Below are 55079 nucleotides of genomic sequence, written 5' to 3'. Positions count from 1 at the left end.
GACCGGCTCGCCCTCGCGGAAGATGCGGCGAGCGCCGGACAGCAGCTCACCCCGGCCGTTGGCGGCGGCGCCAGGCTCGCACAGGGCGGGACGGCCGCCGGCGCACGGATTGCAATGACCGCACGACGGCATGAAGACCATGACGACGTGATCGCCGACGACGAGATCGGTGACGCCGTCCCCCAGCGCCTCGACCACGCCCGCCGCCTCGTGCCCCAGGGCCATGGGGAGGGGGCGAGGGCGGTCGCCGTTGATGACCGACAAGTCCGAGTGGCACAGGCCCGCGGCCTTGATCGCAACCAGCACTTCGCCGGGGCCGGGCGGGTCCAGCGTGACGGTCTGGACCGACAGAGGGCGGCTGTCGGCATAGGGGCGGGCGGCGCCCCTGTCGGACAGGACGGCGGCGCGAGTCGTTAGGGTCATGTGGTCAAGCTCATTCTTGCGCTAACGCCGCCGACGCAGTCGGCCGCTTCTTGAGCGCGTTCGTGATCAGACTGTTACCGATAGTCGCTTGACCTAACGTCGTCCAAGCTAGAGCGTCGAGATCGAGAGCGACGTTTCGCGTCGCCGAGGGAGACGACGATGCCGAAACGAGACGAGGGCGCGCTGGCGCAACGGGCGACCTACAAGGCCTTTCACATGGTCTCCACCCGCTGGGCCGACAACGACCAGTACGGCCATATCAACAACGCCAAATTCTATGAGTTCGTCGACTCGGCGGTGAACGCCCATCTGCTGATCGCCAATGCGCTGACGGAATCGATCGGCTTGGTGGTGGATTCGGGCTGTCGCTACACCTCGTCGCTGAAGTTTCCCGATGTGATCGAGGTCGGCATCAAGGTCGATGCGATCGGCACCTCCAGCGTCACCTACGGCTTTGGGGTCTTCAAGCGCAGCGTCGACGTCCCCGCCGCCATCGGCCATTTCGTCCACGTCTATGTCGACGCCGAAACCCGCCGGCCCAAGCCGTTGCCGGCGCGACTGAGAAGCGTGGTGGAGAATCTTCGCGCGGGGTGAGGACTTTCGCCCCTCGTCTGTACTCCAGCGCCTGTTTCCGTGATGCCAATGCCTTCCGACCGCGCCGATCCCGATGACGCCTTCTATCTGAGCCTTACGGAGGCGGATGCCGCAACGACCGGGGACGATCCGCGCGGAAGCTTGGAACTGGTCGTGTCCATGCGCATCGCTTTTGTCGCGCGGGCGTGGATCACGCGGGCCAATGCGCTGTTTCGCGGTCGAGGCTATACGGCGGCCCAGCGCGCGCACCTTTATGTCCTGGCGTCCAAGCCCAAGGGGATGACGCAGGCGGAGTTGGCGGCGATCCTTCGGATATCGGAGGCCTCGCTGTCGCGCCGCATCAAGCTGTCGATCGAAGAAGGTCTGGTGTCGCGCCACCCGTTTTGCGGCGACGGACGGGCCAACCTGATCCGGCTGGAGCCCAAGGGGCTGGAGGCGCTGAACGCCTCCGATCGCGTCGCGCGCGAGGATCGCACGCGACTGCTGGCGGGCGTGACCGACGAGGAACTGGCCATCACCGCCAAGGTCCTGAAGCTGCTGACGGATCGTATTCCGCAGACGCCCGAACGGTCCGACGCCTGACGGCATCGGACCGCCCTCAACGTCAGTCGCCAGCCCCTAGGCGTCGAGAATGACCTGGCCGTCTTCCTTGACGAAGGGCTTGGCGAGATGGTCGGGCAGCAGGTCCAGAACCGTCTCGGACGGGCGGCACAGTTTGACGCCCAAGGGTGAGACGACGATGGGGCGGTTCATCAGGATCGGGTGCGCCGCGATGGCGTCCAGCAGCTGGTCGTCAGACAGGCTTGTGTCGCCCAGGCCGAGGTCGGCGTAGGGCGTGCCCTTTTCTCGCAGGATATCGCGCACCGATACGCGCATCCGTTCGACCAGTTGGGCCACCAGCGCGCGGTTGGGCGGGGTCTTCAGATACTCGATCACATGCGGCTCGATCCCGACGTGGCGGATCAGGGCCAGGGTGTTGCGCGACGTGCCGCAGGCGGGGTTGTGATAGATAACGACGTCCATTGGCCTCAGTCGCAGCAGGGGGCCAGTTCGGCCAGCAGGGGTTGGCAAAGCTCGGCGCGGCCCTGGCAGCAGTCCTTCAGCAGGAACAGCACGACCTCACCCAGTCGATCCAGATCGGCCCGGTAGATGATCGACCGGCTGCGCCTCTGGGACGCGATCAGCCCGGCGCGAGACAGCACGCCCAGATGCGCCGACATCGTATTGGTCGGAACGGCGAGCCGATCGGCGATCTCTCCGGCCGGCAGGCCGTCCGGCGCATGGCGGACAAGCAGCCGGAAGGCGTCCAGTCGCGTGGATTGCGCCAGGGCGGCGAGCGCGAGAATGGCGGGTTCGGATTCCATTATTCCAAGATACTGGAAATATAGTTTCGTGCAAGCTAGAGAGGGCGGTGCGGTCGTCGTTCGACCGGGATGGAGCCGCCCATGGTCGTCGCCTTTCTGATCTTCGCGGTCACCATCACCCTGGTGATCTGGCAGCCGAAGGGGTTGCAGATCGGCTGGAGCGCGATGGGCGGTGCGGCGGCGGCGCTGTTGCTGGGCGTCGTCACCCTGGCCGACATCCCCGTGGTCTGGGACATCGTTTGGAACGCCACGGCGACCTTCGTCGCGATCATCATCATTAGCCTGTTGCTGGACGAGGCGGGCTTCTTCGAATGGGCGGCGCTGCATGTCGGGCGATGGGGCGGCGGCCATGGACGCAGGCTGTTCGTCCTGTTCGTCCTGCTGGGCGCGGCGGTGTCGGCGGTCTTCGCCAACGACGGGGCGGCGCTGATCCTGACGCCCATCGTCATCGCCATGCTGCTGGCGCTCGGCTATGGCCCCAAGGCGACGCTGGCCTTCGTAATGGCGGCGGGCTTCATCGCGGATGCGGCCAGCCTGCCGCTGGTGGTGTCCAACCTAGTCAACATCGTCTCGGCCGACTTCTTCGACATCGGCTTCGACCGCTATGCGGCGGTCATGGCGCCGGTGAACCTGGCGAGCATCGCGGCGACGCTGATGGTGCTGTTTTTCGTCTTCGGACGCGATATTCCCAAGGCCTATGACGTGGAGCGGTTAGCCGCGCCGTCCAGCGCGATTAAGGACCGGGCGACCTTCCTGTGGGGCTGGATCATCCTGGCGTTTCTGCTGATCGGCTTCTTCGTGCTGGAACCGCGAGGGGTGCCGGTGTCCGCCGTCGCCGCGACGGGGGCGGTCGTCCTGTTGGTCGTGGCGGGCCGCGGCGCGGTCATCAGCACGACGAAGGTGCTGCGCGAGGCGCCGTGGCAGGTCGTGATCTTCTCTTTGGGGATGTATCTGGTCGTCTATGGGCTGGGCAACGCCGGTCTGACACGCCAGATCGCGGGCCTGCTGGACGGCTTCGCGCAGGGCGGAGTCTGGGGCGCGGCCTTCGGAACCGGGTTTCTGACGGCCTTCCTGTCGGCCATCGCCAACAATATGCCCACGGTCCTGATCGGCGCCCTGTCGATCGACGCCTCGGGCGCGACGGGCGCGGCGAGGGAGGCGATGATCTACGCCAATGTCATCGGCAGCGACCTGGGGCCTAAGATGACGCCCATCGGCTCATTGGCCACATTGCTGTGGCTGCACGTCCTGGCGCGGAAGGGCGTGAAGATCGGCTGGGGCTATTATTTCAAGGTGGGCGTGGTGCTCACCCTGCCGGTCCTGGGCGTCGCCCTGGCGGCCCTGGCCTTACGCTTGAGCGTCTAGGGCCTCAGTCGTCCAGACGGCCGATCAGGAACAGGGCGCCGACGGCGGTCAGGGCGCCCAGGGTGAAGGCGGTGACGATGGCGCCGGTGGCGACGGCGGTGGAGACGGTGACCGGGCGGGCTTCGTACCACTCGACAATGTCGGCCTCGTGCAGGTCCTCGTCCATATAGCCTTCGGCTTCATAGATGGTGTCGTCTGCGGTCATGGCTTTACGCTCCGTCTGTCTTGCCCGGATCAATACGCCCAAACGGTACAGGTTCCACCCCTGTCGCCCCCGATCGGCGTATCGTGACAGGATGCCGCTCTTCGTTTAGGAGGCGCGGCTCAGGTTCAGAACGCTCAAAGACGATCCCATGGCCGGCCACTCGAAATTCAAGAACATCATGCACCGCAAGGGGCGCGCCGATGCGCAGCGTTCCAAGCTGTTCTCCAAACTGTCGCGCGACATCACCGTGGCGGCCAAGTCGGGCCTGCCGGATCCGGCGGCGAACCCGCGCCTGCGCCTGGCGGTCAACAACGCCAAGGCCGAAAGCCTGCCCAAGGACGTGATCCAGCGCGCCATCAACAAGGCCGCCGGCGGCGACGTCGATACGATGGAAGAGGTCCGCTACGAGGGCCGGGGTCCGGGCGGCGTGGGCATCATCGTCGAAGCTTTGACCGATAACCGCAACCGCGCGGCGTCCAACATCGGGGCGGCCTTCAAGAAGAACGGCGGCGCCCTGAGCGAGATGAACTCGGTCGCCTTCATGTGGGACAAGGTCGGCAAGATCACCTACGCCGCCGAGGCCGGTTCGGAAGACGCCGTGATGGAGGCCGCCATCGAGGCCGGCGCCCAGGACGTCGAGAGCGACCTGGTCAAGCCCGACATCTACGAGGACGCGCCGGGCCACACGATCTGGACCGCCTTCGAAGACCTGAACGACGTGGCCGAAGCCATGTCCAAGGTGCTGGGCGATCCCAAGTCCACCGCCATCGTCTGGAAGCCGCAATCCGAAGTGCCGGTGACCGGCGACGCGGTGGGCACGCTGTTCAAGCTGCTGGACGCGCTGGACGCCGAGGACGACGTGTCGGCGGTCTATTCCAACGAGGACATCTCCGACGAGGACGCGGCCAAGTACGCGGGCTGATCCCGAACGACCGCGAGTCGTTCGCACGGAACCGGGTCGTGCGCCGGGCGTAACGAGGCTTCACCGTTACGCCTGGAGCCCCCTATGGACATCACCCAGCTGATCCTCGACGACCATGCCGAACAGCGTCGACTGTTTGCGATCATCGAACAGATCGACCCCAAGGACACAGATGCGCTGAGCGCCGTCTGGACGCGGTTGTCGGCGTTCCTGGATGTGCACGCCGAGGCCGAAGAGCGGTTCTTCTATCCCGAGCTGCTGAAGCAGGGCGAGGGCGCCAATGACGCCGAGGACGGCACGGTCGAGGGCGAGACCGAGGACGCCATCGAGGACCACAACAAGCTGCGCGACGCGGTCAAAGCAGTCGAAAAGCATAAGGTCGGCACCAAGGCGTGGTTCGACGCCGTGGGCGAGGCGAACGTCGTCAACTCCAAGCACATGGGCGAGGAAGAGCGGCAGGGGCTGACCGACTTCCGCATGAACGCCGACGTCGAGACGCGCCATGAGCTGGCGGTGAAGTTCGCCGCCTTCGAGGCCGAGTACATCACCGGCGTCAAGCCGGTGAACAAGGACCCCGAGACCTATATCGAAAAGCACGGCTGAGGCGGGCGCTGCGACCACGATGTCGCAGCATCGTCCGTCCAAGGAACATCCGCGCTCGGCCCGTCGTTGAGCGCGGATGAATCTGGGTAGTCTGGAAGGCGCCGTCCTGCCGATCCTCGGCGCGGTGATCGCGGGCGGGGTCATCGGCTTCGAGCGCGAATGGCGGGGCCGGGCGGCGGGCCTGAGAACGCACATCCTGGTCAGCCTGGCGTCGGCCTTGCTGATGCTGGCGGCCATGTCGCAGGCCGATTGGGCGTTCCGCGCCCTGCCCGACGAGAACATCGTCACAGACCCGACGCGGATGGCGCACGGCGTGCTGACGGGGATCGGGTTCCTGTGCGCAGGCGTGATCTTCCGCACCGGATTTTCGATCCATGGGCTGACCACGGCGGCGTCGCTGTGGATCACCTCGGCGATCGGCATTCTGTTTGGGGCCGGCCTCTATGCGCTGGGGACAGCGGCGACGGTGGTCACGGCGCTGATCCTGATCGGCTTGAGGCTGATCAACGGGCGTTTGCCGGCGCGCACGGTGGTGGACGCCGAAGTGTGCTGGGAACGGCGCGAGGCGTCGCCGGAGCCGGCGATCGAGGCGGCGCTGAAAGCCATCGATGCGGACGCGCGACACGACCGGTTCGAGCTGATCGATGGACAGACCGTTCGACGGACCTGGCGATTGAAGGCTGCCGAGGAAAGCCAGCTAAAGCGGCTGGCGGAACAGCTGTGCGCCATACCGGGCGTGGTCGCCTACAGCCTGGACCCGCGCGACGACTGAAACCGTTCATTGCCCGATAACCCTCTTTGCGGCATGAGGGGAACGGATGGCGAACGAACCTGTCAGAATCATCGGCCTGGACCCCGGTCTGCGACGCACCGGCTGGGGCGTCGTGGTGTCGGATGGCGCGCGCCTGAGGTGGGTGGCGCACGGGGTGGTGGCCCCGCCCGAGACCGCGCCGTTCAGCGAGCGGCTGCTGCATCTGTTCGAGGCGCTGGGAACGATCTGCGCCGACCACGGCTGCGAGGAGGCGGCGGTGGAAGAGGTGTTCGTCAATGTGAACCCGTCCTCCACGCTGAAGCTGGGTCATGCGCGGGCGGCGGTGATGCTGGCGCCGGCCAAGGCGGGTCTGACGGTGGCGGAATATTCGCCGAACCTGATCAAGAAGGCGGTGGTGGGCGCAGGCCATGCGGACAAGAGCCAGATCGCCTTCATGGTCAAACGGCTGCTGCCGACCGCGGGCGACGTGAAGGCGGATGCGGCCGACGCGCTGGCCGTCGCGATCACCCATGCGCAGCTCAGGAAGCGGTCCCTGCTGGAAGCGATGCACCGGGGGGCGGCGTGATCGGGCGGTTGAGAGGCGTGCTGGCCGAGGTCGGCGAGGCGGAATGTCTGATCGACTGCGCCGGCGTGGGCTATGTCGTGTCGTGCGGGGCGCGGACGCTGGGGCGACTGCCGGCGCCGGGCGACGAGGCGACTGTGCATGTCCATTCGCAGTGGAGCGAAGATGCGGGGCCGCGCCTGTATGGATTTCTGACGCGCGACGAGCGGCGGGCCTTCACGACCCTGCTGGCCATTCAGGGCGTGGGGCCCAAGGCGGCGCTGGCGGTGCTGGACGTTTTGCCGCCCGGCGAACTGGCGTCGGCGGTGGCGCGCGAGGACAAGGCGGCGGTGGCGCGGGCCAACGGCGTGGGGCCGAAGCTGGCGCTGCGGATCGTCACCGAGTTGAAAGGCAAGGCCTTGGGCGACGCCAGCTTTGCGCCCGTCGCACCCGGCATGCACGTCGAGATCGCAACGCCCGTTCCCTCGATCACCGGCGAGGCCGTGTCCGCCCTGCTTGGGCTGGGCGTCGCCGAGGTCAATGCGCGCCGGGCCGTGGATCAGGCCTTGATCCGTCTGGGCGAAGAGGCGGAGCTGTCGGCGGTGATCCGCGCGGCGCTGCAGGAGTTGGGCCGATGAGAGCCGCATCGACATGACCCGCGTCATCTCCCCCGAGGCCGAGACCGGCGAATCCTTCGACCGCGCGCTGCGGCCGCAGACGTTGTCGGAGTTCGTCGGCCAGTCGCAGGCCAAGGGCAATCTGAAGGTCTTCATCGATGCGGCGCGCGGGCGGGCCGAGGCGCTGGACCATGTGCTGCTGTTCGGACCGCCGGGACTGGGCAAGACGACGCTGGCGCAGATCGTGTCGCGCGAGCTGGGCGTGGGGTTCCGTGCGACCTCCGGGCCGATCTTGGCCAAGGCGGGCGATCTGGCGGCGATCCTGACCAATCTTGAGCCGCGCGACGTCCTGTTCATCGACGAGATTCACCGCTTAAGCCCCCAGGTCGAGGAGATCCTGTATCCGGCCATGGAGGATCATGTGCTGGACTTGATCATCGGCGAGGGGCCGTCGGCGCGTTCGGTGCGGATCGACCTGGCGCCGTTCACCCTGGTGGGGGCGACGACGCGGGCGGGCCTGTTGGCCACGCCGCTCAGGGACCGGTTCGGCATTCCGCTGCGACTGGAGTTCTACACCCCCGACGAACTGACGGCTGTGGTGCGCGGCACGGCGCGCAAAATGGGCGCAGCCATCGACGAGGCGGGCGCGCGCGAGATCGCGTCGCGGGCGCGCGGCACCCCGCGCATCGCCGGGCGCCTGCTGCGCCGGGTGCGGGATTTCGCCTCGGCGGAAGGGGCCGAGACGATCTCGAAACTGGTGGCGGCGCGGGCGCTGGCGCGGCTGGAGGTGGACGAGGCCGGGCTGGACAGCCTGGACCGGCGCTTCCTGAAGGCGCTGATCGAGAACTATGGCGGCGGGCCGGTCGGGATGGACACCCTGGCGGCCGCCATCGCCGAGGCGCGCGATGCGGTCGAGGACGTGATCGAACCCTATCTGCTGCAACAGGGCTTCATCATGCGCACCCCGCGCGGCCGCATGGCCTGCGCCAAGGCCTATGCGCATCTCGGCCTCAGCGCGCCGGCGCAACCGGCCGCCGGACCTGTGCCGGGCGACCTGTTCGAATAGGCGTTGCCAAGCGGGGCGGGCGGGGGTTTGCTGGGGCGAACCGGAGCCGTCGTCCCATGATCCTGCGCACCCTGGCCGTGATGGCGTTTGCGGCCGGCCTGACCGGTCTGGCGCCGCCTGCGAGAGCAGAGGCCCCCGTCTTCACCGACAAGGCCTGTCCCAGTGATTGGCCGACGGGCCTGCGCGAGGTGCGGTGCGGGACCCTGACGGTGGACGAGGCGCGCGACGGCTCGGTCAGCGATCGGCGCATCGACATCGCCGTCGTCATCTTCAAGGCCAGCGCACCCTACAAGGACGCCTCGGGCCAGGCGCTGCCGCCGATGGTGATGTTCCATGGCGGGCCGGGCGGGGCTCTGACGCCGGGGGCGGGGCGGATGCTGGCGGCGCTTCGTCGCAATCCGGAGGCCTTTGCGGTGGATCAGGACGTGATCCTGTTCGACCAGCGGGGCGGCGGGGCGAGCAACCCGTCGATGGACTGTCCGGGCGTCGAACTGACCGATGCGGGACCGCCGTCCGACAAGGACCGCGACGGGCTGATCTCCTGTCTGAAGGGCTATCAGGCGCAAGGGATCGACCTGAACCAGTACAACGCCGCCGCAATCGCCGACGACGTGAAGGACATGGCCCAGGCCCTGGGTCTGGCCAAGATCGACCTGTGGGGCGGATCGTATGGCCCGCGCATCGAGGCGGCCGTCATCACTCATCAGCCCCAGATCGTGCGCGCCGCCGTGATGGACAGCCCCTGGCCGCCCGAGGGCAACTGGGCCGTCGGCACGCCCGAACAGGTCTCGGCGGCGGTGAAAATCATCCTGGCCAAATGCGCGGCCCAGGCGGCCTGCGCGGCGCAGCATCCGGACCTTCAGGCGCGGTTCGAGGCCGAGGCGCGCAAATGGCTGGCCGGTCCGGTGACGGGCAAGGACGGGCGCACCTTCACCGTCGACGACCTGTCGGCCTTTCTGATGGACACGACCTATAGCGCGACGGGCGTGCGCAGCCTGCCGGTCGATCTGGACAAGATCATCACCGGCGACCTGACGCCGGTCGCGGAGATCGCCGAAGATCGCACCTATTATTTCGAGGGTCAGCACATGGCCCATCTGTGCAAGGAAGAACTGCCGTTCGAGTCCAAGGCGCGGCTGGCGGCCGGGGCGGCCGGTGATCCGGTCGCCGAGGTGCTGGTCCCGTCACTGTCGCGGCTGTTCGACGTCTGCGCGGCGGTGGGCGAACGGCCCGCGCTGCCGATCGAAAATCTGCCGGTCCGGACCGACATCCCGACCCTGTTCGTCGCCGCCGAGATCGATCCGGGCTGCCCGCCGCCGCTGACCGAGGCGGCCGCCAAGGGCTATGCGAACAGCCAGGTGGTGATCGTGACCAACGCGACCCACGGCGTCATCAACGCCAGCCCCTGCACGCGCAAGATGGCGCGCGATTTCCTGCGTGATCCGTCCAAGCCGGTGGATCGGACCTGCCTGCCCGCCGCCGACACGCCGCTGGACTTCACCCTGGATGCGCCCGCCGCATGAGGGTGATGCGCCATCGCAGCCCGCTTCAGCAGCGCCTGATAATCGCGGCGGCGCTGGTTTTCGCCCTGTGCGCGGTCGGCGTCTGGATGCTGATGCAGCCGGCGCACACCCCGTCGCCCGAGCCGGCCGATGCGCGGGTGATGCGCCAGATCCGCACCCAGGCGGGGCGCGGCGCCGAGCTGCGCTACGCCGAGAACGGCGAAAGGCGATCGGTGTGCGGCTATGTCGGGCGCGTCGCGGGCGGTCCTGCGGTGGGCTTTGTCTCCATCCCCAATCGCATCCTGTTCAGCGACGACCCCCTGCCGACTGAGTTCCGCGAAATGCGCCAAAGCTACTGCCCTGGTTTCATGGCTGCGCCGAACCGCCGGCCGTGATCCGTCGTCGGTTGAATGGGCCAGCACTCGCTCTGATCGCACAGATCACGGCGACGGCGGCTATCAGCCTGCTGGCGATCCGGGCGGCCGGGGCGGGGACGGCCTCGGTTGCGGTTCAGGCCGCGGCGTTTCTGATCGGGGCCGTGGCGCTGTGGGCGGCGTCGCGGATGGCGCGGCCAGGCCGGGGTCCGAGGTTGATGTTGGCGGCGGCGATCCTGGTCGTCGCCGTCCTGATGTTGACGACGGGCGTGGAGATGCAGGGCGCGCATCGCTGGCTGGCGCTGGGGCCGGTTCTGATTCACCCCGCTTCGCTGCTGGGCGCGCCGCTGCTCTGGCTCGTGGCGCAGGATGCAGACGATGTGTGGACGGCAGGCGCCGCTGGCCTGACGATCCTGACGTTCGGTCTCGGCTTCGACGGAGCCGCCAGCCTGGCCTTCGCGGTGGGAACGACTGCATTGCTGACGGCGGCGAGAGGGTCGTGGAAGACGTTGGCGCCGCTGGCGGCCCTGTCCTGGATTCTGGCGCTCTGGAGCCTGACGCGTCCGGAGGCCCTGCCGCGCGTTCCCTATGTCGAGGATGTCGTGCCGACGGTCTGGGCCACGTCGCCGATCCTCGGCGTGGCGGCGGGCCTGGCGTTAGTCGTGCTGTCGGCCCCGTTGCTTTGGATGGGATGGCGCACGCGGGGCGTCGGAGCCGCCGTCGGACTGGCCATGGCCGGGTTCTGGATCGGTCTGTCGGCGGCCAATCTGCTGGGCGCCTATCCGGCACCGGTGGTGGGATATGGCGCTTCGCCCGTGATCGGATGGCTTGTCGCGGTCGGACTGGTTATGGCGTCTGCACGACGCACGAGGTTTCAGTGACCGCAATCTCCGACCAACCCACCGCCGGCCGTTTCGATGGGCGCGATCACCTGTTGCCGGTGCGCGTCTATTATGAAGACACCGATTTCACCGGCCTGGTCTATCACGCCAACTATGTGCGCTATTTCGAGCGGGGGCGGTCCGATTTCCTGCGCGCCATCGGGGTGGGGCACGCGGATCTGCTGGAGGAGGCCGAGCCGCTGGCCTTCGTGGTGTCGGAGCTGAACATCAAATATCTCAAGCCCGCGCGGATCGACGACGCCCTGGTGGTTCGCACCGTCTATGAGCAGGTGAAGGGCGTGCGGCTGATTATCCGCCAGAGCGTGGAGCGGGCCGGCGAGGTGCTGTGCCGGGCCGAGGTGACGGCGGTGTGCATCCATCTGGACGGGCGGCCGCGACGGCCGTCGAAGGGCCTGGTCGAGAAGGTCACGCCGTGGCTGGCGGCCAGTGGAACCGCCGACTAGGATCGCGCCAACGAGGGGGAAACGTCATGGCCGCAGAAACCTACAAAATGTCCACCAGCGCGGTGATCGTCACGATCCTGCTGTTCGTGCTGCTGATCGGCGGCGGCTTGGTGGGCTGTCCCTATTATAAGGTTTGGGAGCGCAAGATGGCGGGCCAGGCCGAGCTGCAATACCAGCAGGGCGCGCGCCAGGCCCTGATCGCGCAGGCCGCCGCCGAGGACGAGGCGGCGATCAAGCGGGCCGAGGCGGCGACGCGCCGGGTCCTGGGCTGGACCGATGCGGCCAAGCGCGGCTGCGCCGAACTGGGCCGGGCGGGCGATCGCCAGTGCGAAGAGCAACTGCTGAAGGACGCCGCCACCTATTCCATCGCCAAGGAAGGCCACGAGGGCGTCATCATAAGCGTCGGCGCCCCGGTCTCTGTCGCGGTCGATCCGAACGCGCGGCGGACGGCGTCCGAGTAACCTGCCGTTAACCCTTATGACGCGCCTGTCAGATGACGGGCGGACGGGTCGGGGCTAAACGGGCCGGACGCCACACAATGGTCACGTCCGCTCGGTCGAAGAGGGGACGTGACGATCTCGATTCCGCCCGGAGCGCCTGAATGACCACGCCTGTCGACGCCGCGATGATGAACCCGGTCGAGCTGTTCCTGACCGCCGACTGGGTGGTCAAGAGTGTGATGATCGGGCTGGCGGCGGCCTCGATCTGGTCGTGGACGATCATCATCGACAAGGCGGTTCGGTTCACGGCGCTGAACAAGCGCGCCGACGAGTTCGAAAAGTCGGTTCAGTCCGGCCGGTCGCTGGAAGAGGTGGCGTCCCAGGCCGGACCCGAGCCGGACCACGCCTTGCCGCGCATGCTGGTGATCGCCCTGTCGGACTGGCGCGAGGCGCGTCAGCGCGGGGCGTTGAACGAGCATCAGGGCGACCTGCTGCTGGTGCGGATCGACAAGGCGATGAACAGCCTGATCTCGCGCGAGGGCCAGCGGATCGAGAACGGCCTGGGCGTGCTGTCGGTCGTGGCCACGGCCTCGCCCTTCATCGGCCTGTTCGGCACCGTGTGGGGCATCATGAATGCGTTCGGGCGGATCGCGGCGGCGGGCAACACCAATCTGACGACGGTGGCGCCGGCCATTGCCGAAGCCCTGTTCGCCACCGCCATCGGCCTGGCGGCGGCCATCCCGGCCTATATCGCCTACAACAAATTCTCAATCGACGCGGGCAAGTTCGTCGGCCGGCTAGAGGCGTTCGCCGACGATCTGCAGGCCGCCGTGGCGCGCCGACTGGGCAGCCCGTCGGCCCCGCCGCCTCCGCCCCCGCCGTCAAGCGACCTCAGCCTGAAGCGGGGCGTCTGAGCCATGGCCTTGGGCGGTGGTGCGAGCGGCGGCGGGCGCCGGGGACGCAGGGGGCGTAAAGGGCCTCTGACCGAGATCAACGTCACGCCCCTGGTGGACGTGATGCTGGTGCTGCTGATCATCTTCATGATCTCGGCGCCGCTGCTGACGGTGGGCGTGCCGGTCGAACTGCCCAAGACCGAGGCCAGCGCGGTCGAGATCAAGTCCGAACCTCTGTCGGTCAGCATCGACCAGCAGGGCGCGATCTTCGTCGGCGACAGCGAGACGGCGTTCGACGCCCTGTCCACGCGCCTGTTGACCGAGGCCGGCGGGGCCGACAAGGCGGCCGAGCGGCCGGTGTTCGTGCGGGCCGACGGGCGCGCGCCCTATCAGGCGGTGGCGCGGGTGATGGCGCGGTTGAGCGCCTCGGGCTTCACCAAGCTGAACCTGATCACCGACACGGCGCCGGAGGCCTGAATCCGTTGCGTCGGCCGAGCCCCGCCATCCTCGGATCGCTCGCCCTGCACGCCGGGGCAGTCGCGCTCGCCTTCTTGATGGTGTCGCCAAAGATGGACGAGGACGAGACGCCGCTGGTCGCCTCGGTGCCGGTGACCATCGTGTCGGAAGAGGTGATCCAGGCGGCGCCGGCGGACAATCCGCAGCCCGAACCCTCGCCCGACGACGCCGCGACCGCCCCGGTGCAGCAGCCCGATCCCGTGCCGCCGACGCCCGAGCCGACGCCGCCGCAACCCCAGCCGCGCCCGACCCCGACACCGCCGCGGCCCACGCCGCCGCGCCCGGCCCCGACGCCCACGCCGACGCCGAAGCCCACGCCGACCCCGACGCCGCCGCGTCCGACGCCTCGACCCCAGCCGCCGACGCCGGCGCCGCCGACCAAGGCCCAGCCGACCCCGCGCCCGGCGACGCCCGCACCCGCCCGCCCCGCGCCCCAGCGCACCGAGCCGAGCCTGGATCTGGACGCCCTGGCCGGACCGACCCGCCCGACCAACAATCGCGGCCGACCGGCGACGGGGCAGCAGGGGGCGGGCGCGGCGTCCCAGGCCACGGGCCCGCAGATCACGGCCATCTTCAATCAAGTCTATCCGAACTGGATCCTGCCCTGCGACATCCCCGGCGCGGACCAGCTGCGCATCCAGGTCGAGCTGACCCTGTCGGCCGATGGGCGGATCACGCGCGGGCCCAGCCTGATCAACGCCCAGTCGTCGAACGTCTATCGCGCCGCCGCCGACGGCGCCCTGCGCGCCCTGCGCCAGACCGCGCCCTTCGACGTGCCGCAGGGCTTCCCCGGCGGGGTCTATCGCCCGACCTTCAACACCGAACGGGCGTGCCGTAATCGCTGAGCGTCAGGCCGTTATGAGATGTAGGGCAGCCTTGCCGCCCTTCACCGCGTCAGGCGCCAGGCGTCGGTCGAACGTGGCCAGCCGCCCGCCGTTCGAGACGGCTAAGGCCAGCAGATAGCTATCCGTCAACTGGCCCGAGGTGAGCAGGCGATCCTGCGCGATCAAACGGTCGCTCAGCAGACTGATGTCGTCGGGCCAGAACACATGGCCGGGTTGGCTCAGCAAGGAGTGAAGCGCGGGCAACACCTGCGCAGGCGCGCCCGGCGAGTTTGGATATTTCGGATTGCTGAGGATTCGAAGCGCGCCGTTTTCGGTCAGCGGGCAGGTCGCCCAACCAGCCTGATACTCATTTGCGAACCAGGCGTGGGCGGTGAGATGCTCGGTATGGGCTGGATCGATCAATGCGATCAGGACGCTGACGTCCAGAAGCGCGATCAAGGCAGCTCATCGCGCAGAGCGTTGATCTGTTCGGTCGTCACCACAGCGCCCTTGCGGTGCGGCAGGAGACGAATGCCGTTGCGGAACTCGGGCGACGTGTCCGGCTTGGCCTGTGTGATCGAGCGGCGCGCGAGATCGGAAATGACTTCGCCCACAGAGGTTCGGGTCTGAACCGCGATGGCCCGTGCGGCGTTCAGCACGTCGTCGTCGATGGCGAGTGTAGTGCGCATGGCTGTAAGATAATGCATCACGCATCACGCATCAATGATCGCTCCCGTCCCGAATGTCGCCCTATTCCCCGTGAAGCTGGCGAAAGTCGAACGGCCCGGCGATAAGGGGCGGCGATCCTTCGAGACTTATGGGAGCATCTGATGCGTCTGAACCTTCTTCTGGCCTCCGTGGCGGCTGTCGCGATGGCGGCTCCTCTGACGACGGCGGCGCAGACGCCTCAGCAGAACCAGCCGGTCGAGGTCGAGATCGATCAGGGCGTGTTGCGCCCGCTTCAGATCGCGGTCGTGCCGTTCGCCGGGACGCACGGGTCGGACATCTCCAATGTCGTCAGCGCCAATCTGAAGCGGTCGGGCTTCTTCGAGCCGCTGAACCCGTCCAGCTTCATCGAGACCGGGCTGACGCTGGCCAATGCGCCGAACTTCCCTCAGTGGACCCAGATCGGCGCGCAGGCGGTGCTGTACGGCGGGGTGACGACGCGCGGCGACGGGCGGCTGGACGTGGGCTTCCGGCTGTATGATCCCTACCGCCAGTGCCAGCTGGTCAGCTATCAGTTCACCGCGACCCAGGAGCAATGGCGCCGGATCGCGCACAAGATTTCCGACGTCATCTATCAGCGCATGACCGGCGAGGCCGGCTTCTTCGATTCCCGCGTGATCTTCGTGTCCGAGGAGGGCACGCAGCTGAACCGGATCAACCGCCTGACCATCGCCGACCAGGACGGGTTCAATCCGACCTATCTGACGCAGGGCGACGAGGTGATCATGTCGCCGCGCTTCTCGCTGTCGCAGCCGGACGAGATCACCTATGTGGCGCTGGGCAAGGACTACAGCCGCATCTACCTGTATAATCTGACGACGGGCCGGCGCGAGAGCCTGGGCGAGTTTGACGGTCAGGTGCTGGCGCCGCGCTTCTCCAACGACGGCAACAAGATCGCGTTTTCGATCATCCGGGGCGGCAATACCGACGTCTATGTGATGGACCTGCGCAGCCGCCAGATCACGCGCCTGACCAGCGACCCCGGTATCGACACCTCGCCGTCCTTTAGCCCGGACGGCAGCCAGATCGTCTTCACCTCGGACCGCTCGGGTTCGGCGCGCCTGTATGTCATGCGGTCGGACGGATCGGGCCAACGACCGATCTCGCGCGGCGGCGGCATCTATACGGCCCCGTCCTGGAGCCCGACCGGCAATCTGATCGCCTTCACCAAACAGGGTGGCGGCCGGTTCTCGACCGGGGTGATGAACGCCGACGGTTCGGGCGAGCGCATCCTGTCGTCCAGCTATTTCGAGGAAGGCCCGAACTGGGCGCCGAACGGCCGATACGTGATGTTTGCGCGCCAGACGCCGGGCGGCGACACGCGTCTGTGGACCGTGGACCTGTCGGGGCGCGTGGTGTCGCAGGCGGGCTATAACGGGCGCGGGACCGACCCGGCCTGGTCGCCGCTGCTGGACCGCGGCCCGAGCAATCTGGGCGTGAACCAGGGCGCCGACAGCTGCCCCGCCTAGACGCCGCACCGACACCGTCGGAGCCTTAAAGCTCAACTGTGCGTTATCGCCTCTAGCGTCGAAAAATCGCCCGAGGCAGACAGTAAAGCCAAGCTTGAGGCCCGCCCCTTGCCAGAAACGATACGTCAGGAGACGACCCCATGAAGACTTCCCGCATTCTCAAACTGGCGATGGTCGGCTGCGCCGTCGCCGCCATGGCCGCCTGCACCCGAAAGCCCCCGGTCGAGACCGGCGTGCCCGGTCCGAACGACGGCACGACGCAACCGACGGGCCCGGCCTATCCGACCGCGCCCACCGGGCCGGTGACCGGCGGAAACATGGGTTCGGCCGCGCCGGGCACCGAACAGGATTTCGTCGTCAACGTCGGCGACCGCATCTATTTCGACCTGGACTCCTATGAGGTCCGTCCCGAGGCCATGCCGCGCCTGGACGCCCAGGCCCAATGGCTGCAGCGCTATCCGTCCGTGACGGTCCGCATCGAAGGCAACGCCGACGAACGCGGCACGCGCGAATACAATCTGGCGCTGGGCGCTCGTCGTGCAGAATCGGTGCGCACCTATCTGATCAACCGGGGCATTCCGGCCGGCCGGATCGACACCATCAGCTTCGGCAAGGAGCGGCCGATCGCGGAGGGTTCGAACGAGGACGCCTTCGCCCGCAACCGCAACGCCCACACCGCTATCGTCTCGGGCGCGCCGCGCTGACGACCGGCTGATCGGCTGATCTGAAGGAGGCGCCGGCCGCAGGGTCGGCGCCTCTTTTCGTTTCCGCGCTTGTCCTGACGCCGGGCCGGCGGCAGAACCGTCGTCACAGGGATCGGGGGATCAGCGGATGGATATCGAAGGGGCGGGCGCCGTCGTCACGGCCGGACTGGTCGCAGGCGCGATTGAAAAGCCGACGGGCAAGGCCGGCGAGGCCCACGCCCACGGCGTCTGTTCCGACTGCGGGGCGGAAACGAGCGGCAACTTCTGCGCAAACTGCGGCCAGCCGACCCATGTCCATCGCAGCCTGCTGCACCTAGGCGAAGAGCTGCTGCACGGGGTCATGCATTTCGACGCCCGGATCTGGCGCACCCTGCCGCTGCTGTGGCTGAACCCCGGCCGGCTGACGCGCGAGTGGGTCGAGGGCAAACGCACGCGCTTCGTCTCGCCGCTGGCGATCTTCCTGTTCACCCTGTTCGTGATGTTCTTCGCGCTCAGCTTCATGCCGCATCCGGAATCCAAGTCCGGCGAGGCGGCGGAGATGAGCGAACGGATCGCGTCTCAGCGCGTCGGCCTGGCCGAGGCCGAAAAGGCCCTGGTCCAGATGCGGGCGGAAAGCGGCGCCCAGCCGGACCCGACGATGCAGATGGCGATCAACGCCGGACAGAAGCTGGTCGACGACCGCCGCGCGGCCCTGGCCCGGCTGGAGATCGAGCAGCGCGACGGCCGCGCCGACGGTCTGAAGCCCGGCAGCTGGCAAGCCGGGATCAAGGACATGGCGACCGGCGAAAGTGGCGAGACCAAGCTGAAGGTCATGGGCAAGGATGCCAAGAAGGAAGGCCACGGCATCGGCGCCACGGTGTTGAAGAAGCTGCAGAACCCGGACCTGGCGGTTTATAAGTTTCAGCAGACGGTGTACAAGTTCGCCTTCCTGCTGGTGCCCTTGTCGATCCCGTTCGTGGCCCTGCTGTTCCTGTGGAAGCGGGGCTTCACCCTTTACGAACACGGGGTGTTCGTTCTGTACTCGCTGACCTTCATGGCCATGCTGCTGATGCTGATGGTGCTGTCGGCGACGATCGCCGGGTGGCTGGGCGCCATCGTCATTCCGCTGGGGCTGCTGGCCGTGCCCGTGCATGTGTTCGCCCAGATGAAGGGCGCCTATTCGCTGTCCTGGTTCTCGGCCCTGTGGCGGACGATCGCTCTGTTGGTGTTTTGCAACATCGTGGTCGGCCTGTTCTTCGCGGCCATCGTCTATCTGGGTCTCGGCCACTAGCTCGGCCTTGCGGCGGCCCCAAATCGGTGAAAGCTAGACCCATGACCAAGCTCTCGATTTCTCGCGTTCATCTCCTCGCCGCCGCCGCCCTTGGCGTCCTACTGATCGGGGGCGGTGCGGTCGCCCAGCAGGCCCAGCCCAACATCATGGAGCGGACCGAGTGGGACAATCGGCGCCTGGACCAGCTGGACCGCAATGTGCGCCGGCTTGAGCGCGCCCTGACCCAGAGAAACGCCGCCGGCCAGCCCGTGCTGGTCGAGCCGGACCCCGAGGTGGTGACGTTGCAGGGGCAGTTCGCCCTGATGGACCGACGCCTGGGCGACCTGGAGGCCACGGTGCGCCGGATCAACGGCGACAACGAGCGGCTGACCTTCCAGCTGGACGAGGCCACGCGCGAGAACGAGACGCTGAAGACGCGTCTGGCGGACGCCGAGGGCCGGTTGCAGAAGCTGGAGACCCAGGCTGAACTGAATGCGCCGATCGAGGCGACCTCGCCGACCGGCGATGCAACCCGCGACTTGGCGGCGGCGGTGGCCCTGCTGTCGACCGACAAGCCGCGCGGCGAGCGGGCGCTGGAAACGGTGATCGCGGCCTGGCCCGATACGCCGCAGTCGCGCGAGGCCAACTCTCGCCTGGGCGACCTGCGGGTCGCGGCGAACGACAAGGCGGGGGCGGTGCCCTATTACGCCGCCGCGCTGAAGGACTGGCCGCGCATCGGCTGGGCGGCGGATACGACGCTGAAACTGGCCGACGCCTTGTTCGCGACGCAGCGGAAGCCGCAAGGGTGCGCGGCCCTGGCTGAGTTCACGCGCCGCTATGCGCCCGCCGCCTCGGACCCGCAAAAGGCGCGGGCGGCGCAGCTGAAGACCACGGGGTCCTGCGCCTGACGCCCAGCCCAGCGATTGGGGACGATCTGACGGCGCGGGTCTTCGCGCGGCTGGATGCGCGACTGACGCGGGACACGGAGCGGCCGCTGGCGCTGGCCCTATCGGGGGGCGGGGATTCCATCGCCCTGTTGCGGCTGACGACGGACTGGGCGCGGACGCGCGGGCGTTCGGTGCTGGCCCTGACCGTCGATCATCGGCTGAATGCGGACAGCGGCCGCTGGACCGACTTTGCGGCCGAGGCGGCGCGGGACGCCGGAGCCGACTGGCGCGGGTTGAGTTGGGGCGGAGACAAGCCCGCGACCGGGCTGACGGCCGCGGCGCGGGCGGCGCGACATGGGCTGATCGCCGATGCGGCGCGCGAGGCAGGGGCCTCGGTCGTCCTGTTCGCCCAAACCGCCGACGACATCGCCGAGGCCGATCTGATGCGGAGCGAAGGTTCGACCCTGGGACGGGTTCGCGAATGGTCGCCGTCGCCGGCCTGGCCCGAGGGTCGCGGCCTGATGCTGTTGCGGCCGCTGCTGGGCGAGCGGCGGGCGGGGTTGCGGGACTGGCTGGCGGGCGAGGGGGCGGACTGGATCGAGGATCCCGCCAACGCCGATCCCCGCTTCGGCCGCAGCCGGGCGCGGCAGGCGCTGGCGGGCGCGGCGCTGCAACCGGTCGAGCAGGCGGCGGCGCAAACCGGGGCGCGGCCGATGATCAAGGGCGAGGCCATGGCGCGTGTGGACCGCGACGTGGGCGCGCGGGCGCTGGCGGCGGCCCTGGTCTGCGTCGGCGGCGGATCGACGCCACCTCGGGGAGCGCGGCTTGAAGCCCTGATAGCGCGGCTGAAGGCGGGTGAGGATTTCGCGGCGACCCTGTGCGGGGCGCGCATCGAGGCCGTCGGCGCGACGGCGCAGCTGATGCGCGAGGCCGGCGAGCTGCGCAGACGAGACATTTCGCCGCTGGCGCTGACGCCCGGCGTCGAGGCGGTGTGGGACGGGCGGTTCGTCTTTTGCGCCGATCGTGCCGGTTGGTCCGTCGTGGCGGCGCGGGGGCGGTTGGCCAGCCTGTCGGACGCCGACAGGGCCGAGATCAATCGGCTGCCGGCGGCGACGCGCGGGGCTTGGCCTGTGTTGATCAGGGACGACGCGGTGGCCCCGGTTCTTGCAGGCGAAGGGGTCGAACGGCGCGGCCTTGTCGCGGAACGGCTCAGGCTGGCGCTGGACGAAACGACGCACGAAGACGACCTGATTTCCGCCACCCGATAGCGTAACGCTAATTAAGCCCCTATTTTCCCAGACAGACACATCCAGACCGTCGATCCCACCGGGGTCGCGGACGACCGAGGACCTCAATGAACCTGCGTAATCTGGCGATCACCGGCGTGATCATTCTGGCGTTGCTGGCGGGCTATGCGGCGCTGTCGCAGGGCGGCGCCATGAACGGCGTGACGGGCCAGCCGGCCGGCAAGCCCGAGGCCATCAGCTATTCCCAGCTGGTGCAGCGCGTGAACGCGGGTGAGGTCAAACAGGTGACCATCCGCCTGGACAAGGTGAACGGCGAGCTGAAGAACGGCGAACGCTTCACCTCCACCACCGTCTATCCGAACGAACAGCTGGTGGCCCAGATGCTGGCCGCCAATGTCGAGATCGACGCCAAGTCGGGCGGCCAGTCGATCTGGATGAGCCTGCTGCTGGGCATCCTGCCGATCGCGCTGCTGATCGGGGTGTGGATCTTCTTCATGCGTCAGATGCAGGGCGGGGCGAAGGGCGCCATGGGCTTCGGCAAGTCCAAGGCCAAGCTGCTGACCGAGCACAAGGGACGTAAGACCTTCGACGACGTCGCCGGCGTGGACGAGGCCAAGGACGAGCTGCAGGAGGTCGTCGACTTCCTGAAGGATCCGGGCAAGTTCCAGCGTCTGGGCGGCAAGATTCCCAAGGGCGCGCTGCTTGTGGGCCCTCCCGGCACCGGCAAGACGCTGCTGGCGCGCGCGGTCGCGGGCGAGGCGGGCGTGCCCTTCTTCTCGATCTCGGGTTCGGACTTCGTCGAGATGTTCGTCGGCGTCGGCGCGTCGCGGGTTCGCGACATGTTCGAACAGGCCAAGAAGAACGCGCCCTGCATCATCTTCATCGACGAAATCGACGCCGTCGGTCGCCACCGCGGCGCGGGTCTCGGCGGCGGCAATGACGAGCGCGAACAGACGCTGAACCAGCTGCTGGTCGAGATGGACGGCTTCGAGGCGTCCGAGAACATCATCCTGATCGCCGCGACCAACCGTCCCGACGTGCTGGACCCGGCCCTGCTGCGTCCCGGGCGTTTCGACCGCCAAGTGGTGGTGCCGAACCCCGACGTCTCGGGCCGCGAACGCATCCTGCGCGTCCACATGAAGGACGTGCCCCTGGCCGCCGACGTCAACGTCAAGACGATCGCGCGCGGCACGCCCGGCTTCTCGGGCGCCGACCTGGCCAACCTGGTCAACGAGGCGGCCCTGACGGCGGCGCGCAAGGACCGTCGCATGGTCACCCACCGCGACTTCGAAGACGCCAAGGACAAGGTGCTGATGGGCTCCGAACGTCGCTCCATGGCGATGAACGAGGAAGAAAAGCGTCTGACCGCCTATCACGAGGCCGGTCACGCCATCGTCGCCATGAACGTCAAGATGGCCGACCCGGTGCACAAGGCGACCATCGTCCCGCGCGGCCGGGCGCTGGGCATGGTGATGCAGTTGCCGGAAGGCGACCGCTATTCGATGAAATATCAGCAGATGATCGACCGGATCGCCATCATGGCGGGCGGCCGCGTCGCCGAGGAACTGATCTTCGGGCCGGAAAACATCACCTCGGGCGCCAGCTCGGATATAGAACAGGCGACCAAGCTGGCCCGCGCCATGGTCACCCGCTGGGGCTTCTCGGATAAGCTGGGCACGGTGGCCTACGGCGAGAACCAGGAAGAGGTCTTCCTGGGCCACTCGGTCGCCCGCAGCCAGAACATCTCCGAAGAGACGGCGCGCACCATCGACGAGGAAGTCCGTCGCCTGGTGACCTCGGGCTGGGACGAGGCCCGCACGATCCTGACCACCAAGGCCGAGGATCACGAGAAGCTGTCTCAGGCCCTGCTGGAATACGAGACCCTGTCGGGTGAGGAGATCAAGGACCTGCTGGAGAAGGGCGTCGCGCCAAACCGTGACGAGAACAACTTCCCCAACGCCGGGCCTTCGGTCTCGGTGCCGGTGACGCCGGTGTCGGACGGCACGGACATCGAAGTCCCGGTCGCCGCGCCGGCCGCGACCAGCGTGCCCACGGTTCACTGAACCCAGGCCTGATCTGAAGATGGACCCGCCGGGAGATGGCTCTCCCGGCGGGTTTTTTCTTTGGGCGTCTGGCTGCCCCACTGGCCCACCCAAAACATCATGACGAACAAGTTTGCGTTGCAAACCTGTCTGTGAGATATGGCGGTCTCGATCTTGGGAGGGACGTCATGGTGATATCGCAAGCAGAGCAGGTGGAGCGGCTGCACGGACTGGATGCGTTGCGCGCCGGGGCGCTGCTGCTGGGGGTGCTGCTTCACGCCAGCCTGTCCTTCTTTCCGCAGCAGATCTGGATCGTGGCGGACGACAGCCGGTCGATCGGCGCCGCCTGGCTATTCTTCGCCATCCATCTGTTTCGCATGACGGCCTTCTTCCTCATCGCGGGCTTGTTCGCCCATAGGATGCTGACGCGGCAGGGCTGGGTCGCCTTCGCCAAGGATCGGGTGGTGCGGATCGCCGGGCCGCTGGCGGCCTTCTGGTTTCCGGTCATGGCGGGGATCGTTACGGCCCTGGTCTGGAACGCTCATGCCAATGGTCTGGTGACGCCCGGCGCGCCGCCGCCGCCTCCGCCGACGTATGAATGGACCAACTTTCCGCTGACCCACCTGTGGTTTCTGTGGGCGCTGACCCTGTTCTACGCCGTCGTCCTGATCGTGCGGGCCGTGCTCGGCGTGCTGGATCGCGCGGGGCGAGCGGGTCCGGTCGTGGACAGGATCATCGGCGCGCTGATCGGCCCGTGGACGCCTGCCGCGCTGGCCGCCCCGCTCGCCCTGGCGCTGTGGCTGGATCCAACGTGGATCGCCTTCTTTGCCGTGCCGACGCCGGACGCGGGCGTGATCCCGAACACCTCCGCCCTGGTCGGATTCGGCCTCGCCTTCGGCCTGGGCTTTGCGCTGGATCGGCGGCGTGATCTGCTGGGCCGCATCGCCAAGGGGGCGCCGCTGTTCCTGAGCATGGCGTTGGTTTCGGGCGTCGCGGCCTATGTGCTGGCGGGCGGACCGAGCATCGCGCCGATGGGCGAGCCGACGGCCGGCAAGGCCCTGGCCGCCGCCGTCACGGCGGTCGCCGTCTTTGCCTCGGCCTTGGCGGCCACGGGGCTATGCCTGCGGTTCGCCTCGGGCCACAGTCCGGTTCGGCGCTACCTGTCCGACGCATCCTACTGGATCTATATCGTGCACCTGCCGCTGGTCATGCTGGCCCAGGTCTGGGTGCAGGATTGGGCCGGGCCGTGGTGGGTTAAGCTGATCGGCGTGTCGGCGGGCGTCCTCGCCGTGTGCCTGGCGTCCTACGAACTGCTGATCCGTCATAGCTTTATGGGACGGTGGCTGAATGGCCGGCGCGTGCCGTGGCGCAACCGGCCTGCGCCTGCCCTGGTCCCCGCCGAATAATTTGCAAACCCTTCCGGCGGCGTCCATCCGAGGGACGCGCCCGTCGCACAGGAATCACACAGCGATGTCCGACAAGTCCCGCACCGGCCCCGAGACCGACCTGGCCTTCATGAAGGCCATTGTTCAGGGCGGCAATAATCCCAGAGCGACCCTGACGCTGGGCGTCGCCTATCTGGCGGGCGGTCTGCTCTACGGTCTGCAATGCCTGTTCCATATCGGTCAGGTTTGGGGGATCGTGCGCTGGCCGCCTCTGGCAAATCTCAGCTTCGTGGTCGCCATCACGGTCGCCTTCCTCATCGTCCTGACCTGGGCCGTGCGTGAGGACCGCAAGACGGGAACGGCCGGCCCCATCGTCACGCGCACCCTGAATGCGGCCTTCAGCGGCGCGGGCATGGCCAATCTGGCGATCATCATCGTGTTTGGCGTGGGGGCGCGCCGCGATCAGGACTTCGCTGTCTGGCTCTATTATCCGGCGATGATCTTCGCGCTTCAGTCGGCGGCCTGGTTCGTGGCCTACAGTCTGAAGAAGAAGCTATGGATGCTGGCGACGTCGTTGGGCGGCTGGCTCACGGCGGTCGCGCTGGGCGTGCTGGTGCGCGACGCGGTGGTCTATCTCTACGTCTGCACCCTTGCCCTGTTCGTGCTGTTCGCGGGGCCGGGCTGGATCATGACGCGTGCGGCGCTGAAGGTCCGCGCCGTCGACGCGGACCTCGGCTGATCCATGGGGCTGGACGCGCTCGGCAAGATCGACGAGGTCATCCACGGCCGGATGCGGCTGGGGATCATGGTCTATCTGGCCGACGCCGAGGCCGCCGACTTCACCGAGCTGAAGACTGTGCTGGAGGCGACGCAGGGCAATCTGTCGGTCCACATCAAGAAGCTGGAGGAGGCGGGATACGTCGCCGTGGCCAAGAGCTTCGTGAACAACAAGCCCCTGACCCGCGTGTCCATCACCCCCGCCGGCCGCAAGGCCTTCGCCGCCTATCTGGAGGCGCTGGGCGGTCTGATCGGGCGCTAGTCGCCGCCAAGGATTTCCGCATCCTCGACCATGACCGGCGTCAGGCTGCGCTCGGCGCCCGAGGGATCGCTCCAGGAAATGGTGTGGCCTTCGATCAGGCCGATCAGGCCCGCACCGACGTGGGACAGGACCGACACCTTGCCCGCATCGATGTCGGCGTCTGCGGGCAGGACGATCTGGATGCGGCGCGGATCGGACGCGCGGCCGTCGACATAGTGCAGCCAAAGGTTCAGGGGCACGGCGCCCTTGGGAAGGTCGCCCGGTTCGCAGATGACGGCGCGCTCCAGTTCCTCCTGAAGCATTCCCGCCACGCCGTCGCCGGGCATGTCGCCGACCAGGCGCGACAGGGTGTCGTGGTCTTGGGCGCTGAGGAAAACATCGGGGCGGACGGGCAGAGTGGATTTGGTCATGGTGGGCTCGCAGACGGCATGGGACGCCGCATGCGCGTGGCGTCATGCGGCGGCGAAGAGGAATGGGGTTCAGATCGATGCCCGGAACGGGGCGAAGGGCGCGCGGCAGTTCCGGGTCAGTCGCCTGCGACGAGGCGTCCCGCGTGGGAAAGGCGTCGAGCCTGGCTGACGAAATGCGCGATCACGGTTACAGGCTGGTCCCATGGCCCATGAAAGTCAAACCGCGCGGACGGCCGCCTTGTCGCAGGTGATGGGCATCGTCAATGTGACGCCCGACAGCTTCTCGGACGGGGGGCGATGGGCCTCGACCGAAGGCGCGATCGATCAGGCCATGCGGCTGGTCGCGGACGGGGCCGATATGCTCGATATCGGCGGCGAGAGCACCCGGCCGGGGGCCGAGCCGGTGGACGAGGCCGAGGAGATCGAGCGGGTCGCGCCGGTCATCGCCGGCGTCCGCGCGCGCTGGGGCGGGGCGATCAGCATCGATACGATGAAGCCCGCCGTCGCGCGCGCCGCCGTCGCAGCCGGGGCGACGATGTGGAACGACGTGACGGCGCTGAGCCATGCGCCCGACAGTGCGGCGGTCGCGGCCGAACTGGGTTGCGACGTGGTGCTGATGCACATGAAGGGCGAACCCCGCACGATGCAGGCGGACCCGCGCTATGACGACGTGGTGGGCGAAGTGCGGGATTATTTGCGCGGGCGGGCCGAGGCGGCGATGGCGGCGGGCGTGGCGCGCGAGCGGATCTGGCTGGATCCCGGCATCGGGTTCGGCAAGACGCTGGCGCATAACATGGCGCTGACGGCGCGGTTGGACGCGCTGGTCGATCTGGGCTTTCCGGTCCTGTACGCCGCCAGCCGCAAGCGCACGATCCAGGCCCTCGATCCAACGGCGACCTTGGCGACCGACCGGCTGGGCGGGTCGCTGGCCTTGGCGCTGGAAGGCGCGCGGCGCGGGGCGCAGATGGTGCGGGTCCACGACGTGCGCGAGACGGTGCAGGCGCTGAAGGTCCAGGCGGCGGTGACGGCGGCGGATTGAAGGCCCGCGACGGACGGTCGCAGCCGGTGTAGAGGGCAGGTCTGCAACAGCCCTGATCTGCCCATGCCCCTGACCGCCTACATCGCCCCCATCGTCATGTTGTGCCTGTCGAACTTCTTCATGACCTTCGCCTGGTACGGCCATCTGAAGTTCGATCACAAGCCGCTGTGGATCCTGGTCATCGCCAGCTGGGGCATCGCCTTCTTCGAATACTGGCTGGCGGTGCCGGCCAACCGGATCGGCATCCAGGTCTATTCGCCGGCCGAACTGAAGACGATGCAGGAGGTGATCACCCTGTTGGTCTTCGCCGGCTTTTCGGTCCTGTATCTGGGCGAGAAGCTGACGGTGAACCATCTGGTCGGCTTCGCCTTCATCGCGCTTGGGGCCTTCTTCATCTTCAAGGGGCCGCTGGGCGGCTGATCGCGGCTTGCTCCTGACCGCGGCCTGTTCCATCTGGTCGCCATGTCCTGGGTGATGTCGATCAATCCGTGGGCGACGCTGGTTGTCGCCGGTCTGCTGGAGGTCCTGTGGGCCTCGGGCCTCAAGAATGTGGGCGTCAGCCGGCCGTGGACCTCGCTGGGGGTTCTGATCGCGCTGGCGGGCAGCATGATCCTGTTGTGGGTCGCCACGCAGAAGCTGCCGATCGGCACGGCCTATGCGGTGTGGACCGGCATCGGGGCGGTGGGCGCGGCGGTGGTCGGCATCCTGGTCTATGGCGAGCCGGCGACGGCGGTCAGGGCCGTGTGCATCCTGCTGATCGTGGCGGGCATTGTCGGGCTGAAACTGTTTTCGGGGGCGGCGGCATGAGCGCGCTTCGTCAAGGTCGGGTGCTCATTCTGGCCGGGTCGGACAGCGGCGGGGGCGCGGGCATCCAGGCCGACATCAAGGCCGTGACGATGATGGGCGGGTTCGCCGCCACCGCCATCACGGCCATCACGGTGCAGAACACCCTGGGGGTTCACGGGGTCTATCCGTTGCCGCTGGACCTGATCGCGGCCCAGGCGCGGGCCGTGCTGGAGGACATCGGGACCGATGCGGTCAAGACCGGCATGCTGGGCTCGGTCGAGGTGGTCGAGACGGTCGCGGCCCTGCTGGACGAGGCGGACGCCCCGGCGGTCGTCGATCCGGTCATGGTGGCCAAGGGCGGTCATCCCCTGTTGCCGGATGCGGCGGTCGAAGCGGTGAAGCGCCTGATGATCCCGCGCGCGGCCCTGCTGACGCCCAATGCGCCCGAGGCCGAGGCCCTGACGGGCTTTGCGGTCCACGACCTGGACGGCCAGAGACGGGCGGGCGAGGCCTTGCTAGCCATGGGGGCGCGGGCGGTGCTGATGAAGGGCGGTCACGTGTCGGGGCCGACGGTGATCGACCTGCTGATGACTGCAGACGGCGAGACGGTGCTGGAGGCTGAACGGGTCGACACCCGCCACACCCACGGCACCGGCTGCACCCTGGCCAGCGCCTGTGCAGCCGGGCTGGCGATGGGGCGGCCGCTGGAGGTCGCTGTGGCCGAAGCCTGGGCCTATGTCGGCGAGGCGATCCGCCGGGCGCCGGGACTGGGCGGCGGACACGGGCCGCTGGATCACGGCTGGCCGGTGCGGGGATGAGCGAGCTGGAGGCGGACCTGACCGCCATCGTGCGCGCCGATCCCGGTCTGATGCACGTCCTGACGACCGTCCGGGCGCTGGACCTGCCCGACTGGCGGCTGGTGTCGGGGGCGGTCTATCAGGCCGTGTGGAACGCCAGGACCGGGCGGCCGGCGGGCTATGGGGTCAAGGACTACGACCTGGCCTATTTCGGCGGTTCGGACCTGTCCTACGAGGCCGAGGACGTCGTCATCAAACGCGTCGCCGCCGCCTTCGACGAACCGTTCCGCAGCCAGGTCGAGGTCCGCAACCAGGCGCGGGTGCACCTGTGGTTCCAGAACCGGTTCGGCGAGCCCTATGCGCCGTTGCATTCGACGGATGAGGCGCTGGGGCGATTCGTGGCGCCGACCTTTGCGGTCGGGGTGCGGCTGGAGGCGGACGACAGCCTCAGCGTCGCCGCGCCGTTCGGGCTGGATGACGTGTTCGCGATGACGATCCGGCCCAACCCGAACCGGCCGGTGGCCAAGGGCTGGGCCAAGGCCGTCGACAGCGCGCGGGCGCGCTGGCCCGAGTTGACGGTGATCGAGCCCTAGAAGGGTCCGTGCTTGCCGTTCGAGGAGAACTCTGGCGGGGCGGCCTTGTGGACATATTGTTCGGCGACCAGCCAGGACTTGAAGGGGCGCAGGCAGCCCAGGCACAGGGCGACCAGGATCGGCAGGGTCACGACCAGATGCACCCAGATCGGCGGGTGGACGGTGAAGTCGAACACCATCAGCAGGATCATCCCCACCACCCCGACGGCCGTCATGACGAAAAAGGCCGGGCCGTCCGCCGGATCGGCGAAGGCGTAGCTGAGCCCGCACTGAGGACATTCCGTCTGTAGCGTCAGGTAGCCTTTGAACAGCGGTCCCTTGCCGCAGCGGGGGCAGCGACAGGCCAGGCCGGTCTTCAGGGTGCTGAGGCGCGGATAATCGGTCATGGGACGACTATGGGCGCTTAAAACGGTGCTGTCGCGTGGACCGGTTGTCCTAACGCCATCCATCATCACGGTGAACGGCGGTTAACCGCGATTAAAGGCCTTGTGCGGCATGGGTCGGGAGATATGTCCGGGGCCTCGCCGACAAAGCGCATCCTGAAGACGACCGTGGCCGCCGCCACGGCCGGCGCCGTCGTGTTCGCGCCGATGGCGCCGCTGGCCCAGGAAGTCGGGCGCTCGCGCGATCCGCTGTCCATCAATATCGGCGCCAACGCCGAGTTCACGCGGGTCGAGTTCGGCGGCGTGATCGGGGTGCGCTCGCGCATCAGCCGCGAGGGCGATAAGGTCGTCGTTCGGCTGGGGACCACCGCTGCGCCCGACGTCTCGCGATTGAAGGTCGATCCGCCGGCGGGGGTGAAGTCGGTCGAGACGCGGCCAAGCCGGGGCGCGGGCGGCACGGACCTGATCCTGACCTTGGAACCGGGTGCGGATGCGCGCTCGGGCGTCGCGGACGGGGCGGTTTGGCTGAACCTCTATGCGCCCGGCAAGGCGCCGGAGGGCGGCGACGCCGCCGCGCCGCAGACGACCAAGGCCGTGGTGCCGGTGCGGGCCGAGACGGCCGGCGGCAAGACCGTCCTGACCTTCGACTGGGGCGCGCCGGTGGGGGCGGCCGTCTTCCGCCGTGGCGATGCCGTGTGGGTCGTGTTCGACACCGCCGCCCGCATGGATATGAGCGGCGCCAAGGCGCTGGGATCGGCCAAGAATGCCCAGTGGGCGGCCGGGCCGGGCTATACGGCCTTGAGGATCGCCGAACCCGAGGGGCTGGGCGTCTCGGCGCAGGGTCAGGGCGGGACCTGGACCGTGACGCTGGGCGGCCCAGACGGTGCGGCCGGCGGGGTCGAGGTCGGCCGGTCCGACGACGGCGCGCCGGTGCTGGTGGCGCAGATGGCCGGGGCGACCAAGGCGGTCTGGCTGACCGATCCGCTGGTCGGGGACCGGTTCGCGGCGGTGACGGCCCTGGCGCCCGGCAAGGGTTACGCCGGCGGACGGCGCACGGTCGATCTGAGCCTGATACCGACCGCGCAGGGCTTGGCGGTCGAAACGGCGGCCGACGACCTGAAGATCGAGGCGGCGGGCGATCTGGTGACGCTGAGCCGGCCCAAGGGGCTGGCCTTGTCGTCGCCGGCGGCCGGACTGGAGACGGGCGACCACAATGCGGATGCGCCCAAACGGGCGGCCTATCCGGCGCTGATCGACGAGGCCTGGGCCGCGACCGGCGAGGCGGGCTTCTCGGCCCGCTATCGCCGGCTGCAGGACGCAGCGGGGTTGGAGACGATCGCGGCGGCGGACAATCCGCGCGCGCCGATCGAGGCGCGGATGGCGCTGGCGCGGTTCCTGGTCGGGTCGGGCCTGAACTATGAGGCCATCGGAGTGCTGAACGCCCTGATCGCCAAGGCGCCCAACCTGCAAGGCGAGCCCGAAGTGCGCGGCCTGCGCGGCGTGGCGCGCGTCGGCGTCGGGCGGTTGGAGGAGGCACAGGTCGATTTCGCGGGCGCGGCCCTGGCCAACGATCCGGCGACCAAGGTCTGGCTGGGCTATATCGCCTCGGAAATGGGCGACTGGGAGGGGGCGCGTCGCAACTTCGCCGCCGGCGCCCCGGCCATCGACAGCTTCCCCAAGGAATGGCGCGCGCGGTTCGGCGCGGCCCACGCCATGGCCGCGATCCAGTTGAACGATCTCGCCGCCGCCCAGCAGCTGTTGGCCTATGTGTTCAGCCAGGATGCGCCGGCGGTCGATCAACTGACCGCGCGGCTGGTGCAGGCGCGTATGTTCGAGCTGAACGGCGACAAGACCCGGGCGCTGGGGGTCTACAAGGCCGTGGCGCGCGCGCCGCTGGACGGGATCGCCACGCCGGCGAAACTGGGCGCCATCAGCCTGGAGCTGGACAAGGGTGCGATCACCCCGGATCAGGCGACGGCCCAGCTGGAACAGCTGAAATGGCGCTGGCGCGGGGACGCGACCGAGATGGCGGTCGTGCGCAAACTGTCGGGCATCTATCTGCAACAGGGGCGATATCGCGAGGCGCTGGACGCCCTGCGCGGCGCGGGCAAGCGGATGGCGGGCGTGCCGGGCGCAGCCGAGGTGCAGGCGGATCAGGCGAACGCCTTCCGCGCCCTTTTCCTGGACGGGGCGGCGGACGGTTTGCAGCCGGTGCAGGCGCTGGCGCTGTTCTATGACTTCCGCGAACTGACCCCGATCGGGGCGGACGGCGACGAGATGGTGCGGCGTCTGTCGCGCCGGCTGATCGACGTTGACCTGTTGGATCAGGCCGCCGAACTGCTGAAGCACCAAGTGGACGAGCGTCTGGACGGTGTGGCCAAGGCCCAGGTCGCGACCAATCTGGCCACCGTCTATCTGATGGACCGCCAGCCGGAGAAGGCGTTGCAGGCCATCTGGGGCTCGCGCACCACCCTGCTGCCCAATGCGATGAACAGCGAGCGCCGGGCGCTGGAGGCGCGCGCCCTGATGGATCTGGGCCGGTTCGACCATGCGCTGGAGGTGCTGGACCGGGATCAGTCGAACCCGGCGCGCGAGGTGCGGGCCGATATCTTCTGGAAGCAGCAGAAGTGGGGCGAGGCGGCGCCGATCTATGAGGCGCGGCTGGGCGATCGCTACAAGACCGCGACCACGCCGCTGACGCCGGCCGAGGAAAGCTGGCTGATCCGGGCGGGCGTCGGCTATTCGCTGGCGGGCGATCGGGCGGCGTTGCAGAGGCTGAGCGGGCGCTTTGGGCCGATGGTTCCCGGCGCGCGTTCGGCGGCGGCGCTGCGGGTCGCGCTGGATGACAATCTGTCGGGCGTGGCGGGAACGGGCGACTTCGCCAATCTGTCCAGCCAGGCCGACACCTTCGTCGGCTGGGTCAACAGCGCCAAACAGGCGTTCAGAAAAGACGCTGACGCCAAGAGCGCCGCCTGAAATTGAAACGGGCGGAGATCGCATCGCGACCCCCGCCCGTCGAGCAGTGCCGGTCCTGCATCGCAGGACCGAAAAGGCTTAGCCGTTGACGGCGTCCTTCAGCGGCTTGGAGACGCGGAAGCGCACGGCCTTGGAGGCGGCGATCTTGATGGTCGCGCCGGTAGCCGGGTTGCGGCCTTCGCGCTCAGCGCGATCAGCGGTGTCGAAGACGCCCAGGTTCGAGATGCGGATGTCGCCGCCCGACTTCAGGGTCGAGTGGATGTTTTCGACGATCGCGGTCAGCACCTTGCCGGCGTCGGCCTGCGAAACACCAGCGTCTTTGGCGACGGCGGCGATCAGTTCGGCTTGAGTGGTCATAAGAAGCGTTTCCAGTGTTAGTCGCCCGATTCCGAGCGAGGACCGGGGGATCAACACGGATTTCCATACGCTTTGCAAGCGCCGATGACGCTTAAAGCCATATGGGGCGGGGGATTATCCGGTACCGGACGCCCGCTGGAAGCTCTCGACCAGGCTTCCGGCGACCAATCGCCAGCCGTCCACCAGCACGAAAAAGATCAACTTGAAGGGGAGGGAGACCACCACCGGAGGGAGCATCATCATGCCCATGGACATCAGCACGCTGGCCACCACCAGATCGATCACAAGGAACGGAACGAAAAGGAGAAATCCGATTTCGAAGGCCTTCTTCAGTTCGCTGATCATGAAGGCCGGCGTGACCACGCGCAGGGGCAGGTCCTGGACGTTCTGGGGCGGGTCGATCTTTGAGAGACGGGTGAACAGGGCGAGGTCCCCACGGTCCACCTGGGCCAGCATGAAGGTTTTTACGGGTTCGGACGCCTGATCGAAGGCCTGGGGCAGTTCGATCTGCTGATCCATCAGCGGACGGATGCCCGAATCATAGGCGTCCTGCCAGGTCGGGGCCATGACGATGGCGCTCAGGAACAGCGACAGAGACACCAGGACGGCGTTCGGCGGCGACTGTTGCAGGCCCAGCGCCGTGCGCAGCAGCGACAGGACCACGATGATCCGCACGAAGCTGGTGGTCATGATGACGATGGACGGCGCCAAGGACAGGACGGTCATCAGACCGACCAATTGGACCACGCGCTGGGTCAGGCCGGCGCCGGTGCCCAGATCGATGTTGAGGGCCGACCCGCTTTGCGCCGCCTGCTGAGCCAAGGCAGCGACAGGCCAGGCCAGGCAGACCAGAGTGGTGAACAACGACAGCAGGGCCGCGCGTTTCAGCTCGGCGCCGGTCGGCTTGACGAAGACGGCGGGCTTCACTGGCCGCCTCCCATTTTGCCGAGAGGGGGCTGGCGCGGCTCGATCAGTTCGCGGCCTTCGCCCAGCAGGATCAGCCGCTCCTCGTCGTCGACGCGGACCAGAACGAGGCGACGGGCGGGGTCCAGCACCAGGGTCTCGACGACCTGAAGCCGGCGCTCGCCGCGCTCAGCGTTCAGCCGGGCCAGGATTTGCGGAGCATAGCGGCGCGCAGCCCAGGCCGCGATCCCGATCAGGCCGAGGGTGAAGGCCAGGCCGAAGACCGCCCGGGCGAGATCGAGGAAATTCATGACGCTGCAAAGGCCCCGCGCAGTCCGCGCTTGAGCGTGATCGTTTCTGGAGGAACCGCTACGGCGGTTCCGGCAGAAGCGTGAATCACGCTCTCGCATAAATCTGGAGCCTGATTCACGGCATCGTCGGAATCGCGAAGCGATTCCTCCTCAATCGATCAGGCTCTAGACCCTGAATGTTAACCACCACGGTTAACGACCCGTTGAGATAACCCCCTATTAACCATCCAGGCGGCATTTTCTGCCCATCGCGCGCATTTGCGTCGCACGGGAGACCGCCATGGGCGTCGCCGACATACCGCTGCTGGGGCAGATCAAGGGCCGACTGGGCTGGCTGGACGCACGCCAGCGGGTCATCGCCGAGAACGTCGCCAACGCCGATACGCCGGGCTTCGTCGGGCGCGACCTGAAACAGCCGACCGACTTCGCCGCCGCCATGCACTCGGGCGGGGGGCTGCAGATGGTGCGCACCAATGCTGCCCATATCGCGCCGGCCGGTTCGCCGGTGCGGTTCGCTCCGACCAAGGCCCCCGATTCGGAGACCACGCTGGACGGCAATTCGGTGGTGGTCGAAGAGCAGATGCTGAAGATGGCCGAGAGCCGCATGGCCTATGACGCCGCCATCGGCTTCTACCAGAAATCCATGTCCATGATCCGCATGGCCGCCAAGCGGCCGGGCGCCTGAGCCGATGGCCGATAAGGACTGACCCATGCCTGATCCCATCCCCCCTTCGAACAGCGCCATGGCGGTGGCGGCCTCGGCCCTGAAGGCGCAGCAGTCGCGCATGCGCGTGATCGCCGAGAATATCGCCAACGCCCAGTCGACGGCGCGCACGCCGGGCGGCGAGCCCTATCGCCGCCAGATCCCGGTCTTCCAGGCGCGCGAGGTCGATGGGGCGACCGGCGTCACCCTGGCCGAGGTGCGGCCCGACCAGGGCGACTTCAAGATGGACTATGACCCTTCGCACCCGGCCGCGAACGCGCAAGGCTATGTAATGCGGCCCAATGTCGACACCCTGGTCGAGGCGATGGACATGCGCGAGGCGCAGCGCGCCTATGAGGCCAATCTGAACGTCATCGAGACGGCGCGGTCGATGGACAGCCGCACCCTCGACATCATCAAACGCTGAGGGCTAGGCCATGAATCCGATGATGGCCGCCAAGGCCTATGCCGCCGTTCAGGGCGGCGCCATGCCGACAGCAGCCCAAGCGCCCGGCGTCGGGGACGGCGGCTTCGCCGACCTGGTCAAGAACGCCATGACCGACATGACCCAGCAGTCGCGCGCGGCCGAATCCCTGATGACCCGCTCGGTCCAGGGTCAGGGCAATCTGATCGATGTGGTCACGGCGCTGAGCTCGGCCGAGGCGTCCCTGGAAACGGTGATCTCGGTCCGCGATCAGGTGATTTCCGCCTATAAGGAGATCATGGCGATGCCGATCTAACGGCAGGTCAGAAGTAGCGTTCGCCGATCCGCAAAGTGTCGCCGGGCGAAACACGCGCATCGGCGGTCAGCGGCTGGGCCTCTTCGACCTGTGAGCCGGCGCGACGCACGAAGACACGGCGCGTGTTTGCGCGATAGGTGAAGCCTTGCGCCGTCGCCACGGCGTTCAGCACCGTCAGGTCCGGCAGATAGGGGTATTCTCCCGGCCGATTGACCTCGCCCAAAATGTAGATCGGCCGATAGGTCAGGACCTGGGCGGTGACGCGCGGCTGGTTCAGATAGCCCTGGCTCAAGGCGTGAGCGACGGCGTCCTGAAGCTGGGCGCCTGTCAGACCAGCAGCCTGGACCTCGCCGATCAGGGGTAGGGCGATCCGGCCGTTGGCGTCGATGACGAACTCGCCGCCCAGCGCCGCCTCGCCGAAGACGCCGATGCGCACCTTGTCGGCGGAGGCGAGGCGGTAGTCCGACACGCTCTGAGGCGCAAAGGCCGTCAGGCCCATCGACAGGATCGCGACCAGCAGGCCGATGCCTCTTCTTGCCTCCAATGTCATCGCCCCTGATCGCTTCAGGTGTGAAGGCTAAACGTGTCGGTTGTTCGGGTCTAGGGGCGGTTCGACAGGATACGGGCGGCGAGATCGCGGGCCTGGCCGCGTAGGTCGGGCACGGCCGTCATCTCCCAGAAGGCGCCGCGCGTCAGGGGGCCGATGGCGTGAAGACCGCGCGCTGGGGCGCCCGCCCCGTCCAGCAGACCGCCCTCGTCATCGACCTGCAGGCCCAAGCCCAAGGGGTCGGGACGACCGTAACCCTTGTTCAGGATGTCGCGGATCATCGGTTCGGTGCTCTTGGAGATCACGCCCAGCGGCCCGGTGCAGTTCACGACCAAGTCGAACCGCTCCTTGATGGCGCGCTTCTTTCCGCGCGGACGCCACGAGACCTCGATGACGTCGGTCGCTTTCAACTCGGTCAGCTTGCCGGCCAAGATCGTCAGCTCGCCGCCGGCCAGCATGGAATGGATGTCGCGGGCCGGACCGGGCGACAGGCGGTGGCGATGCACGTCCCACAGGGGGCGCAGATGGCGCAGGAAGCGACTGCGCTCGACCCGCGACCAGCCGCGCCAGATGTCGCGCGCGGAATGGCGCAGGCGGTCGAACACGGCGCGCCAATCGGCCTCGGCCGTCGCGGCGCGGATCTGACGCAGGATTTCGGCCGGGCTGCCCGAAAAGGCGCCGACATAGGGCGTGGGCGGCACGGTCGCGTGGGCGCGGGGCAAAAGCCCGTGACGCGACAGGGCGGTCAGGCGGCGTCCGGGTCGGCGCAGGGTGATGGCCGCATCCACCATCGTCAGGCCCGAACCGATCAGCAGGACATTGCGGGCGTCGCGCGCCGTCTGGGGATCGAACCGCCAGGGGTTTTCGACATAGGCGGGGGAGGCGCGCACCGCATCCTCGACGCCAGGGGGCGAGGCGGGCTCCAGATTGCCCAGCGCCAGCACGACCTGATCAGCCGCGACCTCTTCGTCGCTGGTCAGGATACGCCAGCCGTCGTCCTGGCGATCGATGGACTGAGCCTCGGCGCCGATCAGGTTCAGGCGGTCGGGGGCGTCGTCCAGCGCCTCGTCCAGCAGGGCTTGAAGATAATCGCCGTAGACGCCGCGGGTGATGAAGCCGTCCTGCGCGCGCCACGACGGCTGTTCGGCCAGCCAGTCGGCGAGGTGGCTGGGCTGGTCGGGAAAGGCGCTCATATTGTCCAGGCGGACGTTCAGCAGATGGCCGGGATTGCCGGTGTCGTAGGCGGTGCCGGGACCGAAAACGCCGCGCCGCTCGATCAGGGTGACGCGCACATCGCGCGAGGCCTTCAGCAGATTGACGGCGGTCAGCAGGCCGCTGAAACCCGCGCCGACGATGGCGACATGCGGTCCATTCTGCTGCGGCACGCGCACCCCCGTTTCCCGTTTCCGTCGCTGTCGATAACACGCGGCGGTCCAGAGGGATCATGGCGATAAATATCTATCTGGCCAGTAGGAATAACGTGATCAGCGGTTGCGACCCCTGGCCTTGCGGATGTCGCGCAGGACCAGCGGCAGGAGCGTCCAGGGCTCGACGCAGTAGCGGACGAACAGCCGTTTCGGATCGTGCAGCAGGCGATAGGCCCATTCGACGCCCGCGCGTCCCATCCAGCGCGGAGCCGCGCTCTGAACCCCCGCCTCATAGTCGAAGGCGGCGCCGACCGACAGGATGACGCAATCGGGCAGGCGCTCGAAGTTTTCGGCGATCCATAGCTCCTGGCGCGGCATTCCCATGCCGACGAACAGGATATTGGGCTGGAAGGCCGTGATCCGATCCAGGACGGCGGCGTTCTCGGACGAACCGGGGCGGGCGTCGAAGAAGCCGTGGTGGATGGCGATGTCGGCGTCCGGATAGCGGAGCTTCAGCCGGCGGGCCGCCTCGTCGCCGACGCCGGGCGCGCCGCCGACGGACAGGACGCGCCAGCCCTCGCGGTTCGCCACGCTCCAGAAATGGTCGCGCCAGTCCAGATAGGTGCAGCGGTGAAAGCCCCGGCTGTGCAGGCCCACGGCGCGCGAGAAGGCCAGAAGCGGTGTCGAATCGACCTCGATCAGATCGGCCTTGTCGTAGAAGGCGCCGAGTTCAGGCCGCTTCTGCATCAGATACAGGCTGTGCAGGTTGTGATTGGCGATCAGGCTCTTTGCCCCCTGTCGCACCGCCTGCTGAATGTGGTGCAGCACCTCTTCCGGCTTTACCAGATCCATCGGTTGACCCAGGATCGTGACCCGCTCGTGGGCGCGGCGGTTCTGGCGAAACGGCGCGCGCGGCCGGGCGCGGCGCTCCGTGGCGAAGCGTTCTGGCGCAGAGGGGCTGAGAGACGGGTCCGCCATCAGGCGCTTGTAGGCGACCCGGCCTCAAGACGGGGTTAGAAAACAGGCTTAGCGCCCATTAAGTCGCCACCGAACGCGGATCGAAAATCATGTGCGGCCGCGCTTGCCGCGCCGCGTGCGCAAGAAATCTCGCAAAGGCGAAAAATCCTTGTTGACCCCGCCCGGAGCCTCCCTTAGAGGTCCGCGCCTTCCCGATGGAAACGCCGCAAGGCGCTGCCGACGGGGCCCAGATGGCGGAATTGGTAGACGCGCTGGCTTCAGGTGCCAGTGGCTTAACGGCCGTGGAGGTTCGAGTCCTCTTCTGGGCACCATTTTTCAGAAAGCGTCGCACCGAACGGTGCGGCGCTTTCTTTGTTTTGGCCTATCGCCTCGCGCGCGACGGCATTTTTTGTGGCCTATCGGAATGCGCGCGGCGCATTCCTGCTTGAGGCCGTTTCGTGAATAAGCTTGCCCGTTTCGCGCGCCGTGTTCGCCGTGTAAGAGCCTGAGCATGACCGTTTACCTGCATGAGGGCGACCTGCCCGACGATCTGGACCTGGGGTCCGAGGTCGCCATCGATTCCGAGACGATGGGCCTGCGTTTTCGCCGCGATCCTCTGTGCGTGGTGCAGCTGTCGTCGGGCGACGGAAACGCCCATGTCGTGCGGCTGAACCGGCCGGCCTATGACTGTCCGAACCTGAAGCGGGTGCTGACCGATCCGGCGGTGACCAAGATCTTCCACTTCGGCCGGTTCGACATCGGCATGTTCCTGCTGCACCTCGGCGTCGAGACGCGACCGGTCTACTGCACCAAGATCGCCTCCAAGCTGGCGCGCACCTATACTGACCGGCACGGGCTGAAGGACGTGGTGCGCGAGACGGTGGGCGTGGACCTGTCCAAGGCGCAGCAGTCCTCGGACTGGGGCGCCGAGACGCTGAGCCCGGCGCAGCTGGACTATGCGGCGTCGGACGTCCTGTATCTGCACGCGGCCAAGGCCAAGCTGGACATGATGCTGGCGCGCGAAGGGCGAACCGAACTGGCCGCCAAATGTTTCGACTTCCTGCCGACACGGTCGGCGCTCGACCTGGCAGGCTGGGACGAGACCGACATCTTCGCCCACAGCTGAGGCGCGCTTGACCGAACACGGCGAACAGTCCCGCATCGAGGCCGACGAGGCCAGGGTCGCCCTGGCCGGCGCCCGCTGGCGTGCGCGCTCGCGGCGGGTGAAGTTTTATCGCCGCGTCCTGCCGATCGTCATCCTGGTGCTGGCGGGCGGCGCCCTGACCTGGACCGTGTTCCGCACCGTCATGTCGGGGGTGGAGCGCAAGGCCAGGCAGAGCCAGGAAGTGCGCCTGGATGCGCCCCTGTTCCACGGTCAGGATGCACAAGGCCGCGCCTTCACTGTCGGCGCGCAAGGCGCCGTGCGCGACCCCAATACCGGCAAGTTCAAACTGATCGGCCCGGCGCTGAAGCTGAACCTGGGCGGGCGCAAGGTCACCGAACTGACCGCCGACGGCGGCATCTATGACGAGCAGGCGAAGACGGTGACGATCGGCCCGAACGTGCGCATTTCGGACGGCGGCACGGGCTTTGTCCTGACCACGCCCGAGGCGGTGGTCGACACCTCGACCGGAAACGTCACCGGTTCAAAGGGCGTTCAGGGTTCCGGCCCTATTGGAACCATCAACGCATCGTCCTATGCGATCTACGATCAGGGACAGCGCGTCGTGTTCGACGGCGCAGGCGACAACAAGGTGAAGGGCGTTCTGACGCCCAAGGGGTCAGGCGGATGATCGTGACGAAGATTTCGAAGACGCTGGCCGTCATCGCGGCGGCGGCCGTCGTGGGCATGCCGGCCCTGGTGGACGCGCAGGCTCAGGCGACCAATCAGCCCGTCGCCTATGGCGCGGACTCAGTCGAATACGCGCCCAACCGCATCATCCTGCGCGGCCGGGCCGAGGCGACGCAGGGCGGCAACCGCTTTCGCGCAGACACTCTGACGCTGGTCAGCGGCGAGGGCGGCGATCTGCAACGCGCCGAGGCCAGCGGCACCGTCTATTTCGTGACGCCCGACCAGTCGATGCGCGGCGACCGCGCCGTCTACAACTTGGGCAACGGCGAGATCGTGGTGACGGGCAACGTCATCCTGACCCAGGGCAAGAACGTCCTGACCGGCTCGCGTCTGGTCTACAACATCAACACCGAGACCGCCCGCATGGACGGCGCGCCGCGCGGCGCCGCCGGAAGCCGCGTGCAGGGCGTTTTCTATCCCAACTCGAACTGAGGCCGTCTGGCCGTCACGGACCTGAGCATTTGGCGCGCAAGGAACTGTCAGCCCTGAACCTGGACGAGCGGCCGCAACCGGCCGCCGTGGCGCCCGCGCCCGCGGAAAAGGGTTTGCGGGTGATGAACCTGGCGCGGTCGTTCGGCCAGCGTCAGGTGGTGCGCGACGTGTCCCTGACGGTCCAGCGCGGCGAGGTCGCGGGCCTGCTGGGTCCCAACGGAGCCGGCAAGACCACCTGCTTCTACATGATCACCGGCCTGATCCCACCGGATTCGGGCGCAATCTGGCTGGACGGCGAGAACATCACCGGCCAGCCGATGTATCAGCGCAGCCGCATGGGCCTGGGCTATCTGGCGCAGGAAGCCTCGATCTTTCGCGGCATGACGGTCGAGCAGAACGTCAAGGCGGTGGTCGAGCTGAACTATCCGCGCGACCAGATCCGCGCCGAGACCGACCGGTTGCTGAACGAGCTGCACATCGACCATCTGCGCCATGCGCGGGCGACGGCGCTGTCGGGCGGCGAGCGTCGGCGGGTGGAGATCGCGCGGGCGCTGGCCGGACGGCCGTCCTTCATGCTGCTGGACGAACCCTTCGCCGGCATCGACCCCCTGGCCATCGCCGACATCCGCACCGTGATCCGCTATCTGGCCAGCCAGGGCATCGGCGTGCTGATCACCGACCACAATGTGCGCGAGACCCTGGACATCACCGACCGGGTTTCGATCATTTCAAACGGCGCGGTGCTGTTCGAAGGCACGTCCGACGAGGCGATCCACGACGCCGAGGTGCGCCGGGTGTATCTGGGCGAAAACTACATCTGACGATTAGCGTCTCCTCCCTGCGAAGCGGGGAGTGGGACCGCGCGCAGCGTGGTGGAGGGGTTCTTTGAGCCCACGAGCGCTAGCGATGCGGTGAAGACCCCTCCGCCACGGCGCTTGAAGGACGCGCCGCGCCACCTCCCCATGAAATGGTGAGGAGACAAAAAGCGCGTTCGTCTCGCGTTAACCGGTTCGGCGACATTCTGTCCCAGCAAGTTCCGGGCCACTCGGCGGGCGGGCGGGAAGATTTCGGACGTGATCGGGCAAAGGTTAGAGGTCAAGCAGGGGCAGGGGCTGGTCATCACGCCCCAGCTGCAGCAGGCGATCAAGCTGCTGCAACTGTCGAACCTCGAGCTGGAGGACTTCGTCGAGGCCGAACTGGAACGCAATCCGCTGCTGCAACGCGAGGAACCGGAAGGCGAGACGCCCGAACCGGTCGAGCGCGTCGAGGCGGCCTCGGATAGCGAAATGTCGTTCGGCGACGGCGTCGCGGACGCAGCGGCGTCCTCGATGGACGCCGGTTCCGACGATGTCTACGGCGACGCCGCCCCGGGCGAGCGCACCAGCGACCGGATGACCGACGAGGCCCAGCCGGGTCTGTCGGACTGGTCCAGCGCAGGCAAGGGTGGCCAGATGTTCGAGGGCGAGGGCGAGCGGCCCGACGCGCACGAACTGACCCTGTGGGAGCATCTTCAGGCCCAGGCGTCGAGCGCGGGCCTGTCGCCGGCCGACCACGGCATCGCCCTGACCCTGATCGATGCGACCGACGAGGGCGGCTATCTGCGCGGAGAACTGACCGAATTCGCCGACCGGCTGGGCGTGCCGCTGGAGCGGATCGAGGCGGTGCTGAGCGTTTGTCACGGCTTTGAGCCGACCGGGATCATGGCGCGGTCGGTGCCGGAATGCCTGAAGCTGCAACTGATCGAGCGCAACCGGTTCGATCCGGCGATGGCGGCGCTGCTGGACAACCTGGACCTGCTGGCCAAGCGCGATCTGGCGGGCCTGCGCCGCGTCTGCGAGGTCGATGGCGAGGATCTGACCGACATGATCGCCGAACTGCGGGCGCTGACGCCGCGTCCGGGCGCAGGCTTCGGCGGCGAGCCGGCGCAGACGGTCGTGCCCGATGTGCATGTTCGGCCGGACCCCGCCGGCGGCTGGCGGGTCGAGCTGAACGCCGACACCCTGCCGCGCCTGTTGGTCGATAAACGCTATCACGGCCTGGTTCAGGCCGGCGCGCGATCGGATACGGAAAAGACCTTCGTCGCCGACTGCGCCGCCCAGGCCAACTGGCTGGTCAAGTCGCTGGATCAGCGGGCCAAGACCATTCTGAAGGTCTCATCCGAGATCGTGCGCCAGCAGGACGCCTTCCTGGCCTTCGGCGTCGAGTTCCTGAGGCCGCTCAATCTGAAGACCGTCGCCGACGCCATCGGCATGCACGAATCGACCGTCAGCCGCGTCACCTCGAACAAATACATCGCCACGCCGCGGGGCGTGTTCGAGCTGAAATTCTTCTTCACCGCCGCCATCCAGTCGGTGGATGGCGCATCGACCCATTCGGCCGAAGCCGTCCGTCACAAGATCAAATCCATGATCGACAGCGAGGGGGTTGAGGGCGACGTTTTGTCCGACGACCGGATCGTGGAAATCCTGAAGGAAACGGGCATCGACATCGCCCGCCGCACGGTGGCCAAATATCGGGAAGCCTTGAGGATTCCGTCCTCGGTCGAGCGCCGCCGGATGATGAAGACCGGCTGACATCCACAGCCAAGCGTGACCACAAATCAGTGATCTGGATTGACACCAAATCGGGTCGGGCGCGTTCTATCGGCATGCAAGTCCAAGTCAGCGGCAAGCAAGTGGATGTCGGCGAAGCGTTAGGCTCGCGCATCTCCCAGGAACTCGAAGACGGGGTCGGAAAATACTTCGCCCGAGGCGGTGAAGACGCCGAGGTCGTGGTGTCCAAGGACGGCCACAACTTCAAGGTGGACTGTTGGGTCCGCCTCGCGTCGGGCCAGACCCTGGTGACGACCGGAATGGGCGGCGACGCCCACTCGGCCTTCACCGAGGCGCTGGATCGGCTCGAAAAGCGAGTTCGCCGCTACAAGCGCCGGCTCAAGGATCACCACATCGGACCCAAAGGTCTATCGCCCGAGAAGACCGAAAACGCCGCCCGCGAAGTCGCACGCAGCATCGTGCTGCGTGATCCCGACAGCGTGGAAGACGACGTCTTCGGCGACACCGGCGAGAACGACGGCCCGCCGCCGGTGGGCATGGTCATCGCCGAGACCGAGCACGAAATCCGCACCATCACGGTCGGACGGGCTGTGCTGGAGCTGGACATGACGGGCTATCCGGTCGTGCTGTTCCGTAACGCGGCGCACGGCGGTTTGGCGGTCGTCTATCGTCGTCCGGACGGCAATGTGGGGTGGATCGATCCCGAACGGACGGCCAAGTCCAACGGTTCGGTGAACTAAGCCTCAGTTTGACTTCGGCGCGGTTGTCTCTAAACGGGCGGCCGCGCCGTTGTCTGCTGCGTGTATCGAGGTTGTGTAATGGACATCGGTGATCTGCTCGCGCCCAAGGGCGTGGTGCTGCGCAGCGGCGCGTCGTCCAAGCGACAGGCGCTTCATGCCCTTGCCGAGGCGGCGTCCCATGCGCTGGGCCTCGACGAAGCCCGCATCTTCGACGCCTTGATGGAACGCGAGACGCTGGGATCGACCGGGCTGGGATCCGGGGTCGCGGTGCCGCACGCGCGTCTCACCGAGGTCGAGAAGGTGACGGCGGTGTTCGTGCGGCTGGATACGCCTGTGGCCTATGATGCGGTGGACGACCGGCCCGTCGATCTGATCGTCGGCCTTTTCGCGCCGCCTAAGGCGGGCGCCGAGCATCTGCGCGCATTGGCGGCGGTGTCGCGCGCGCTGCGGTCTCCCGAACTGCGTGAACAGCTCAGACAGGCGCGCACGACCGATGCGATCCGCGCCCTGTTCGTCAAAGACGCCACGGCCGCGACGGCGGCCTGAACGGCGGCGCCTGCGCGCCGCCATCCATCAGATCAGTGAACGGAAACCGGCTCCAGCTCATGCGCCACGGCGGCGGCGAAGGCGGTGTCGCGGTCGATCATGACCGCCAGACGCTCGCCGTCGGCGCTATGGACGGCATAGAGCATTTGGCCGGGGTTCAGATCCACGTCCTTGATCTCGACCGCCTCTTCAAGCAGGTCCGAGGCCTTGATCTCGCGCACATACACGAGGTCGGGGGCGCCCAGTCCGGCAAAGTCTTCCTTGGTCATCGTCATCGGCGTCATTAGGACCGCCTCCTTCATGTTAAACAACGCCCGGATCGCCGGGCGGTTCGAATGGCTGTGGTTTTCAGCCGGCCGCGATGGGCCCGGACGTAATTGGAATCCGCCGCACCTGGCGCTCGGCCTCGGGCCGGATCAGGTCGACGTGGAGCAGGCCGTGCTCCAGTCGGGCGCCCTCGACTTCCAGCCCGTCGGCCAGGACGAAGTTGCGAACGAAGCCGCGCGCCGCGATGCCGCGATGCAGAAAGGCCTGTTCACCCCTGCCGGCGTCGTCGCGCTTGCCGGCGATGGTCAGCTGGCGGCCGTCCAGGGTGATGGCCAGTTCGTCAGGCGCGAACCCGGCGACGGCCAAGCTGATGCGGACGCCCGCATCGCCGATCTGTTCGACATTGTAGGGCGGATAGCTTTCGGCCGCGGCCTTGGCGGCGCGGTCGATCAGGGCGCGGGTGTGGTCGAAGCCCAGCAGAAAGGGGCTGTCGAACAGGAGGGTGCGCGTCGTTGTCATCTGGGGTCCTTGCGTCAGCGACCGAGCGGTCGGTCTCCCGCAATCGGCAAGACCGTCCGTCACAGATGAAGATGGGGGCTGGCGAGGGCGGGATCAACCGGCAGCGCCTGTGGGGTCAGTGGATGGCCTCGCCGTGCTGGGTATAGTCCAGCCCCTCGACCTCTTCATCCTTGGTGACGCGCAGGCCCGTGGTGAACTTGCAGATCATCAGGACGACGAAGGTGCCCGCCGCACTCCAGGCGATGACGCCGACCAGGCCCACGGCCTGTTTCCACACGGTGGCCCCCTCCGACAGGGCGTTGACGGTCGTGGTGGCGAAGACGCCGGTCAGCAGGGCGCCGACGATGCCGCCCACGCCGTGAACTCCGAAGGCGTCCAGGCTGTCGTCGTATTTCAGCGCGTGCTTCAGCCAGACCGCGCCCGCATAGCAGGCCGGGCCGCCGATCAGGCCGATGAAAAAAGCGCCCTTGGGATCGACGAAGCCGGCGGCGGGGGTGATGGCGACCAGACCGCCGACGACGCCCGACAGCAGGCCAAGCAAGGTCGGGCGCTTGCGGTCGAACCATTCGATGGTCATCCAGCCCAGGGCTGCGCTGCCGGCGGCCAGGATCGTATTGAACGCGGCTGTGGCGGCCAGCGCGTCCGCCGCGCCCGCCGATCCGGCGTTGAACCCCAGCCAGCCGACCAGCAGCAGGCCGGTGCCGATGGCGCTATAGACCAGGTTGGCGGGGGCCATGTTGTCGCGCCCGAAGCCGTGGCGCGGCCCCAGCACCAGGGCGCAGACCAGGCCGGCGATCCCGGCGTTGACGTGGACGACCGCGCCGCCCGCAAAGTCGAGCACGCCCAGCCCGCCAAGATAGCCGCCGCCCCAGACCTGATGACAGATCGGCGCATAGACGATCAGGTGCCACAGGCCAAAGAACAGCAGGCTGGCCGAGAACTTCATCCGCTCGGCGAAGGCGCCGGCGATCAGGGCCGGGGTGATGATGGCGAAGGTCATCTGGAAGCTGACGAACAGCAGTTCGGGCAGGCCGGGCAGCAGGCTGTGGGCCGTCTGGGCCGTCACGCCGTTCAGGAAGGCCGCCTGCACCCCGCCGATGAAGCCGTTGATCGCGTCCGGTCCCTTGCCGAACGACAGGCTGTAGCCGACCAGGAACCACAACACCGAGACGATGGCGAAGGCGGCTGCCGACTGGGCGACCACGCTGATGATGTTCTTCTTCCTGACCATGCCGCCGTAGAACAGGGCCAGGCCGGGCAGGGTCATCAGTAGCACCAGCGCCGTCGAGGTCAGGATCCAGGCGGTCGCCGCCGTATTGATGACCAGCGGCGACTGATGCGCCAGCAGCGCCGGGGCCGCCAGGGCCGGTGAGGCGAAGGCCGCCGCCCCGGCGACGAGCGTGACGGCGAGGGCGGCGGATCGGGTCATGGCGGCTTTCTAAGGCAGGCGGTTCGGTGTCAAGCGGAGGTCTTCAGGCGTTCCGTGCGGGCGACGATGTCGGTCAGGGGCACGATGCGGACGAAGCGTTTCAGGCTGTTGTCCCAATCCGCCAGCAGACGCCGCGCAAGGGGCGAGGCCGTCGCGGCCAGATGGGCCTCGATCAGGCCCTTCAGTCGATCGGCCGCCTGTGCGTCAATGTCGGTCACGCCCGCCAGGTCGCCGTTCAGGGCGCGCTCGGCATGGCCCGGCTGGTCCAGCACGAACAGCTCGCCGCCGCTCATGCCCGCCGCCAGGTTCCAGCCGACCGAACCCAGGACGACCACGCGTCCGCCGGTCATATATTCGCAGCCGTGCGCGCCAAGGCCCTCAACCACGGCCTCGGCGCCGGAGTTTCTGACCGCAAACCGCTCGCCCGCCGCGCCGGCGACGAACAGACGGCCGGAGGTCGCCCCATACAGGGTGGTGTTGCCGCAGATCAGCTGATCCTCGCGCCATTCCGGCGTGCGGATCGAGATTTCGGCCCCCGACAGCCCCTTGCCGACATAGTCGTTGGCCTCACCCGTCAGGTGCAGTTCCAGACCCTTGGCCGCAAAGGCGCCGAAGCTCTGACCTGCGATGCCTTCCAGCCGCAGCTTCAGCCGGCCCGCCGGGCCTTGCGCGCCGAAGCGGCGCACGATGGCCGAGGACAGGGCCGCGCCGACCGTGCGCTGGGTGTTGTTCAGCGGATAGGACAGCTCCAGCGTCTGGCCGCGATCCAGGAAGCGCACGGCGTCCTTCAGCACGGCGGCGTCCAGGCTGTCGGCGATGGGCTTGCGCGTCGTCTTATCGGCCCATTTGCCGGCCGCGCCCTCGTCCACCTGAACCAGCAGGGGGTTCAGGTCGAGGTCGTCCAGGTGCGAGCCGCCGCGACGGACCTGACGCAACAGGTCGGTGCGGCCGATGATCTCGTCCATCGTCCGGGCGCCGATGGAGGCCAGGATCTCGCGCGTCTCTTCGGCGATGAAGGTGAACAGGTTCACGACCTTGTCGGGCGTGCCGGTGAACTTCTCGCGCAGCCGCTCGTCCTGGGAGCAGACGCCGACGGGGCAGGTGTTCGAATGGCACTGGCGCACCATCAGACAGCCCATGGCGATCAGGGCGGCAGTGCCGACGCCGTATTCCTCGGCCCCCAGCATGGCGGCGATGACCACGTCGCGGCCTGTGCGGACCCCGCCGTCGGTCCTCAGCGTGACCGAGCCGCGCAGATTGTTCAGCGTCAGCACCTGATGGGCCTCAGCCAGTCCGATTTCCCACGGCAGGCCGGCGTGCTTGATCGAGGTCTGGGGCGAGGCGCCGGTGCCGCCGTTGTGGCCGGCGATCAGGATGGCGTCGGCGTTGGCCTTGGCCACGCCCGAGGCGATGGCGCCGATGCCCGAGGCGGACACCAGTTTCACCGTCACCCGCGCATCGGGGTTGATGGCCTTCAGGTCGTAGATGAGCTGAGCCAGATCCTCGATCGAATAGATGTCGTGGTGCGGGGGCGGCGAGATCAGGGTCGTGCCGGGCACGGCGTGGCGCATCCGGGCGATGAACTCGGTGACCTTGAAGCCGGGCAACTGCCCGCCCTCGCCGGGCTTGGCGCCTTGCGCGACCTTGATCTCGATCTCGCGGCACTGGTTCAGATATTCGGCCGTGACGCCGAACCGGCCCGAGGCCACCTGCTTCACCGCCGAGTTGGCGTCGTCGCCGTTCGCACGCGGGTGATAGCGTTCGGGATCCTCGCCGCCCTCGCCCGAGACCGAGCGGGCGCCGATGCGGTTCATGGCGATGTTCAGCGTCTCGTGCGCCTCGGGGCTAAGCGCGCCAAGCGACATGGCCTGGGTCAGGAAGCGACGACGGATGTCCGACACGCTCTCGACCTGGTTCAGCGGGATGGGCGTGCCTTCGCGGAAGTCCAGGAGGTCGCGCAGGGACAGGTCGGCCTGGGCGCGGACGACTTCGGAGAACTGCTTGAAGCGGCGGTAGTCGCCCCGGTTGCAGGCGTCCTGCAGCAGGTGGATGGTCTTGGCCTCGTGGGCGTGGGCTTCGCCGCCCGAACGGATCTTGAAGAAGCCGCCGATGGCTGGGGAAGGGACAGCCTCGCCCCAGGCGATGCGGTGCCGCTTCATCGCCGCCTGCTCCAGACCGGCCAGGCCGATGCCGGAGATGCGCGACGGGGCGCCGGGGAAGAACTCGGCGGTCAGGGCGCGCGACAGGCCCAACACCTCGAACTCGCAGCCGCCGCGATAGGCGGAGATTACGCTGATCCCCTTGCGGGCCAGGGTCTTCAGCAGGCCCGCCTCGATGCCGGCCTTGTAGTTCAGGCAGGCGTCGCGCAGCGTCAGGCCAGGATACAGGCCCCGGTCCAGACGCTCCTGGAACAGGTCCTGGGCCAGCCAGGCGTTGACGGTGGTGGCGCCGACCCCGACCAGGACCGCGAATCCGTGCGGGTCCAGCGTCTCGGCGGTGCGGACCACGATCGAGCAGTAGGAGCGCAGGCCCGCCTTGGTCAGGCGGCCGTGGACCCCGGCCGTGGCCAGGATCATCGGCGCGGCCAGACGATCCGCCGAGCCGGCCTGGTCGGTCAGCACGATCAGGGCGGCGCCGTCGCGGGCGGCGGCCTCGGCCTCGTCCATGATCCGGTCCAGGGCGGCGCGCAGGCCGGCGCCCGGACGGGCCTCGTCCGAGGGAACGTCATAGCTGCAGTCGATGACCACGGTGGAGCCGGCGCCGACCGTGTCGATCATCCGCTCGTACATGCCGTTGGTCAGGACGGGGCTGTCCAGCACGAAGACGTCGGTCTGGGCCTCTTCCTCGGCCAGGATGTTGCCCAGATTCTTGAACCGAGTCTTCAGGCTCATGGCCCCTGCTTCACGCAGCGGGTCGATCGGCGGATTGGTGACCTGGCTGAAGTTCTGGCGGAAGTAATGCGACAGCGGGCGGGGCAGGGCCGACAGCACCGCGGGCGGGGCGTCGTCGCCCATGGAGCCGACCGCCTCCTTGCCGTCGCGGACCAGAGCGTCCAGCAGCAGGTCGAGGTCCTCGCGGCTGTAGCCGGCGGCGATCTGACGACGGGTCAGGGCCTCGCCCGAGGCTGAGCGCGGCTCCGGTCCGGGGCCGATGATCGGCTCCAGATCGACCATATTGTCCAGCCACTCGGTATAGGGGTGGGCGGCAGACAGGGCGTCGATGGCCTCATGCTCGTCATAGACGCGGCCATGCTTCAGATCGACGGCGATCAGCTTGCCGGGGCCGATGTGCAGGCGGCGCTTCACCCGGCTCTCGGGGATCGGCACCAGGCCGGCTTCGGAGCCCGCCATCAGCAGACCATCGACCGTCTCGACGGCGCGCAGGGGACGCAGGCCGTTGCGGTCCTTGCCCGCCACGATCCATCGGCCGTCGGCGGCGCAGATGGCGGCGGGGCCGTCCCACGGCTCCATCACCGCATTGCAATAGGCGTAGAAGGCCCGGTGTTCGGGCGGCATGACCACGTCGTCTTTGGCCCAGGCCTCGGGGATCAGCAGGGCCTTGGCCATCGGCGCGGGGCGACCGGCGTGGACCAGCACCTCCATGACATTGTCCAAAGCGGCGCTGTCGGACCCGCCCGGCTGGACCACCGGCTTCACCTCGCCGTCGCGGTCCCCGAAGGCGCCGGCCGCCATGCGGATTTCGTGCGACTTCATCCAGTTCAGATTGCCCTTCAGCGTGTTGATCTCGCCGTTGTGGGCCATCATCCGGAAGGGCTGGGCCAGCTTCCATTCGGGGAAGGTGTTGGTCGAATAGCGCTGGTGGAAGACCGCGTAGGCCGAGACGAAGCGCGGGTCTTCCAAGTCGGGATACAGGTCGCCCAGCAGCTCGGCCCGCACCATCCCCTTGTAGGCGATGGAGCGCGCGGACAGGGTGCAGATATAAACGCCGGCCAGGTTCTCGGTCTTGACCGTCTTTTCGATGCGGCGGCGGCACAGATACAGCTCGCGCTCCAGCGCCTCGCCATCTAGCGGCTGTCCGGCGTCGTCCAGCGGCGGGGCCAGCATGATCTGTTCGATCTCGGGCCGGGTCGCGCCGGCCTTGGTCCCGACGACCGACAGGTCAATGGGCGTCTGGCGCCAGCCATAGATCCAGAAGCCGGCGCGCAGGGCCTCGGTCTCGACGATGGCGCGGGCGCGGTCCTGGGCGCCCAGATCGGTGCGCGGCAGGAAGACCTGGCCGACGCAGATCGGGCCGGGACGCAGGGACTGACCGATCGAGGCCACCTGTTCGGCGAAGAAGCCTTGCGGCAGCTCGGCCATGATGCCGGCCCCGTCGCCCGATAGGCCGTCAGGATCGACCGCGCCACGGTGGGCCACGGCCTTCAGGCTGCGGATCGCATATTCGACCACGTCGCGGCGCGGCGTGCCGTCGATGGAGCAGACCAGGCCCACGCCGCAGGCGTCGCGCTCGGAGGCGCGGTCATAGGCGTTGCCGGCTTCCAGCCGGTCGCGGGTGTCGTTGTACTTGTCTAACCAGGTCATGCCGCGACCTCCTCGGTGCGGGTCTTGAAGTAGCGATCGATCTCGGCGGCGGCGTCCTGGCCTTCGCGGACGGCCCAGACGACGAGCGATGCGCCGCGCACGGCGTCGCCGGCGGCGAAGACGCCGGGCAGGCTGGTGGCGAAGCTGATGGAGCCGACCTTGATGGTGCCGTCGTCGCGCAGGCGCAAATCGGCCTCATGCGCCGCGAACGGCTCGGGCGAGAAGCCCAAGGCCTCGATGACGATGTCGGCCGGCACGTCGAAGTCGGCGCCGGGCACGGGCACGATGTCGCGACGCTGGCCGGGAGCGGCCTCGGTCAGTTGCATCCGCGCGGCGCGCACGCCCGTGACCTGGTCGCCTTGCGAGAGCAGGGCCTTGGGCGCGGCCAGCCATTCGAAGACGACGCCCTCTTCCTCGGCGTTGACGACCTCGCGGGCCGAGCCCGGCATGTTCTCGCGGTCGCGACGATACAGGCAGGTGACGCTGGCCGCGCCTTGCCGGACGGCGGTGCGGACGCAGTCCATGGCGGTGTCGCCGCCGCCGATGACGACGACCCGCTTGCCGCGCGCCTCGTGCCAGCCGTCCTGTTCGGCGTCGCCCAGGTCGCGCCGGTTCTGATGGGTCAGATAGGACAGGGCGGCGACGGTCGAATCCGGCCCGCGACCGGGAGCGGACAGGATGCGCGGCTGATAGACGCCCATAGCTAGCAGGACGACGTCGTGGCGGGCGCGCAGCTCGGTCAGAGTCACGTCCTTGCCGACCTCGCAGCCCAGAACGAACCGGACGCCGCCGTCGATCAGCCGATCCACGCGACGCTGCACGACGTGCTTTTCCAGCTTGAAGCCGGGGATGCCGTAGATCAGCAGCCCGCCGGCGCGGTCGTGACGGTCATAGACCGTGACCTGATAGCCCTCGCAGCGCAGGCGGTCGGCGGCGGCCAGACCGGCCGGGCCGGCGCCGACGATGCCGACGGTTTCGCCGCGTTCGGCCGCCGGGCGGATCGGCTCGACCCAGCCGTTGGCGAAGGCCTGGTCGCCCAGCCAGGCCTCGACCGAGCCGATGGTCACGGCGTCCCAGCCGGACTGGTTCAATGTGCACGACCCTTCGCACAGCCGGTCCTGCGGACAGATGCGGCCGCAGATTTCGGGCATGGTCGAGGTCAGGGACGCCACCCGCCAGGCCTCGCGCGGCTCGTTCTCGGCCGATAGGCGCAGCCAGTCGGGGATGTTGTTCTGAAGCGGGCAGGCGTTCTGGCAGAAGGGCACGCCGCAGTCGGTGCAGCGCGACGCCTGTTTCTCGGCCGTCTCGGTGGAGGGCGGAATCGTGATCTCGCCGAAACCGCGTGCGCGCAGTTCGGCCGAGGCCTTGGACAGGCGGCGGGGTTCGACGACGAATGTCCCGCCTTGCTTCAGGGTCTTGTGCATATCTCGCATATGCCGCAAACGACGCGTTAGAGGCAAATATTATTGCCGCGAGGCGTTCTCAGCGAAACAAAAAGAATAAATCATCCAATCTGACGCGTTTCTTCGTCAAAAGTTGCTGATGTTGGCCGTTTGCGCCGCAACAGGATTTTGTTCCAGGGGTGCGACAATAGGAACCGGCGCAGTCTCGAGGCGTTCGAAGGACTGATTTCAGCAGACCACAGAGAGTGCGCCCATGCCCCGATGGACAACCCCGACCGGCCTTGGGGGATGGCTGACCTTGATGCTCGGGGTCCTGCTGGCCGTGATCGGTCTGGTTCTGACGGTCGGCGGCGTTCAGCTCGCGATGCTGGGCGGCTCCTGGTATTATCTGATCGCGGGCCTGGCGCTGATCGTGTCGGGCCTTCTGCTTGTCTATCGCGACGTGCGTGGGGCCTGGCTCTATGGCGCGGTCTTCGTCGCCACAGTGATCTGGGCGCTGTGGGAGAAGGGCCTGAACGGTTGGGCCATGATCCCACGCCTGGTCGGGCCGCTGGTGCTGATGTTCCTGGTGGTGGCGACCCTGCCTGTTCTGCGTTCGCGCGGCGGCGGCAAGACGGCGGGCCTCGGCGCGCTTGGTCTGGCGGTCCTGACGGTCGTGTTCGGCCTGGTGGTCGGTCAGATCAACGCGCCTGGCGTCGACAGCCCAGTGCCCGGCGCGCGCGGACCGTTCGGCGATCCCGCCCTGACCAAGGCCGGCATGGACTGGCCCGCCTATGGCGGATCGGACGCGGCCCAGCGCTATTCGCCGCTGAATCAGATCAACAAGACCAACGTCCGGCAGCTGGAGCGGGCCTGGACCTTCCGCACCGGCGATCTGCCCGGCGAACGGTTCGGCGCCGAGACCACGCCGCTGAAGATCGCCGACACCGTCTATCTCTGCTCGGGTCGCAACAAGATGTTCGCCCTGGACGCTGACACAGGTCGGCAGAAATGGGCCTATGATCCCAAGGTGGCGGACGAGCAGATCCCCTACACCGCCGCCTGCCGGGGCGTGACCTATTACGCCACACCCAACGTCGACCAGGCCCAGCCCTGCGCGACGCGCATCATCGAAGGCACGCTGGACGGCCGGATCATCGCGGTCGATGCGCGCACCGGCGTGCCTTGCCCCGCCTTCGGAACCAACGGCGCCGTCAGCATCAAGGAAGGGATGGGCAATCCCTATCCCGGCATGGTGTCGATCACCTCGCCGCCCGTCGTCGTGCGAGGTGTCATCGTCACGGGCCATCAGGTGCTGGACGGCCAGAAACGGTGGAACGCCTCGGGCGTCATCCAGGGCTATGACGTCGTCACCGGCCAGCTGCGCTTCGCCTGGGACATGATGCGTCCCGACATCACCACCGCTCCGCCGGCCGGTCAGACCTATACGCCGGGCACGCCGAACATGTGGACGACGGCGACGGGCGACGAAGCCCTGGGCCTGGTCTATCTGCCGATGGGCAACTCGGCCGCCGACTACTATTCGTCGCTGCGCCGGCCCCAGGAGAACCAGTATTCCAGCGCCCTGGTCGCGCTGGACGTCACGACCGGCAAGCCGCGCTGGCGCTATCAGACCGTCCGCCGCGACGTCTGGGACTATGACCTGGGTTCACAGGTGACGCTGGTCGACATGCCGACCGCAGGGGGCGTGACGCCGGCGGTGATCCTGCCGTCCAAGCGCGGCGAAATCTTCGTGCTGGATCGCCGCACGGGCCAGCCCCTGCACGGCGTTCAGGATCGTCCGGCCCCGCGCGGCGGCGTCGAACCGGCGCAGCGTGCGGCGACCCAGCCCTATTCGCTGTTCAACACCTTGGCCAAGCCTGACCTGCGCGAAGTCGACATGTGGGGCATGTCGCCGATCGATCAGATGATCTGCCGCATCCAGTTCAAGAAGGCGTCGTATCAGGGCCAGTTTACGCCCCCGACCGCCGACCGTCGCTTCATCGAATATCCGGGCTACAACGGGGGTTCGGACTGGGGCAGCGTGGCGCTGGACCCGCGTCGCGGCGTGATCATCGCCAACTATAACGACATGCCCAACTACAACCGTCTGGTGCCGCGCGCCGAGGCGAACAAGCTGGGCTGGTTCCCCCGCGACGACCCCCGCTATCAGGAAGAAACGACCGGCGAGGGCGCCAAGGCCGAGGGCGCGGGCGATCCGCAGATGGGCGTGCCCTATGCGATCGACGTCAACGCCGGCTGGCGGATGCCCTTCACCGGCCTGCTGTGCAAGGAGCCTCCGTACGGCGGCATCCGCGCCATCGACGTGCAAAGCGGCAAGACCCTGTGGGATCGTCCGTTCGGCACGGCGCGCAAGAACGGCCCGTTCGGCATCCCCTCGATGCTGCCGCTGGAAATCGGCACGCCGAACAACGGCGGCTCGGTGGTCACGGCCGGCGGCTTAATTTTCATCGCCGCAGCGACCGACGACCTGATCCGCGCCATCGATATCGAGACGGGCAAGACCGTCTGGTCCGACGTCTTGCCCGCCGGCGGCCAGGCGAACCCGATGATCTACGAACAGAACGGCCGCCAGTATCTGGTGATCGTCGCCGCCGGCCATCACTTCATGGAAACGCCGGAGGGCGATTACGTCATCGCCTATGCGCTGCCGCAGCGCGGCTGAGGTGACGAAGCACCAATCTCCCTCCCCCACGGGGGAGGGTGGTCGCGCCAGCGACCGGGTGGGGGCGGCTCGGAAACGAGCCGCCTTTTCTCATTCAGCGGGATGTCGCCAGCCGCCCCCACCCGGCCTCGCCTTCGGCTCAGCCACCCT

At 67.9% G+C, this 55079-nt stretch carries 62 protein-coding genes and 1 tRNA gene (1 of these 63 only partly in view); 44 read left to right on the top strand and 19 right to left on the bottom strand.

Translation table 11 applies throughout. The features are described 5' to 3' along the window. Positions 1-423, bottom strand: the 5' end (the start) of a protein-coding gene (locus E4341_RS14975; protein WP_165118345.1) for a zinc-dependent alcohol dehydrogenase family protein. It extends 708 nt beyond the left edge of the window; only the first 423 of its 1131 coding nucleotides appear in the window; its start codon is at positions 421-423; its stop codon lies off the left edge, out of view. 159 nt (positions 424-582) lie between these two features. On the opposite strand from E4341_RS14975, the gene E4341_RS14970 reads away from it, so the two are divergent. Both E4341_RS14970 and E4341_RS14965 read left to right on the top strand, forming a co-directional pair. Further along, complete coding sequence (locus E4341_RS14970; protein ID WP_165118343.1) at positions 583-1017, top strand: thioesterase family protein; 435 nt, start codon at positions 583-585, stop codon at positions 1015-1017. A gap of 48 nt (positions 1018-1065) precedes the next feature. Beyond that, positions 1066-1599 (top strand): MarR family winged helix-turn-helix transcriptional regulator, encoded by a 534-nt coding sequence (locus E4341_RS14965; RefSeq protein ID WP_165118341.1) that lies wholly within the window; start codon positions 1066-1068, stop codon positions 1597-1599. A gap of 36 nt (positions 1600-1635) precedes the next feature. Here E4341_RS14965 and arsC read toward each other — a convergent pair whose 3' ends face one another. Both arsC and E4341_RS14955 read right to left on the bottom strand, forming a co-directional pair. Then, positions 1636-2040, bottom strand: coding sequence for an arsenate reductase (glutaredoxin) (gene arsC, locus E4341_RS14960; RefSeq protein ID WP_165118339.1), 405 nt, complete (start codon positions 2038-2040; stop codon positions 1636-1638). A gap of 5 nt (positions 2041-2045) precedes the next feature. Beyond that, complete coding sequence (locus E4341_RS14955) at positions 2046-2381, bottom strand: helix-turn-helix transcriptional regulator (protein ID WP_017506449.1); 336 nt, start codon at positions 2379-2381, stop codon at positions 2046-2048. A gap of 81 nt (positions 2382-2462) precedes the next feature. Between E4341_RS14955 and E4341_RS14950 the strand changes: the two genes are divergently transcribed. Next, positions 2463-3746, top strand: a complete 1284-nt coding sequence (locus E4341_RS14950) for an arsenic transporter (RefSeq protein WP_165118337.1) — start codon at positions 2463-2465, stop codon at positions 3744-3746. Positions 3747-3750: 4 nt separating this feature from the next. On the opposite strand, the gene E4341_RS14945 is transcribed toward E4341_RS14950, so the two are convergent. After that, positions 3751-3951 (bottom strand): hypothetical protein, encoded by a 201-nt coding sequence (locus E4341_RS14945; protein WP_055753936.1) that lies wholly within the window; start codon positions 3949-3951, stop codon positions 3751-3753. A 148-nt stretch (positions 3952-4099) separates the two neighbouring features. On the opposite strand from E4341_RS14945, the gene E4341_RS14940 reads away from it, so the two are divergent. The 14 genes from E4341_RS14940 (at position 4100) to E4341_RS15450 (ending at position 14387) form a co-directional block, all read left to right on the top strand. Beyond that, complete coding sequence (locus E4341_RS14940) at positions 4100-4873, top strand: YebC/PmpR family DNA-binding transcriptional regulator (protein ID WP_165118335.1); 774 nt, start codon at positions 4100-4102, stop codon at positions 4871-4873. 84 nt (positions 4874-4957) lie between these two features. Beyond that, the gene (locus tag E4341_RS14935; protein WP_165118333.1) at positions 4958-5476 is read left to right on the top strand and encodes a hemerythrin domain-containing protein; all 519 of its coding nucleotides are present in this window, start codon (positions 4958-4960) and stop codon (positions 5474-5476) included. Between the two features lie 76 nt (positions 5477-5552). Continuing rightward, complete coding sequence (locus E4341_RS14930) at positions 5553-6248, top strand: MgtC/SapB family protein (protein WP_165118331.1); 696 nt, start codon at positions 5553-5555, stop codon at positions 6246-6248. A gap of 46 nt (positions 6249-6294) precedes the next feature. Further along, positions 6295-6813, top strand: coding sequence for a crossover junction endodeoxyribonuclease RuvC (ruvC, locus tag E4341_RS14925; RefSeq protein ID WP_055753940.1), 519 nt, complete (start codon positions 6295-6297; stop codon positions 6811-6813). Then, positions 6810-7427, top strand: a complete 618-nt coding sequence (gene ruvA, locus E4341_RS14920; RefSeq protein ID WP_055806492.1) for a Holliday junction branch migration protein RuvA — start codon at positions 6810-6812, stop codon at positions 7425-7427. Before ruvC ends, ruvA begins: the two co-directional genes overlap by 4 nt. Positions 7428-7440: 13 nt before the next feature. Next, positions 7441-8472, top strand: coding sequence for a Holliday junction branch migration DNA helicase RuvB (ruvB, locus tag E4341_RS14915; protein WP_017506438.1), 1032 nt, complete (start codon positions 7441-7443; stop codon positions 8470-8472). A 56-nt stretch (positions 8473-8528) separates the two neighbouring features. Beyond that, positions 8529-9995, top strand: coding sequence for an alpha/beta hydrolase (locus E4341_RS14910; protein WP_165118329.1), 1467 nt, complete (start codon positions 8529-8531; stop codon positions 9993-9995). Between the two features lie 5 nt (positions 9996-10000). Continuing rightward, complete coding sequence (locus tag E4341_RS14905; protein ID WP_165118327.1) at positions 10001-10369, top strand: hypothetical protein; 369 nt, start codon at positions 10001-10003, stop codon at positions 10367-10369. Continuing rightward, complete coding sequence (locus E4341_RS14900; protein WP_165118325.1) at positions 10366-11229, top strand: hypothetical protein; 864 nt, start codon at positions 10366-10368, stop codon at positions 11227-11229. The genes E4341_RS14905 and E4341_RS14900 overlap by 4 nt, the downstream gene beginning before the upstream one ends. Before the next feature lie 5 nt (positions 11230-11234). Next, entirely contained in the window at positions 11235-11693 is a 459-nt protein-coding gene (gene ybgC / locus E4341_RS14895) for a tol-pal system-associated acyl-CoA thioesterase (protein ID WP_165118819.1), read from the top strand. 26 nt (positions 11694-11719) lie between these two features. Next, the gene (locus E4341_RS14890) at positions 11720-12154 is read left to right on the top strand and encodes a hypothetical protein (protein ID WP_165118323.1); all 435 of its coding nucleotides are present in this window, start codon (positions 11720-11722) and stop codon (positions 12152-12154) included. A gap of 140 nt (positions 12155-12294) precedes the next feature. Beyond that, the gene (gene tolQ / locus E4341_RS14885; protein ID WP_165118321.1) at positions 12295-13047 is read left to right on the top strand and encodes a protein TolQ; all 753 of its coding nucleotides are present in this window, start codon (positions 12295-12297) and stop codon (positions 13045-13047) included. Positions 13048-13050: 3 nt separating this feature from the next. Beyond that, the gene (locus E4341_RS14880) at positions 13051-13503 is read left to right on the top strand and encodes an ExbD/TolR family protein (protein ID WP_066554427.1); all 453 of its coding nucleotides are present in this window, start codon (positions 13051-13053) and stop codon (positions 13501-13503) included. A 5-nt stretch (positions 13504-13508) separates the two neighbouring features. Continuing rightward, positions 13509-14387, top strand: coding sequence for a hypothetical protein (locus tag E4341_RS15450; RefSeq protein ID WP_205751321.1), 879 nt, complete (start codon positions 13509-13511; stop codon positions 14385-14387). Positions 14388-14390: 3 nt separating this feature from the next. On the opposite strand, the gene E4341_RS14870 is transcribed toward E4341_RS15450, so the two are convergent. Both E4341_RS14870 and E4341_RS14865 read right to left on the bottom strand, forming a co-directional pair. Continuing rightward, complete coding sequence (locus E4341_RS14870; protein WP_165118319.1) at positions 14391-14825, bottom strand: TA system VapC family ribonuclease toxin; 435 nt, start codon at positions 14823-14825, stop codon at positions 14391-14393. Beyond that, positions 14822-15055 (bottom strand): hypothetical protein, encoded by a 234-nt coding sequence (locus tag E4341_RS14865; protein WP_017506756.1) that lies wholly within the window; start codon positions 15053-15055, stop codon positions 14822-14824. The genes E4341_RS14870 and E4341_RS14865 overlap by 4 nt, the downstream gene beginning before the upstream one ends. Before the next feature lie 141 nt (positions 15056-15196). On the opposite strand from E4341_RS14865, the gene tolB reads away from it, so the two are divergent. The 9 genes from tolB to E4341_RS14820 all read left to right on the top strand — a co-directional run bounded on the left by tolB (position 15197) and on the right by E4341_RS14820 (position 25114). Next, positions 15197-16561: a Tol-Pal system beta propeller repeat protein TolB gene (gene tolB, locus E4341_RS14860; RefSeq protein ID WP_112861281.1), complete on the top strand. Its 1365-nt coding sequence runs from the start codon at positions 15197-15199 to the stop codon at positions 16559-16561. A 140-nt stretch (positions 16562-16701) separates the two neighbouring features. Further along, positions 16702-17265, top strand: a complete 564-nt coding sequence (gene pal, locus E4341_RS14855) for a peptidoglycan-associated lipoprotein Pal (protein WP_039246161.1) — start codon at positions 16702-16704, stop codon at positions 17263-17265. Between the two features lie 127 nt (positions 17266-17392). Next, positions 17393-18535 (top strand): DUF3667 domain-containing protein, encoded by a 1143-nt coding sequence (locus tag E4341_RS14850; RefSeq protein WP_165118317.1) that lies wholly within the window; start codon positions 17393-17395, stop codon positions 18533-18535. 41 nt (positions 18536-18576) lie between these two features. Beyond that, positions 18577-19422, top strand: coding sequence for a tol-pal system YbgF family protein (locus E4341_RS14845; protein WP_165118315.1), 846 nt, complete (start codon positions 18577-18579; stop codon positions 19420-19422). Positions 19423-19550: 128 nt separating this feature from the next. Then, complete coding sequence (locus E4341_RS14840) at positions 19551-20669, top strand: ATP-binding protein (protein WP_240893582.1); 1119 nt, start codon at positions 19551-19553, stop codon at positions 20667-20669. 86 nt (positions 20670-20755) lie between these two features. Next, a complete protein-coding gene (gene ftsH, locus E4341_RS14835) occupies positions 20756-22711 on the top strand; it encodes an ATP-dependent zinc metalloprotease FtsH (protein WP_055753954.1) in 1956 nt (651 codons plus the stop codon). 167 nt (positions 22712-22878) lie between these two features. Continuing rightward, positions 22879-24096: an acyltransferase family protein gene (locus tag E4341_RS14830; RefSeq protein ID WP_165118313.1), complete on the top strand. Its 1218-nt coding sequence runs from the start codon at positions 22879-22881 to the stop codon at positions 24094-24096. A 64-nt stretch (positions 24097-24160) separates the two neighbouring features. After that, on the top strand, positions 24161-24814 hold the full coding sequence (locus tag E4341_RS14825; RefSeq protein ID WP_165118311.1) for a hypothetical protein: 654 nt from the start codon (positions 24161-24163) through the stop codon (positions 24812-24814). Between the two features lie 3 nt (positions 24815-24817). Next, positions 24818-25114: a transcriptional regulator gene (locus tag E4341_RS14820; protein WP_055753957.1), complete on the top strand. Its 297-nt coding sequence runs from the start codon at positions 24818-24820 to the stop codon at positions 25112-25114. On the opposite strand, the gene E4341_RS14815 is transcribed toward E4341_RS14820, so the two are convergent. Beyond that, positions 25111-25524, bottom strand: a complete 414-nt coding sequence (locus E4341_RS14815) for a GreA/GreB family elongation factor (protein WP_165118309.1) — start codon at positions 25522-25524, stop codon at positions 25111-25113. The genes E4341_RS14820 and E4341_RS14815 overlap by 4 nt on opposite strands. A gap of 202 nt (positions 25525-25726) precedes the next feature. Here E4341_RS14815 and folP point away from each other — a divergent pair, with 202 nt between their 5' ends. The 5 genes from folP (at position 25727) to E4341_RS14790 (ending at position 28739) form a co-directional block, all read left to right on the top strand. Further along, positions 25727-26563: a dihydropteroate synthase gene (folP, locus tag E4341_RS14810; protein ID WP_165118307.1), complete on the top strand. Its 837-nt coding sequence runs from the start codon at positions 25727-25729 to the stop codon at positions 26561-26563. Between the two features lie 63 nt (positions 26564-26626). Beyond that, complete coding sequence (locus E4341_RS14805; protein WP_165118305.1) at positions 26627-26983, top strand: DMT family protein; 357 nt, start codon at positions 26627-26629, stop codon at positions 26981-26983. A 42-nt stretch (positions 26984-27025) separates the two neighbouring features. After that, positions 27026-27370 carry a multidrug efflux SMR transporter gene (locus E4341_RS14800; protein WP_017506766.1) on the top strand — a complete coding sequence of 115 codons (345 nt, stop codon included), beginning with the start codon at positions 27026-27028 and terminating at the stop codon, positions 27368-27370. Beyond that, a complete protein-coding gene (gene thiD / locus E4341_RS14795; RefSeq protein ID WP_165118303.1) occupies positions 27367-28167 on the top strand; it encodes a bifunctional hydroxymethylpyrimidine kinase/phosphomethylpyrimidine kinase in 801 nt (266 codons plus the stop codon). The genes E4341_RS14800 and thiD overlap by 4 nt, the downstream gene beginning before the upstream one ends. After that, the gene (locus E4341_RS14790) at positions 28164-28739 is read left to right on the top strand and encodes a nucleotidyltransferase family protein (protein WP_165118301.1); all 576 of its coding nucleotides are present in this window, start codon (positions 28164-28166) and stop codon (positions 28737-28739) included. The genes thiD and E4341_RS14790 overlap by 4 nt, the downstream gene beginning before the upstream one ends. Here the strand turns inward: E4341_RS14790 and E4341_RS14785 are convergent. After that, the gene (locus E4341_RS14785) at positions 28736-29125 is read right to left on the bottom strand and encodes a DUF983 domain-containing protein (RefSeq protein ID WP_165118299.1); all 390 of its coding nucleotides are present in this window, start codon (positions 29123-29125) and stop codon (positions 28736-28738) included. The two genes, E4341_RS14790 and E4341_RS14785, sit on opposite strands and share 4 nt — an antisense overlap. 123 nt (positions 29126-29248) lie before the next feature. On the opposite strand from E4341_RS14785, the gene E4341_RS14780 reads away from it, so the two are divergent. Next, positions 29249-32098, top strand: a complete 2850-nt coding sequence (locus E4341_RS14780) for a lipopolysaccharide assembly protein LapB (RefSeq protein ID WP_165118297.1) — start codon at positions 29249-29251, stop codon at positions 32096-32098. A 78-nt stretch (positions 32099-32176) separates the two neighbouring features. Here the strand turns inward: E4341_RS14780 and E4341_RS14775 are convergent, their stop codons facing one another. The 3 genes from E4341_RS14775 to E4341_RS14765 all read right to left on the bottom strand — a co-directional run bounded on the left by E4341_RS14775 (position 32177) and on the right by E4341_RS14765 (position 33669). Continuing rightward, a complete protein-coding gene (locus tag E4341_RS14775; protein ID WP_017506838.1) occupies positions 32177-32455 on the bottom strand; it encodes an HU family DNA-binding protein in 279 nt (92 codons plus the stop codon). A 114-nt stretch (positions 32456-32569) separates the two neighbouring features. Continuing rightward, positions 32570-33382, bottom strand: coding sequence for a flagellar type III secretion system pore protein FliP (gene fliP, locus E4341_RS14770; RefSeq protein WP_039244769.1), 813 nt, complete (start codon positions 33380-33382; stop codon positions 32570-32572). Beyond that, positions 33379-33669 (bottom strand): flagellar biosynthetic protein FliO, encoded by a 291-nt coding sequence (locus E4341_RS14765; protein WP_165118295.1) that lies wholly within the window; start codon positions 33667-33669, stop codon positions 33379-33381. Before E4341_RS14765 ends, fliP begins: the two co-directional genes overlap by 4 nt. Positions 33670-33949: 280 nt before the next feature. On the opposite strand from E4341_RS14765, the gene flgB reads away from it, so the two are divergent. Genes flgB through E4341_RS14750 form a run of 3 tightly spaced genes read left to right on the top strand, consistent with a single transcriptional unit; the run spans position 33950 to position 35112 of the window. Further along, positions 33950-34354: a flagellar basal body rod protein FlgB gene (gene flgB, locus E4341_RS14760; protein ID WP_165118293.1), complete on the top strand. Its 405-nt coding sequence runs from the start codon at positions 33950-33952 to the stop codon at positions 34352-34354. 25 nt (positions 34355-34379) lie between these two features. Then, complete coding sequence (gene flgC / locus E4341_RS14755; protein ID WP_369796239.1) at positions 34380-34799, top strand: flagellar basal body rod protein FlgC; 420 nt, start codon at positions 34380-34382, stop codon at positions 34797-34799. A gap of 10 nt (positions 34800-34809) precedes the next feature. Further along, positions 34810-35112 carry a flagellar hook-basal body complex protein FliE gene (locus E4341_RS14750; protein WP_165118291.1) on the top strand — a complete coding sequence of 101 codons (303 nt, stop codon included), beginning with the start codon at positions 34810-34812 and terminating at the stop codon, positions 35110-35112. Positions 35113-35119: 7 nt separating this feature from the next. Here E4341_RS14750 and E4341_RS14745 read toward each other — a convergent pair whose 3' ends face one another. The 3 genes from E4341_RS14745 to E4341_RS14735 all read right to left on the bottom strand — a co-directional run bounded on the left by E4341_RS14745 (position 35120) and on the right by E4341_RS14735 (position 38004). Further along, positions 35120-35662: a polysaccharide biosynthesis/export family protein gene (locus E4341_RS14745; RefSeq protein WP_165118289.1), complete on the bottom strand. Its 543-nt coding sequence runs from the start codon at positions 35660-35662 to the stop codon at positions 35120-35122. A gap of 50 nt (positions 35663-35712) precedes the next feature. Further along, positions 35713-37050, bottom strand: a complete 1338-nt coding sequence (locus E4341_RS14740; RefSeq protein WP_165118287.1) for an FAD/NAD(P)-binding protein — start codon at positions 37048-37050, stop codon at positions 35713-35715. A gap of 93 nt (positions 37051-37143) precedes the next feature. Further along, on the bottom strand, positions 37144-38004 hold the full coding sequence (locus E4341_RS14735; protein WP_165118285.1) for a WecB/TagA/CpsF family glycosyltransferase: 861 nt from the start codon (positions 38002-38004) through the stop codon (positions 37144-37146). Positions 38005-38228: 224 nt separating this feature from the next. Here E4341_RS14735 and E4341_RS14730 point away from each other — a divergent pair. The 8 genes from E4341_RS14730 to ptsN all read left to right on the top strand — a co-directional run bounded on the left by E4341_RS14730 (position 38229) and on the right by ptsN (position 44105). Beyond that, positions 38229-38315: transfer RNA gene (locus E4341_RS14730), tRNA-Leu, on the top strand. Between the two features lie 179 nt (positions 38316-38494). Beyond that, positions 38495-39109, top strand: a complete 615-nt coding sequence (locus E4341_RS14725) for a ribonuclease D (protein ID WP_165118283.1) — start codon at positions 38495-38497, stop codon at positions 39107-39109. A 7-nt stretch (positions 39110-39116) separates the two neighbouring features. Next, entirely contained in the window at positions 39117-39776 is a 660-nt protein-coding gene (lptC, locus tag E4341_RS14720) for an LPS export ABC transporter periplasmic protein LptC (protein WP_165118281.1), read from the top strand. Then, complete coding sequence (locus tag E4341_RS14715) at positions 39773-40267, top strand: LptA/OstA family protein (RefSeq protein ID WP_165118279.1); 495 nt, start codon at positions 39773-39775, stop codon at positions 40265-40267. The genes lptC and E4341_RS14715 overlap by 4 nt, the downstream gene beginning before the upstream one ends. 29 nt (positions 40268-40296) lie before the next feature. After that, complete coding sequence (lptB, locus tag E4341_RS14710) at positions 40297-41088, top strand: LPS export ABC transporter ATP-binding protein (protein ID WP_174087076.1); 792 nt, start codon at positions 40297-40299, stop codon at positions 41086-41088. 252 nt (positions 41089-41340) lie between these two features. Then, complete coding sequence (rpoN, locus tag E4341_RS14705; RefSeq protein WP_165118277.1) at positions 41341-42840, top strand: RNA polymerase factor sigma-54; 1500 nt, start codon at positions 41341-41343, stop codon at positions 42838-42840. 74 nt (positions 42841-42914) lie between these two features. After that, on the top strand, positions 42915-43559 hold the full coding sequence (gene hpf, locus E4341_RS14700) for a ribosome hibernation-promoting factor, HPF/YfiA family (RefSeq protein ID WP_055754032.1): 645 nt from the start codon (positions 42915-42917) through the stop codon (positions 43557-43559). Between the two features lie 78 nt (positions 43560-43637). Beyond that, the gene (gene ptsN, locus E4341_RS14695; protein ID WP_039244754.1) at positions 43638-44105 is read left to right on the top strand and encodes a PTS IIA-like nitrogen regulatory protein PtsN; all 468 of its coding nucleotides are present in this window, start codon (positions 43638-43640) and stop codon (positions 44103-44105) included. Between the two features lie 32 nt (positions 44106-44137). Here ptsN and E4341_RS14690 read toward each other — a convergent pair whose 3' ends face one another. From E4341_RS14690 to E4341_RS14670, 5 genes are all read right to left on the bottom strand, one after another. After that, positions 44138-44389 (bottom strand): DUF1150 domain-containing protein, encoded by a 252-nt coding sequence (locus tag E4341_RS14690; protein WP_017506777.1) that lies wholly within the window; start codon positions 44387-44389, stop codon positions 44138-44140. A gap of 64 nt (positions 44390-44453) precedes the next feature. After that, the gene (locus E4341_RS14685; RefSeq protein ID WP_165118275.1) at positions 44454-44891 is read right to left on the bottom strand and encodes an Hsp20 family protein; all 438 of its coding nucleotides are present in this window, start codon (positions 44889-44891) and stop codon (positions 44454-44456) included. A gap of 115 nt (positions 44892-45006) precedes the next feature. Beyond that, positions 45007-46320 (bottom strand): ammonium transporter, encoded by a 1314-nt coding sequence (locus tag E4341_RS14680; RefSeq protein WP_165118273.1) that lies wholly within the window; start codon positions 46318-46320, stop codon positions 45007-45009. Positions 46321-46349: 29 nt separating this feature from the next. Beyond that, entirely contained in the window at positions 46350-50861 is a 4512-nt protein-coding gene (gene gltB, locus E4341_RS14675) for a glutamate synthase large subunit (protein ID WP_165118271.1), read from the bottom strand. Beyond that, entirely contained in the window at positions 50858-52285 is a 1428-nt protein-coding gene (locus tag E4341_RS14670; RefSeq protein WP_165118269.1) for an NAD(P)-dependent oxidoreductase, read from the bottom strand. The genes gltB and E4341_RS14670 overlap by 4 nt, the downstream gene beginning before the upstream one ends. Positions 52286-52517: 232 nt before the next feature. Between E4341_RS14670 and E4341_RS14665 the strand changes: the two genes are divergently transcribed. Next, positions 52518-54929, top strand: coding sequence for a membrane-bound PQQ-dependent dehydrogenase, glucose/quinate/shikimate family (locus tag E4341_RS14665; RefSeq protein WP_165118267.1), 2412 nt, complete (start codon positions 52518-52520; stop codon positions 54927-54929). The last annotated feature ends 150 nt before the right edge of the window (positions 54930-55079 follow it).

The organism is Brevundimonas sp. 'scallop' (assembly GCF_011045535.1).
GTDB classification, from domain to species: Bacteria; Pseudomonadota; Alphaproteobacteria; order Caulobacterales; family Caulobacteraceae; genus Brevundimonas; species Brevundimonas vesicularis.
Note: the sequence above shows the minus strand (reverse complement) of the source record. Positions and strands in the feature narration are given on the sequence as shown.

Coding starts and splice junctions, on each gene's coding strand:
- E4341_RS14970 (WP_165118343.1), top strand. CDS start 583: ATGCCGAAACGAGACGAGGGCGCGCTGGCGCAACGGGCGACCTACAAG.
- E4341_RS14965 (WP_165118341.1), top strand. CDS start 1,066: ATGCCTTCCGACCGCGCCGATCCCGATGACGCCTTCTATCTGAGCCTT.
- arsC (WP_165118339.1), bottom strand. CDS start 2,040: ATGGACGTCGTTATCTATCACAACCCCGCCTGCGGCACGTCGCGCAAC.
- E4341_RS14955 (WP_017506449.1), bottom strand. CDS start 2,381: ATGGAATCCGAACCCGCCATTCTCGCGCTCGCCGCCCTGGCGCAATCC.
- E4341_RS14950 (WP_165118337.1), top strand. CDS start 2,463: ATGGTCGTCGCCTTTCTGATCTTCGCGGTCACCATCACCCTGGTGATC.
- E4341_RS14945 (WP_055753936.1), bottom strand. CDS start 3,951: ATGACCGCAGACGACACCATCTATGAAGCCGAAGGCTATATGGACGAG.
- E4341_RS14940 (WP_165118335.1), top strand. CDS start 4,100: ATGGCCGGCCACTCGAAATTCAAGAACATCATGCACCGCAAGGGGCGC.
- E4341_RS14935 (WP_165118333.1), top strand. CDS start 4,958: ATGGACATCACCCAGCTGATCCTCGACGACCATGCCGAACAGCGTCGA.
- E4341_RS14930 (WP_165118331.1), top strand. CDS start 5,553: ATGAATCTGGGTAGTCTGGAAGGCGCCGTCCTGCCGATCCTCGGCGCG.
- ruvC (WP_055753940.1), top strand. CDS start 6,295: ATGGCGAACGAACCTGTCAGAATCATCGGCCTGGACCCCGGTCTGCGA.
- ruvB (WP_017506438.1), top strand. CDS start 7,441: ATGACCCGCGTCATCTCCCCCGAGGCCGAGACCGGCGAATCCTTCGAC.
- E4341_RS14910 (WP_165118329.1), top strand. CDS start 8,529: ATGATCCTGCGCACCCTGGCCGTGATGGCGTTTGCGGCCGGCCTGACC.
- E4341_RS14905 (WP_165118327.1), top strand. CDS start 10,001: ATGCGCCATCGCAGCCCGCTTCAGCAGCGCCTGATAATCGCGGCGGCG.
- E4341_RS14890 (WP_165118323.1), top strand. CDS start 11,720: ATGGCCGCAGAAACCTACAAAATGTCCACCAGCGCGGTGATCGTCACG.
- tolQ (WP_165118321.1), top strand. CDS start 12,295: ATGACCACGCCTGTCGACGCCGCGATGATGAACCCGGTCGAGCTGTTC.
- E4341_RS14880 (WP_066554427.1), top strand. CDS start 13,051: ATGGCCTTGGGCGGTGGTGCGAGCGGCGGCGGGCGCCGGGGACGCAGG.
- E4341_RS14865 (WP_017506756.1), bottom strand. CDS start 15,055: ATGCGCACTACACTCGCCATCGACGACGACGTGCTGAACGCCGCACGG.
- tolB (WP_112861281.1), top strand. CDS start 15,197: ATGCGTCTGAACCTTCTTCTGGCCTCCGTGGCGGCTGTCGCGATGGCG.
- pal (WP_039246161.1), top strand. CDS start 16,702: ATGAAGACTTCCCGCATTCTCAAACTGGCGATGGTCGGCTGCGCCGTC.
- E4341_RS14850 (WP_165118317.1), top strand. CDS start 17,393: ATGGATATCGAAGGGGCGGGCGCCGTCGTCACGGCCGGACTGGTCGCA.
- E4341_RS14845 (WP_165118315.1), top strand. CDS start 18,577: ATGACCAAGCTCTCGATTTCTCGCGTTCATCTCCTCGCCGCCGCCGCC.
- ftsH (WP_055753954.1), top strand. CDS start 20,756: ATGAACCTGCGTAATCTGGCGATCACCGGCGTGATCATTCTGGCGTTG.
- E4341_RS14830 (WP_165118313.1), top strand. CDS start 22,879: ATGGTGATATCGCAAGCAGAGCAGGTGGAGCGGCTGCACGGACTGGAT.
- E4341_RS14825 (WP_165118311.1), top strand. CDS start 24,161: ATGTCCGACAAGTCCCGCACCGGCCCCGAGACCGACCTGGCCTTCATG.
- E4341_RS14820 (WP_055753957.1), top strand. CDS start 24,818: ATGGGGCTGGACGCGCTCGGCAAGATCGACGAGGTCATCCACGGCCGG.
- E4341_RS14815 (WP_165118309.1), bottom strand. CDS start 25,524: ATGACCAAATCCACTCTGCCCGTCCGCCCCGATGTTTTCCTCAGCGCC.
- folP (WP_165118307.1), top strand. CDS start 25,727: ATGGCCCATGAAAGTCAAACCGCGCGGACGGCCGCCTTGTCGCAGGTG.
- E4341_RS14805 (WP_165118305.1), top strand. CDS start 26,627: ATGCCCCTGACCGCCTACATCGCCCCCATCGTCATGTTGTGCCTGTCG.
- E4341_RS14800 (WP_017506766.1), top strand. CDS start 27,026: ATGTCCTGGGTGATGTCGATCAATCCGTGGGCGACGCTGGTTGTCGCC.
- thiD (WP_165118303.1), top strand. CDS start 27,367: ATGAGCGCGCTTCGTCAAGGTCGGGTGCTCATTCTGGCCGGGTCGGAC.
- E4341_RS14790 (WP_165118301.1), top strand. CDS start 28,164: ATGAGCGAGCTGGAGGCGGACCTGACCGCCATCGTGCGCGCCGATCCC.
- E4341_RS14785 (WP_165118299.1), bottom strand. CDS start 29,125: ATGACCGATTATCCGCGCCTCAGCACCCTGAAGACCGGCCTGGCCTGT.
- E4341_RS14780 (WP_165118297.1), top strand. CDS start 29,249: ATGTCCGGGGCCTCGCCGACAAAGCGCATCCTGAAGACGACCGTGGCC.
- E4341_RS14775 (WP_017506838.1), bottom strand. CDS start 32,455: ATGACCACTCAAGCCGAACTGATCGCCGCCGTCGCCAAAGACGCTGGT.
- E4341_RS14765 (WP_165118295.1), bottom strand. CDS start 33,669: ATGAATTTCCTCGATCTCGCCCGGGCGGTCTTCGGCCTGGCCTTCACC.
- flgB (WP_165118293.1), top strand. CDS start 33,950: ATGGGCGTCGCCGACATACCGCTGCTGGGGCAGATCAAGGGCCGACTG.
- flgC (WP_369796239.1), top strand. CDS start 34,380: ATGCCTGATCCCATCCCCCCTTCGAACAGCGCCATGGCGGTGGCGGCC.
- E4341_RS14750 (WP_165118291.1), top strand. CDS start 34,810: ATGAATCCGATGATGGCCGCCAAGGCCTATGCCGCCGTTCAGGGCGGC.
- E4341_RS14745 (WP_165118289.1), bottom strand. CDS start 35,662: ATGACATTGGAGGCAAGAAGAGGCATCGGCCTGCTGGTCGCGATCCTG.
- E4341_RS14735 (WP_165118285.1), bottom strand. CDS start 38,004: ATGGCGGACCCGTCTCTCAGCCCCTCTGCGCCAGAACGCTTCGCCACG.
- E4341_RS14725 (WP_165118283.1), top strand. CDS start 38,495: ATGACCGTTTACCTGCATGAGGGCGACCTGCCCGACGATCTGGACCTG.
- E4341_RS14715 (WP_165118279.1), top strand. CDS start 39,773: ATGATCGTGACGAAGATTTCGAAGACGCTGGCCGTCATCGCGGCGGCG.
- hpf (WP_055754032.1), top strand. CDS start 42,915: ATGCAAGTCCAAGTCAGCGGCAAGCAAGTGGATGTCGGCGAAGCGTTA.
- ptsN (WP_039244754.1), top strand. CDS start 43,638: ATGGACATCGGTGATCTGCTCGCGCCCAAGGGCGTGGTGCTGCGCAGC.
- E4341_RS14690 (WP_017506777.1), bottom strand. CDS start 44,389: ATGACGCCGATGACGATGACCAAGGAAGACTTTGCCGGACTGGGCGCC.
- E4341_RS14685 (WP_165118275.1), bottom strand. CDS start 44,891: ATGACAACGACGCGCACCCTCCTGTTCGACAGCCCCTTTCTGCTGGGC.
- E4341_RS14680 (WP_165118273.1), bottom strand. CDS start 46,320: ATGACCCGATCCGCCGCCCTCGCCGTCACGCTCGTCGCCGGGGCGGCG.
- gltB (WP_165118271.1), bottom strand. CDS start 50,861: ATGACCTGGTTAGACAAGTACAACGACACCCGCGACCGGCTGGAAGCC.
- E4341_RS14670 (WP_165118269.1), bottom strand. CDS start 52,285: ATGCACAAGACCCTGAAGCAAGGCGGGACATTCGTCGTCGAACCCCGC.
- E4341_RS14665 (WP_165118267.1), top strand. CDS start 52,518: ATGCCCCGATGGACAACCCCGACCGGCCTTGGGGGATGGCTGACCTTG.